At 59.7% G+C, this 57,233-nt stretch carries 52 protein-coding genes (1 of these 52 cut by a window edge); 37 read left to right on the forward strand and 15 right to left on the reverse strand.

Annotated features, from left to right (window positions below; translation table 11 throughout):
• The 11 genes from FH08_RS0120530 to FH08_RS0120580 all read left to right on the forward strand — a co-directional run.
• Positions 1 to 1,450 carry the 3' portion of a phosphocholine-specific phospholipase C gene (locus FH08_RS0120530; RefSeq protein WP_031360149.1) on the forward strand. Its footprint begins 683 nt before the window's first position, so the window shows 1,450 of its 2,133 coding nt (coding positions 684-2,133); its start codon lies off the left edge, out of view; its stop codon occupies positions 1,448 to 1,450.
• Between the two features lie 270 nt (positions 1,451 to 1,720).
• Entirely contained in the window at positions 1,721 to 2,926 is a 1,206-nt protein-coding gene (locus FH08_RS0120535) for an ABC transporter substrate-binding protein (protein WP_081889529.1), read from the forward strand.
• Positions 2,927 to 3,316: 390 nt separating this feature from the next.
• Positions 3,317 to 4,510, forward strand: coding sequence for an ABC transporter substrate-binding protein (locus tag FH08_RS0120540; protein WP_051888389.1), 1,194 nt, complete (start codon positions 3,317 to 3,319; stop codon positions 4,508 to 4,510).
• A 23-nt stretch (positions 4,511 to 4,533) separates the two neighbouring features.
• Complete coding sequence (locus FH08_RS0120545) at positions 4,534 to 5,406, forward strand: branched-chain amino acid ABC transporter permease (RefSeq protein ID WP_031360152.1); 873 nt, start codon at positions 4,534 to 4,536, stop codon at positions 5,404 to 5,406.
• A gap of 91 nt (positions 5,407 to 5,497) precedes the next feature.
• Positions 5,498 to 6,526: a branched-chain amino acid ABC transporter permease gene (locus FH08_RS0120550; RefSeq protein ID WP_051888390.1), complete on the forward strand. Its 1,029-nt coding sequence runs from the start codon at positions 5,498 to 5,500 to the stop codon at positions 6,524 to 6,526.
• The gene (locus tag FH08_RS0120555; RefSeq protein ID WP_031360154.1) at positions 6,516 to 7,292 is read left to right on the forward strand and encodes an ABC transporter ATP-binding protein; all 777 of its coding nucleotides are present in this window, start codon (positions 6,516 to 6,518) and stop codon (positions 7,290 to 7,292) included. The genes FH08_RS0120550 and FH08_RS0120555 overlap by 11 nt, the downstream gene beginning before the upstream one ends.
• A gap of 5 nt (positions 7,293 to 7,297) precedes the next feature.
• On the forward strand, positions 7,298 to 8,071 hold the full coding sequence (locus FH08_RS0120560) for an ABC transporter ATP-binding protein (protein ID WP_081889522.1): 774 nt from the start codon (positions 7,298 to 7,300) through the stop codon (positions 8,069 to 8,071).
• A gap of 70 nt (positions 8,072 to 8,141) precedes the next feature.
• Positions 8,142 to 10,220 (forward strand): hydantoinase/oxoprolinase family protein, encoded by a 2,079-nt coding sequence (locus FH08_RS0120565; protein ID WP_200878770.1) that lies wholly within the window; start codon positions 8,142 to 8,144, stop codon positions 10,218 to 10,220.
• A 14-nt stretch (positions 10,221 to 10,234) separates the two neighbouring features.
• Positions 10,235 to 11,929 carry a hydantoinase B/oxoprolinase family protein gene (locus FH08_RS0120570; RefSeq protein WP_035566698.1) on the forward strand — a complete coding sequence of 565 codons (1,695 nt, stop codon included), beginning with the start codon at positions 10,235 to 10,237 and terminating at the stop codon, positions 11,927 to 11,929.
• Positions 11,930 to 11,931: 2 nt separating this feature from the next.
• The gene (locus FH08_RS0120575) at positions 11,932 to 12,747 is read left to right on the forward strand and encodes an SDR family NAD(P)-dependent oxidoreductase (protein WP_031360158.1); all 816 of its coding nucleotides are present in this window, start codon (positions 11,932 to 11,934) and stop codon (positions 12,745 to 12,747) included.
• Positions 12,744 to 13,472, forward strand: a complete 729-nt coding sequence (locus tag FH08_RS0120580) for an HpcH/HpaI aldolase family protein (RefSeq protein ID WP_031360159.1) — start codon at positions 12,744 to 12,746, stop codon at positions 13,470 to 13,472. The genes FH08_RS0120575 and FH08_RS0120580 overlap by 4 nt, the downstream gene beginning before the upstream one ends.
• 21 nt (positions 13,473 to 13,493) lie before the next feature.
• Here FH08_RS0120580 and FH08_RS0120585 read toward each other — a convergent pair whose 3' ends face one another.
• Together FH08_RS0120585 and nac are read right to left on the reverse strand one after the other, a co-directional pair.
• Positions 13,494 to 14,459, reverse strand: coding sequence for a LysR substrate-binding domain-containing protein (locus FH08_RS0120585; RefSeq protein ID WP_031360160.1), 966 nt, complete (start codon positions 14,457 to 14,459; stop codon positions 13,494 to 13,496).
• A gap of 19 nt (positions 14,460 to 14,478) precedes the next feature.
• On the reverse strand, positions 14,479 to 15,414 hold the full coding sequence (gene nac, locus FH08_RS0120590) for a nitrogen assimilation transcriptional regulator NAC (protein WP_031360161.1): 936 nt from the start codon (positions 15,412 to 15,414) through the stop codon (positions 14,479 to 14,481).
• A gap of 297 nt (positions 15,415 to 15,711) precedes the next feature.
• Here nac and FH08_RS0120595 point away from each other — a divergent pair, with 297 nt between their 5' ends.
• Positions 15,712 to 16,920 carry an aspartate transaminase gene (locus tag FH08_RS0120595; RefSeq protein WP_031360162.1) on the forward strand — a complete coding sequence of 403 codons (1,209 nt, stop codon included), beginning with the start codon at positions 15,712 to 15,714 and terminating at the stop codon, positions 16,918 to 16,920.
• A gap of 265 nt (positions 16,921 to 17,185) precedes the next feature.
• A complete protein-coding gene (locus FH08_RS0120600) occupies positions 17,186 to 18,373 on the forward strand; it encodes a porin (protein WP_031360163.1) in 1,188 nt (395 codons plus the stop codon).
• Positions 18,374 to 18,560: 187 nt separating this feature from the next.
• Here FH08_RS0120600 and FH08_RS0120605 read toward each other — a convergent pair whose 3' ends face one another.
• The 3 genes from FH08_RS0120605 to FH08_RS0120615 all read right to left on the reverse strand — a co-directional run bounded on the left by FH08_RS0120605 (position 18,561) and on the right by FH08_RS0120615 (position 20,949).
• Entirely contained in the window at positions 18,561 to 19,334 is a 774-nt protein-coding gene (locus tag FH08_RS0120605; RefSeq protein ID WP_031360164.1) for a glucose 1-dehydrogenase, read from the reverse strand.
• A gap of 71 nt (positions 19,335 to 19,405) precedes the next feature.
• Positions 19,406 to 19,942 carry a gluconokinase gene (locus FH08_RS0120610; RefSeq protein ID WP_235210427.1) on the reverse strand — a complete coding sequence of 179 codons (537 nt, stop codon included), beginning with the start codon at positions 19,940 to 19,942 and terminating at the stop codon, positions 19,406 to 19,408.
• Positions 19,939 to 20,949, reverse strand: coding sequence for a 2-hydroxyacid dehydrogenase (locus tag FH08_RS0120615; protein WP_031360166.1), 1,011 nt, complete (start codon positions 20,947 to 20,949; stop codon positions 19,939 to 19,941). Before FH08_RS0120615 ends, FH08_RS0120610 begins: the two co-directional genes overlap by 4 nt.
• 319 nt (positions 20,950 to 21,268) lie before the next feature.
• Here FH08_RS0120615 and FH08_RS0120620 point away from each other — a divergent pair, with 319 nt between their 5' ends.
• The 7 genes from FH08_RS0120620 to FH08_RS0120650 all read left to right on the forward strand — a co-directional run bounded on the left by FH08_RS0120620 (position 21,269) and on the right by FH08_RS0120650 (position 29,453).
• Positions 21,269 to 22,303 carry an L-idonate 5-dehydrogenase gene (locus FH08_RS0120620; RefSeq protein ID WP_031360167.1) on the forward strand — a complete coding sequence of 345 codons (1,035 nt, stop codon included), beginning with the start codon at positions 21,269 to 21,271 and terminating at the stop codon, positions 22,301 to 22,303.
• A 271-nt stretch (positions 22,304 to 22,574) separates the two neighbouring features.
• Entirely contained in the window at positions 22,575 to 23,798 is a 1,224-nt protein-coding gene (thrS, locus tag FH08_RS0120625; protein ID WP_051888391.1) for a threonine--tRNA ligase, read from the forward strand.
• Between the two features lie 307 nt (positions 23,799 to 24,105).
• Positions 24,106 to 24,837, forward strand: a complete 732-nt coding sequence (locus FH08_RS0120630) for a GntR family transcriptional regulator (RefSeq protein ID WP_031360169.1) — start codon at positions 24,106 to 24,108, stop codon at positions 24,835 to 24,837.
• Entirely contained in the window at positions 24,837 to 25,874 is a 1,038-nt protein-coding gene (locus tag FH08_RS0120635) for an ADP-ribosylglycohydrolase family protein (protein ID WP_051888392.1), read from the forward strand. The genes FH08_RS0120630 and FH08_RS0120635 overlap by 1 nt, the downstream gene beginning before the upstream one ends.
• Before the next feature lie 51 nt (positions 25,875 to 25,925).
• Positions 25,926 to 27,365, forward strand: a complete 1,440-nt coding sequence (locus FH08_RS0120640; protein WP_031360171.1) for a purine-cytosine permease family protein — start codon at positions 25,926 to 25,928, stop codon at positions 27,363 to 27,365.
• Positions 27,362 to 28,309, forward strand: a complete 948-nt coding sequence (locus FH08_RS0120645; protein WP_031360172.1) for a PfkB family carbohydrate kinase — start codon at positions 27,362 to 27,364, stop codon at positions 28,307 to 28,309. Before FH08_RS0120640 ends, FH08_RS0120645 begins: the two co-directional genes overlap by 4 nt.
• A 109-nt stretch (positions 28,310 to 28,418) precedes the next feature.
• Entirely contained in the window at positions 28,419 to 29,453 is a 1,035-nt protein-coding gene (locus FH08_RS0120650; RefSeq protein WP_031360173.1) for an NADP-dependent oxidoreductase, read from the forward strand.
• Between the two features lie 17 nt (positions 29,454 to 29,470).
• On the opposite strand, the gene FH08_RS0120655 is transcribed toward FH08_RS0120650, so the two are convergent.
• A complete protein-coding gene (locus FH08_RS0120655; protein ID WP_051888393.1) occupies positions 29,471 to 30,061 on the reverse strand; it encodes a GNAT family N-acetyltransferase in 591 nt (196 codons plus the stop codon).
• A 231-nt stretch (positions 30,062 to 30,292) separates the two neighbouring features.
• On the opposite strand from FH08_RS0120655, the gene FH08_RS0120660 reads away from it, so the two are divergent.
• Positions 30,293 to 30,496: a hypothetical protein gene (locus tag FH08_RS0120660; RefSeq protein ID WP_031360175.1), complete on the forward strand. Its 204-nt coding sequence runs from the start codon at positions 30,293 to 30,295 to the stop codon at positions 30,494 to 30,496.
• A 30-nt stretch (positions 30,497 to 30,526) separates the two neighbouring features.
• Here the strand turns inward: FH08_RS0120660 and FH08_RS0120665 are convergent, their stop codons facing one another.
• On the reverse strand, positions 30,527 to 31,429 hold the full coding sequence (locus FH08_RS0120665) for a LysR family transcriptional regulator (RefSeq protein WP_031360176.1): 903 nt from the start codon (positions 31,427 to 31,429) through the stop codon (positions 30,527 to 30,529).
• A 107-nt stretch (positions 31,430 to 31,536) separates the two neighbouring features.
• Between FH08_RS0120665 and FH08_RS0120670 the strand changes: the two genes are divergently transcribed.
• From FH08_RS0120670 to FH08_RS0120685, 4 genes are all read left to right on the forward strand, one after another.
• Positions 31,537 to 32,502, forward strand: coding sequence for a quinone oxidoreductase family protein (locus FH08_RS0120670; protein ID WP_031360177.1), 966 nt, complete (start codon positions 31,537 to 31,539; stop codon positions 32,500 to 32,502).
• Between the two features lie 4 nt (positions 32,503 to 32,506).
• On the forward strand, positions 32,507 to 33,754 hold the full coding sequence (locus FH08_RS0120675; protein WP_051888394.1) for a multidrug effflux MFS transporter: 1,248 nt from the start codon (positions 32,507 to 32,509) through the stop codon (positions 33,752 to 33,754).
• 266 nt (positions 33,755 to 34,020) lie between these two features.
• Complete coding sequence (locus tag FH08_RS0120680; RefSeq protein ID WP_031360179.1) at positions 34,021 to 34,236, forward strand: hypothetical protein; 216 nt, start codon at positions 34,021 to 34,023, stop codon at positions 34,234 to 34,236.
• A gap of 239 nt (positions 34,237 to 34,475) precedes the next feature.
• Positions 34,476 to 36,077: a peptide chain release factor 3 gene (locus FH08_RS0120685; protein WP_031360180.1), complete on the forward strand. Its 1,602-nt coding sequence runs from the start codon at positions 34,476 to 34,478 to the stop codon at positions 36,075 to 36,077.
• 102 nt (positions 36,078 to 36,179) lie between these two features.
• Here FH08_RS0120685 and FH08_RS0120690 read toward each other — a convergent pair whose 3' ends face one another.
• Positions 36,180 to 36,641, reverse strand: a complete 462-nt coding sequence (locus tag FH08_RS0120690; RefSeq protein ID WP_031360181.1) for a RidA family protein — start codon at positions 36,639 to 36,641, stop codon at positions 36,180 to 36,182.
• Between the two features lie 152 nt (positions 36,642 to 36,793).
• On the opposite strand from FH08_RS0120690, the gene FH08_RS0120695 reads away from it, so the two are divergent.
• From FH08_RS0120695 to FH08_RS0120715, 5 genes are all read left to right on the forward strand, one after another.
• Entirely contained in the window at positions 36,794 to 36,991 is a 198-nt protein-coding gene (locus FH08_RS0120695) for a type II toxin-antitoxin system VapB family antitoxin (RefSeq protein WP_031360182.1), read from the forward strand.
• Positions 36,992 to 37,353: 362 nt separating this feature from the next.
• Positions 37,354 to 38,427, forward strand: a complete 1,074-nt coding sequence (locus FH08_RS0120700; RefSeq protein ID WP_031360183.1) for an acyltransferase family protein — start codon at positions 37,354 to 37,356, stop codon at positions 38,425 to 38,427.
• Positions 38,428 to 38,529: 102 nt separating this feature from the next.
• Positions 38,530 to 39,351: a helix-turn-helix transcriptional regulator gene (locus FH08_RS0120705; protein ID WP_031360184.1), complete on the forward strand. Its 822-nt coding sequence runs from the start codon at positions 38,530 to 38,532 to the stop codon at positions 39,349 to 39,351.
• A gap of 180 nt (positions 39,352 to 39,531) precedes the next feature.
• Positions 39,532 to 40,233 carry an AzlC family ABC transporter permease gene (locus FH08_RS0120710; RefSeq protein ID WP_063177213.1) on the forward strand — a complete coding sequence of 234 codons (702 nt, stop codon included), beginning with the start codon at positions 39,532 to 39,534 and terminating at the stop codon, positions 40,231 to 40,233.
• The gene (locus FH08_RS0120715; protein ID WP_031360186.1) at positions 40,230 to 40,547 is read left to right on the forward strand and encodes an AzlD domain-containing protein; all 318 of its coding nucleotides are present in this window, start codon (positions 40,230 to 40,232) and stop codon (positions 40,545 to 40,547) included. Before FH08_RS0120710 ends, FH08_RS0120715 begins: the two co-directional genes overlap by 4 nt.
• Positions 40,548 to 40,633: 86 nt before the next feature.
• On the opposite strand, the gene FH08_RS0120720 is transcribed toward FH08_RS0120715, so the two are convergent.
• A complete protein-coding gene (locus tag FH08_RS0120720; RefSeq protein ID WP_031360187.1) occupies positions 40,634 to 42,127 on the reverse strand; it encodes an MDR family MFS transporter in 1,494 nt (497 codons plus the stop codon).
• A gap of 339 nt (positions 42,128 to 42,466) precedes the next feature.
• Here FH08_RS0120720 and FH08_RS0120730 point away from each other — a divergent pair, with 339 nt between their 5' ends.
• From FH08_RS0120730 to FH08_RS0120750, 5 genes are all read left to right on the forward strand, one after another.
• Positions 42,467 to 42,958, forward strand: a complete 492-nt coding sequence (locus tag FH08_RS0120730; RefSeq protein ID WP_035566706.1) for a RidA family protein — start codon at positions 42,467 to 42,469, stop codon at positions 42,956 to 42,958.
• Positions 42,959 to 42,985: 27 nt separating this feature from the next.
• Positions 42,986 to 44,176, forward strand: a complete 1,191-nt coding sequence (locus tag FH08_RS0120735) for an amidohydrolase family protein (RefSeq protein WP_031360189.1) — start codon at positions 42,986 to 42,988, stop codon at positions 44,174 to 44,176.
• Positions 44,173 to 44,700: a GNAT family N-acetyltransferase gene (locus tag FH08_RS0120740; RefSeq protein ID WP_031360190.1), complete on the forward strand. Its 528-nt coding sequence runs from the start codon at positions 44,173 to 44,175 to the stop codon at positions 44,698 to 44,700. Before FH08_RS0120735 ends, FH08_RS0120740 begins: the two co-directional genes overlap by 4 nt.
• A gap of 185 nt (positions 44,701 to 44,885) precedes the next feature.
• On the forward strand, positions 44,886 to 46,439 hold the full coding sequence (locus FH08_RS0120745; protein WP_031360191.1) for a methyl-accepting chemotaxis protein: 1,554 nt from the start codon (positions 44,886 to 44,888) through the stop codon (positions 46,437 to 46,439).
• Positions 46,440 to 46,529: 90 nt separating this feature from the next.
• Positions 46,530 to 47,096, forward strand: a complete 567-nt coding sequence (locus FH08_RS0120750) for a cysteine hydrolase family protein (protein WP_031360192.1) — start codon at positions 46,530 to 46,532, stop codon at positions 47,094 to 47,096.
• 8 nt (positions 47,097 to 47,104) lie between these two features.
• Here the strand turns inward: FH08_RS0120750 and FH08_RS0120755 are convergent, their stop codons facing one another.
• On the reverse strand, positions 47,105 to 47,596 hold the full coding sequence (locus tag FH08_RS0120755; RefSeq protein ID WP_031360193.1) for an Lrp/AsnC family transcriptional regulator: 492 nt from the start codon (positions 47,594 to 47,596) through the stop codon (positions 47,105 to 47,107).
• A gap of 186 nt (positions 47,597 to 47,782) precedes the next feature.
• Between FH08_RS0120755 and glmS the strand changes: the two genes are divergently transcribed.
• Positions 47,783 to 49,612 (forward strand): glutamine--fructose-6-phosphate transaminase (isomerizing), encoded by a 1,830-nt coding sequence (gene glmS / locus FH08_RS0120760; protein ID WP_031360194.1) that lies wholly within the window; start codon positions 47,783 to 47,785, stop codon positions 49,610 to 49,612.
• A 137-nt stretch (positions 49,613 to 49,749) separates the two neighbouring features.
• Here glmS and FH08_RS0120765 read toward each other — a convergent pair whose 3' ends face one another.
• Positions 49,750 to 51,042, reverse strand: a complete 1,293-nt coding sequence (locus FH08_RS0120765; protein ID WP_031360195.1) for a D-amino acid dehydrogenase — start codon at positions 51,040 to 51,042, stop codon at positions 49,750 to 49,752.
• A gap of 509 nt (positions 51,043 to 51,551) precedes the next feature.
• Complete coding sequence (locus FH08_RS0120770; protein WP_031360196.1) at positions 51,552 to 52,799, reverse strand: D-arabinono-1,4-lactone oxidase; 1,248 nt, start codon at positions 52,797 to 52,799, stop codon at positions 51,552 to 51,554.
• A gap of 281 nt (positions 52,800 to 53,080) precedes the next feature.
• Here FH08_RS0120770 and FH08_RS0120775 point away from each other — a divergent pair, with 281 nt between their 5' ends.
• Positions 53,081 to 53,887 (forward strand): TatD family hydrolase, encoded by an 807-nt coding sequence (locus FH08_RS0120775; protein ID WP_031360197.1) that lies wholly within the window; start codon positions 53,081 to 53,083, stop codon positions 53,885 to 53,887.
• An 842-nt stretch (positions 53,888 to 54,729) separates the two neighbouring features.
• Here the strand turns inward: FH08_RS0120775 and FH08_RS0120790 are convergent.
• The 3 genes from FH08_RS0120790 to FH08_RS0120805 form a co-directional block, all read right to left on the reverse strand.
• Entirely contained in the window at positions 54,730 to 55,065 is a 336-nt protein-coding gene (locus tag FH08_RS0120790; protein WP_031360199.1) for a hypothetical protein, read from the reverse strand.
• A 1,389-nt stretch (positions 55,066 to 56,454) separates the two neighbouring features.
• A complete protein-coding gene (locus FH08_RS0120800) occupies positions 56,455 to 56,835 on the reverse strand; it encodes a VOC family protein (protein WP_031360200.1) in 381 nt (126 codons plus the stop codon).
• Positions 56,836 to 56,847: 12 nt separating this feature from the next.
• Entirely contained in the window at positions 56,848 to 57,168 is a 321-nt protein-coding gene (locus FH08_RS0120805) for a hypothetical protein (protein ID WP_031360201.1), read from the reverse strand.
• Between the last annotated feature and the right edge of the window lie 65 nt (positions 57,169 to 57,233).

The raw sequence follows: 57,233 nt of genomic DNA on the forward strand, positions 1-57,233 counted from the left end.
TGAAGCGGCCGGTATTTCGTGGCAGATCTACCAGCAAGGCCTGAGCGGCGCCGACCCGCTGAACGGCAACTACGGCACCAACGTGCTGCAGAATTTCGCGAACATCATCAATGCGCCGCAAGGCTCGTCACTACAGTTGCGCGCAAACGCCGTGCGTACGATCGACAACTTGAAAGCCGACGTGCTGGCGAATCAATTGCCGCAAGTATCGTGGTTGTGTCCGCCCGCTGCGTACTCGGAGCATCCGAAATACACGCCGGCTTACGGGGCGGAATACACGTCGCAGATCCTGGATGCGCTGACGGCCAATCCCGAGGTCTGGAGCAAGACGGTTCTGTTCATCATGTACGACGAGAACGATGGTTTCTTCGATCACCTCGTGCCGCCGCAACCGCCCATGTCGCGGGCGCAAGGCTTGTCGACGGTGACAACGGAGGGCGAACTCCATACGGTCGTCAATCCGGGACGGGGCGGCAGCTATACCGCCGACGGCCTGCCGTACGGCCTCGGCCCGCGTGTGCCCATGACGGTTGTTTCACCGTGGACGAAGGGCGGTTTCGTCTGTTCGCAAGTGTTCGATCACACGTCGGTGATTCGTTTTATCGAAACGCGCTTCGGGGTGATGGAGCCGAACATTACGCCGTGGCGTCGTGCGGTATGCGGCGACCTGACCACGGCCTTTGATTTCCGTACGCCCGATGCGCAGATGCCCGCGCTGCCCGACACCAGCAACTACAAGACGATCGCGGACAATCAATGCGCCACGCAACCGGCGCCGACGGTGCCGGCTGTACCCGGCGTGATCGATCCGCAGGAACCCGGTACGCGCTTCGCTCGCGCGTTGCCCTACGAGTTGTATGTACAAAGCAGTCCCGATGGGGGCAACAAGACACTGACGCTTCACTTCGCCAATACCGGCTCGCAGGGCGCACACTTCTATGTCTATTCATCGAACCGTACCGACGGTCCGTGGGGCTATACGGTTGAAGCGGGCAAAACCTTGCGCGACAGCTTCGACATCAACGTAACGGCGGGCATCTATGCGTTCACGGTCTATGGTCCGAACGGATTCGTGCGCGAGTTTACCGGTACGTTGACGCCGCCGGCTAGCAGCAGTGTGACCAATCCTCCGGCTGATCCTGAATTGGCGGCGCAATACGATGTCGCTAACGGCAATGTGTTTCTGAAGTTTACGAACCGGGGCCGCGGCATTGCGAACTTATCGGTGGTCGATAACGCCTACGGGGCACAGCCGCGTTCGGTGTTGGTGCCGTCGCTGGGGGCCACGGAAGCGTCGTGGGTTCTGGCCGCGAGTCATCACTGGTACGACCTGAGCGTCACCAGCAACGACGATCCCACGTTCTTGCGCCGTCTTGCGGGTCACGTTGAAAACGGCCGGCACAGTATCAGCGATCCGGCAGCGCTTGCGCCAGTGACGGTGCTGGCTTAAGGCAGCAGGTAAGTTCGGCAAATAAGCTGGCGCGAACCCGGTACGTTTTTTCAAACGTCCGGGTTCGCGTCGCTTGGCGATCCACTGTTCTTCAATAACGATGTTGACGGACCTTAAGACCGGCACACAGCGGTGCTTTGACCAGTTCGCTTTTTCAGTAACGGTATCGGTATCGCGAAATACAATAGCCCGATCGCGATCTCTTATTTGTGGCGGTTTTTTGGCGTCGGTATTTTGACCGACGAAGACAAACCACCCAATGGAGTACCGGTGACACAACGATCGCGTACCAGACTACCCGCCGTGATTGCGCTCGCGATTGTCGCGATCTGGGGCGTCATCGCTTCGCCGAACACTTTTGCGCAAGACAAGCCAACGGAACGCGGGACGATCAAGGTCGGAATCGTCAGTCCCCAGAGCGGCGCCAATTCCAGGTATGGCGCGTTTGCCTGGAAGGGCGCCCGGCTGGCTGCTGACGAGATCAACGCAGAGGGCGGCATACTCGGACGGAAAATCGAGCTGGTGAGCGGCGACAGCCAGTGTGCGCCTTCTGAAGGCGTGTCGGCCGCGCAGAGGCTGATCAGATTCGATCATGTATCGATGATCATCGGCGACGTGTGCAGTTCGGTCACGCTCGCCATGCAACCGGTTGTCGAAGCGGCGCATGTTCTTCTGATGAATGCCGCGTCGTCTAATCCGGAAATCACGTACAGGGCCGGCGTAGGCGGTTTCAAGTGGACATTCCGGAACTATCCGACCGATGAACTTCGCGCGGCTATCGCGCTGCAGTACGCGGTAGAGAAAAAACACTATACGAAATTCGCCGTGCTGTCGGTCGACTCCGACTACGGCCGGGGGGCTATTGCATTCACCAAAAAGTACCTGCCCCGATATCCCGCGCAGATTCTCAGCGAGGACTACTACAAGGAAACGGAGACTGATTTTCGTCCCGTGCTCACCAAGATCAAATACTCCGGTGCGCAGGCTGTGATCATGTACGGGCAGGCGGACACAACGCCGATCATCGCGCGGCAGATGTTCGAGATGGGTCTGGGCGGCAAAGTCGGGCTGGTGGGCAATGGGGAGTTCACGACCGCCGCGACGATTGCCGCTGCGCCGCGTGTGATGAACGGTGCAGTCGAGGTAGCCGCGTGGTTGCCGGAGTGGCAGAACCCGCGCAGCCGCAAATTCGTCGATGACTACAAGAAGGCCTACGCCGGCGAGGTCCCAAGCGTCCAGGCGTATTCGCCCTGGGAATCGCTTCATCTCCTGGCACGAGCTGCCCAGGAAGCGGGAAGTGTCGACAATGACAAGATCCGTCGTGCGCTGACGCAGATCAGATATGAGAGCGTAATGGGGACGGTCACATTCGACGATCACCAGCAGGGCGTTTTGCCGATGGTGCTCGTCGAAGATGTCGACGGCAAACCCATGATCAGGGGCGCGATGTACTCGAAGGTCGATTATCCCCGTTAGCCTGCACGCCGTTCTTGCGTAGCGCCCCCGTACGTGGCGGCCAGCGGTCGGCTCGTGCCGTGTGTTCTAGCGGCTCCGCGTACTTTTTCGTCGGTCTTTTCTCGTCCCCTTTATTCGCTCCTGCATGGCCGAATCTCCTGCCGCTGCCCTAGCCATGTTCCGTTCGCCTGCCACCGCCTTTACGTTGTCCACGTGATCCGGGTCCACCTTCGCGCGTTTCCTGTTTGTCGGCCGGTTCCCTTGCTGTCGCGGTCAACGTCGCTGCTGCGACGCGGCATACGCGCCCCATCACGAACCTTTATGGCGGAAGCACCATTACGTATTGGTCCGTGCTTTTTGACCTATGTACCTTTGCTTTCAACACGAACTCATGCCCCACGGAGAATCCCTATGAGATGTAAACCGGTAGCTCGCCGGCTGCGCAATATGGCGTACGTCGCGGCGCTGAGCGTGCTGGGCCTGTCTTTTGCCGCGAGCGTATCCGCGCAGGACAGCAACGTGATCAAGATTGGTGTCGTGAGCCCGCAGAGCGGAGCGAATTCCCGCTATGGCGCGTACGCGCTGAAGGGTGCCGAGCTGGCGGTGAATGAGGTCAACGCCGCGGGCGGCGTGCTCGGCAAGAAGCTGGATCTGGTGCAGGGCGATAGTCAATGCGTGCCGGCCGAGGGCGTGTCCGCGACGCAGCGGATGATTCGCTTCGACAACGTGTCGATGATCATCGGCGACGTGTGCAGCTCCGTCACGCTGGCAATGCAGCCGGTTGTCGAGCAGGCGGGCGTGCTTCTGCTGAACGCGGCGTCGTCGAATCCGGAAATCACCTACCGGGCCGGAGTGGGCGGATACAAGTGGACGTTCCGCAACTATCCCACTGACGAGTCCCGGGCCGCGGCAGCGCTGGAGTATGCGGCCAAGAAAGGCTATACGAAGTTCGCCGTGCTCTCGGTCGATACCGATTTCGGCCGTGGCGCGATCACGTTCACAAAAAAATATCTGCAGCGCTACAAGGCGCAGATCGTCAGCGAGGACTATTACAAGGAGACGGAAACGGACTTTCGTCCGGTCCTGAGCAAGATCAAGTATTCCGGCGCGCAGGCGATCCTCATGTATGGCCTTGCCGACACCACGCCTATCGTCGCGAGGCAGATGCATGAGATGGCGCTCGGCGGCAAGATCGAGCTCGTTGGCAACGCCGAGTTCACCAACCCCAGCACGATCGCCGCCGCGCCGGACGTCATGAACGGCGCGATAGAGACGGTGGCCTGGTTGCCATCGTGGTCGAACCCGCGAAGTCTCAAGTTCGTCAACGACTATAAAAAGGCCTACGGCGACGTACCCAATGTGCACGCCTACACGCACTGGGAGAGCGTGCATCTGCTTGCCGATGCGATCAAGAATGCCGGCAGCGTGAAGACGGCGGACGTGCGGGCCGCGCTTGGCCAAATCCGCTACGAGAGCGTGATGGGTCCTGTCACGTTCGACGATCACCAGCAGGCAGTCGTGCCGATCGTGTTGCTCGAGGTGGTGGACGGCCACGCAGTGAACAAGGGCGTGCTGTCTTCCCGTGTCGACTATTCGGCGCACTGAACCCCTTTCTGGAGTACTCGGCCATGGGCCTTTTCATACTGGAACAAATCGTCAACGGGATCGTCGCCGGTTCCGTCTACGCCCTGATTGCCGCGGGAATGACGATGATCTTCGGCGTGCTGCGAGCGATCAATTTTGCGCACGGCGAGTACTACATGGTGGGCACCTTCGCCGCTTGGTATGTGATCTCGAAGCTCGGCATCGACTATGGCACGGCGATCGTGCTCTCGGTTGCCATCAGCGCCGCGATTGCAGCACTGATCGGCCGCCTGGTGATGCAGCGCCTGGTCAACGCGCCGTTCCAGTCGGGCGTGCTGGCTACGCTCGGCATTTCGCTGATCCTGCAGAACGCTGTGATTCTCGCGTTCGGCGGCGGCTACAAGATGTTTCCGGGCGGTTGGCTCGACCCGGTCGAGTTTCTCGGCATCGGCATGGCGCAGCAACGCATCGTGCTGGTCGGCGCGGCGCTGGTGATGTTCGGCGGGCTCGAGTGGATGGTCCGCAGCACGCACATGGGCAAGTCGATCCGGGCGGTGTCGCAGAACCCCGAGTGCTGCCAGATCATCGGTATCGACGTTGAGAAGGTTGTGCGGCGCACCTTTGTGCTCGGTACGGCGCTGGCGGCATTGTCGGGCGCGCTGACCGGACCGATCAACGTCAGCCTGTACGGAGGCATGGGCGAGTCGATCACGTTGAAGACCTTTGCCGTGATCGTGATGGGCGGGATGGGTAATGTGCGCGGCACCCTGTTCGCCGGCTGGATGCTCGGTGTCGCCGAGAGCCTGGTCGCCGGTTCGATCGGTCTGCAATACCGCGACAGCGTCGGCTTCATCGCGCTTCTGCTGATGCTGATGTGCAGGCCCACGGGTCTCTTCAGTCCGAAGGCGCGCTTCTGACCATGGTCCGTTTCCTCGCTTGGTCTGCTCATTGGCACGATGCCACAACCGGATGCCGGCACGTCCGGGTTCATCTAATGGATCGCTAATCATGTCTACTACTCTCGATACGTTGACGCCTGTTGCGCGCCATCTGCCAGCCCTTCGCTGGACCGGCGCAGGGGCGGTCGTCGTGGCCCTGGGTCTTGCGCCGCTCGTGCTCGGTGGCTACTACCTGCACGCACTGATCATCGCGATGATCTTCTTGCTGCCGGCGCATGGGCTTAACCTGATCCTCGGGTACACGGGCATGCTGTCGCTCGCACAGGGCGTCTTCTTTGGTGTCGGCGCGTATGTCTCCGCACTGCTGTCCCTGCATTTCGGCACGCCGTTTGCATTGAACCTGGTGGCGAGCGGCGTGATTTCCGCAGCAATAGCGCTGCCGCTCGGCATTCCGGCGCTGCGCTTGCGGACCTACTCGTTCGTGATGTGCACACTGGGCTTCGTGGTCATCGCGCAAACGGTAGCGAAAAACTGGATCGGCATGACGCGCGGCGACATGGGACTCTCCGGCGTGCCGCAACCGAAGTTCCAGATTGGCAACGCCGTGCTCACCATCAGCACGATCCCCGACTACTACTATCTCGCGCTGGTCGTAGCGATCATTGCCACACTCGGATTCTATGCACTGGTCAAGTCGCCCGCCGGCCGCTGCATGGTCGCGATCCGCGACAACGAAGTGTTGGCCGAGTCCCTCGGCGTGCCGACCTGGGCATACAAGCTGGCGGTCTTCATGCTGAGCGCGCTGTTTGCCGGCGTTGGCGGAAGCTTGTATGCGCATTACATGACGGTGGTGAGTCCGCTGGTCTTCCAGATGTATTACTCGACCACGGTCCTCGTCATCGTGCTCGGCGGCGGGGTGGGGCGAGTGCCCGGCGCGGTGATCGGCAGCCTGCTGTTCGTCGCATTGTCGGAAGCACTGCGCGTCACGCCTGAACTGCGCATGATCATCTATGGTTTCGTGTTGTTGCTGCTGGTGTTCTGCTTTCCTGACGGCCTGGCGCCGCTCCTCGATCGCGCACTCGAACGCATTGCGCGGATTCGCTTTGGCGCAAAGGAAGGAAATTCCGATGTCCACTAATCAAGACACGATCCTTAGTGTTGAGGGCCTGCGCAAGCGCTACGGCGGCGTGCCTGCATTGCAGGGCGTGGACTTCAACATCCGGCGCGGAGAAGTGTGCGGCCTGATCGGTCCGAACGGTTCGGGCAAGTCGACGCTGTTCGACTGTTGCACCGGCTTGCAGCGCAGCGACAGCGGCAAGGTCGTCCTGAACGGCCGCGACATCACCGGCTGGTCGATGAACCGCATAGCCCGCGACGGGCGCCTCGTGCGCAGCTTTCAGAAGACCGTGGTGTTCCACAGTCTGAATGCCGAGGAGAACCTGGTGCTCGCGGGCCAGATGTCGACGTTCCCCGGGCTGCTGTCGACTTTCTCGATCGGACCGGGTGCATCGCGCCGTGTGCGGCGCCTGCGTGAGCGAGCGGTCGAGCTGATCGAAGTTGCCGGGTTGCAGCGTGTCGCGCACCTGCCTGCCGGGAACATGTCCGGCGGCCAGCAGAAGTTGTTGCAGTTCGCCCTGATGCTCATGCCCGAGCCGGAACTGATCCTGCTCGACGAACCGCTTGCGGGTATCAACCCGATGCTGATCGAGAAGGTGATCGAGAGCATACGCGACGCGAACCGCCGTCTCGGCGTGACCTTCGTCGTCATAGAACACAACACCGATGTGCTGATGGATCTGTCGCACCGCGTGATCGTGCTGCACCAGGGCACGAAGCTCGCGGAAGGCGAGCCGGAGTCGATCGTGCGTAACCCGCAGGTCATCGAAGCGTACCTGGGAGTGTGACGGCAATGATGCTCGAAATTGAAGGCCTGCGTGCAGGCTACGGTCACCTGGAAATCCTGCACGGCGTGGATCTGCGCATCAGGCACGGCGAGTTCGTCACGCTGCTCGGTCCAAATGGAGCCGGCAAGTCGACCCTGCTGAAGACCTTGTTCGGCATGACGACCCACAAGGGCGGCTCGATTCGCTGGAAGGACCATGAGCTGGCGGGCAAGCGCCCGAAATCGTTCCTATCGCATGGCATTGCTTATGTGCCGCAGGGGCGGTGCAACTTTCCGCTGATGTCGGTCGACGAGAACCTCGAGATGGCCGCCTGCACGGTGCGCGACTCGGAGACGCGTGCCGAACGGGAATACGTCTACGACCTGTTTCCGGTGCTGCGCGAGCGTCGTGATCAATACGCCGGCAACCTCTCCGGCGGCGAACAGCAACTGCTCGAAATGGCGATGGCGGTGCTGCGCCGGCCTCAGATCCTGCTGGTCGATGAACCGTCGGTTGGCTTGTCGCCCCAGGCGGTTGCGCTCGTCTTCAACGAACTGAAGCGCCTTCACAAAGGCGGACGGACCATTCTGCTCGTGGAGCAAAACACGCGCAAAGCGTTGGAAACCGCTGAGCGAGCGGTGGTACTGCGTCTGGGCAAGGTGATCTGGGACAGCCCGTCTGACGCGCTGAGCCAGGCCCAACTGGGCGACCTTTTCATGACCGGGCACGCACATGCGCATGCTGAGGGGGCGGTCACCCCGCCGGGGAGCGTACCGATGAACGGCAAGCCTGCGTTGTGACGCGGACGCGCATCCAGATCTTTTTGTAGTCAAGGCCCGCATGGGCGACACGATTGAGGAAACAGAGATTATGAAGCTAGCATTTGACACCGGAGGTACGTTCACCGACTTCGCGATGGCCGGCGACGACGGGACGATCCTGCTGCACAAGGTCCTTAGTACGCCGGATGACCCCGCACGAGCGGTGCTGCAGGGGATCGACGAATTGCTGGCGCGCGTGCACTCCGGCAACGGCCACGCAAGCGCACCGCAGATACTCGGCGCGACAACGGTAGTGACCAACGCGGTGCTGGAGCGTCGAGGCGTCGAGACGGCGTTCATTACCACCGACGGGTTCCAGGACATGCTGCGGATTCGCACCGAAGGCCGCTATGACCTGTACGACCTGAAGATCCAGTATCCCGAGCCGCTGGTGCCGCGCAACCTCTGCTTCGGCGCGCACGAACGGATTACTGCCGATGGCGAGATCATCACTCCGCTCGACGAGGACAAGATACGTGCGATCGCCACTCACCTGCGCGAGGCAGGGATACGGTCGGTCGCGGTGTGCCTGCTGCACGCCTACAAGTATCCGCAGCACGAGCAGCGCATAGGCGAGCTGTTTGCAAGCGTTGCCGGTGACATTTCCGTTTCGCTGTCGTCGTCGGTCTGCCCCGAGGTGCGAGAGTTCGATCGCGCGTCGACCACGGTCGTCAACGCTTATACACAACCTCTGATGGTGCGTCACGTGGACCACCTTGAACGCGAGCTGTCCAAGCGGGGTGTCACGGGTCAACTGTTGTGGATGACATCGAGCGGCGGTGTGGTGCCTAGTTCGACCGCTGCACGCGTGCCAGTACGCCTGATCGAATCGGGTCCTGCCGCGGGTGCCGTGGCGGCGGCCGACTATGCGCGTACCGCTGGCGAGCACAGCGTGCTGTCGTTCGACATGGGCGGTACGACCGCGAAGCTGTGCCTGATTCCGAACGGCCAGCCAATGATCGCGAACGAACTTGAAGTCGCGCGCTACGAACGATTCAGGAAGGGTAGTGGTTTTCCGCTGAAGATCCAGTCGATACATATGATCGAGATCGGCGCGGGCGGGGGCAGCATTGCCGCGCGAAGCCCGCTCGGCCTGCTCGCGGTCGGGCCGCGCAGCGCCGGTGCCGCGCCGGGTCCGGCGTGTTATGGCCGGGGCGGCAACGAACCGACCGTGACCGATGCCGACCTGCTCCTGGGTTATGTCGACGAGCACTCGTTCCTTGGCGGTGACTTTGCCCTCGACCGGCCAGCCGCGAAGGCGGCAATGGCACGCTTGGCAGATAACCTCGAGATCACGACCGAGCGCTGCGCGTGGGGGATCCATGACATGGTCAACGAAAGCATGAGCAAGGCGGCAGCCATGCAGGCGACTGAAAGCGGTGTCGACCCGCGCGGATTGCCTTTGATTGCTTTTGGTGGTGCGGGACCGGTGCATGCTTACGGCGTCGCGCGCAAGCTCGGTATCGCCAAGGTGATCTGTCCGCTGGGCGCCGGTGTGACCTCCGCGATCGGGCTCCTGGGCGCCCCGGTGGCAGCCGATTTGTCTGCGAGCCGTCCGCTTGCCGTGGCGTCGTGGGACGCGGCGGTAATCAGAGCGGTGCTCGACCCGCTGGTCGAGCAAGGCCGCGAAGTCGTCACGTCGAGTGGTGTGCGCGCCGAGGACATCACGGCAACCTACACCGTCGACATGCGTCACGTCGGGCAGGGGCATGAAATCTCGGTCGCATTGCCCGGGCAGGACGTGGCTGCGGAAGGGTTTGTCGAGCAATTGCTTGAACGCTTTTATACCGCGTACAAGTCGCTGTATGGACGCACTGTGTCGGGTTCCGAGGTAGAGGTGATCACATGGCGCGTGCGTGTGAGTGGACCTCGCAGCGATGTGACGGCGACCGCGATCGGTGGTGGGCGCGGTGTCGGGCAGGAACCGCTGAAGGGGCGACGGCCAGTCTATTTCGACGAACTGGGCAAGTACGTTGAAACGCCCGTGTACGACCACTACGCCCTCACGCCGGAGATGCAGATCCAGGGTCCGGCCATTATCGAGCAGCGTGAGTCGACCGTGGTAGTTGGACCGAGCGCCACTGCTTCGGTAGACGCGCAGCAAAATCTGATCATGCTTCTTGCTTGAGGAAGGACACCGTCATGACTATCCGCAATCCCGACTTTAACGATCCAATCACCTTGCAGGTCATGTGGGATCGTCTCGTTTTTATCGCCGATCAGGCCGACAGCGCGCTGGGCCGCACTGCCTTCTCGCCCATCGTGCGTGAGAACCACGACTACGTCACCGTGCTGCTCGATGCGAAGGGCCGTGCGCTCTCGCAATGTACGTGGTCGATCCCGGTCTTCATCACCGCGTTGCCAATGGCAGCGCAGAACTACTTTCTCAAGGCCTTCCTGCCCGAGTCACTCGAGCCGGGCGACGTGCTCGCGACCAACGACCCGATGATCGGTACGGGTCACCTGCCTGATCTGGTGATGCTCACGCCGATTTTCCGCAACGGCCGCATCGTCGCGTACGCGGGGAGCATTGCGCACTTGCCGGATATCGGCGGGCGGCCGCAGTCGCCCGATTCAACGGACATGTTCGAGGAAGGCATCCGCCTGCCGATCCTGAAGTTGTTCAAAGCGGGTAGGCCGAACGAGGATGTATTCGCGGTTCTCGAGGCGAGCGTGCGCCTGCCGCACGAGGTGCGCGGCGACATTCAGAGCATGGTCGCGGCAAACGAGGTGATCAATCGCGAGCTCACGCGCTTCATGGACGAGTACGGCCTCGACGACCTGGAGGGATTGGGTGAAGCCATCCACGGGCGCTCGGAGCGGTTCATGCGACGCGCGATCGCCGCTCTGCCGAACGGTAAATATGGCGCCGAGGTCACACTGGATGGTTTCGAAAGCGACGTGTATCTGCGGGTGAGCGTGGAAGTGCGCGACGAGTCGATTCACGTCGACTATGCAGGCACTTCCGCGGAAGTGGCGCGCGGTATCAACGTGATGCCGCACTATCGCGTGGCGCACAGCGTCTATGCGTTGAAATGCCTCCTCGATCCGGAAACGCCGAACAACGAAGGCTGCATGATTCCCATCACCGACGAGGCACCTGCAGGCTCGATCCTGAACCCGGGCAGGACCGCGGCCGGCAGCGCACGCAACCTGATCGGCCATGTCATCCCGAGCCTGATTTTTCGCGCCCTTCAGGACGTGCTGCCGGAGCGTACGCAGGCCGACAGCGGCGGCGCGCCGATCTGGGGTGTCAACTGCCAGGGGCAGCGAGCCGATGGCAGTGCCTATGGCAGCATCCAGAATTTTCATGGCGGCCAAGGCGGGCGTGCCGCGATGGACGGCAACGATACGCTCAGCTTTCCGTCGAACTGCAAGGTCACGCCGATCGAAATGTATGAGATCGCCGTGCCCATCCTCACTGAGCGCAAGGAGCTGATCGCCGACTCGGGCGGTGCCGGTAAGTATCGCGGAGGGCTTGGTCAGCGCGGTGTATTGCGCAACCTGTCGTCGCGGCCGATGAACATTTATCTGAGCACCGAGCGAGTAAAGCACCCGTGTTTTGGTGTGCTCGGTGGTCAGTCGGGGCGCGCGGGAGCGGTGCTGCGCGATGGTCAGGCGGTATTCCCGAAGGGCAAGCTGGTGCTTGAGCCGGGTCAGCAACTGGTGCTCGAGTTGCCGGGCGGCGGCGGCTGGGGCAACGCGAATGAGCGGCCGCACGAGTTGATCGAGCGCGACCTGCGCGAGGGTCTGGTGAGTGCCGAATGCGCCAAAGCCGACTATGGCTATAGCGCCACGCGCCCCACCGAACTCGCGAACAACAAGGGAGGGCAATGATCATGGGCACGCTCGACGGACAAGTCACCGTTGTCACTGGCGGCGGCTCAGGCATCGGCCGGTCGACCGCGCTGCAGCTCGCGGCTGAAGGTGCCAGGGTGGTGGTCATTGGTCGCAGACACGACGCGCTTGCGGAGGTCGTAGCCGAGATCGAGGCGGCGGGCGGCAAGGCCTGGGCTCGCCAAGTGGACCTGGAGCAACGTGAAGAGATGATTGATCTGGTGCGCTGGGTCGAGGCGGAGGTCGGGCCGATTGGCATCCTTGTCAATAACGCCGGCGTGTCGAGTCGCGTGCGCAATATTCGATGGATCGATGAGGATGACTGGAACGCGACGCTTTCGGTGAACCTGACAGCAGTCTACGTGTTGATCCAGGCAGTATTGCCGGGCATGCTCGCGGCAGGTGGTGGCACTATCGTCACGGTGTCGTCGCTTGCCGCCGTGCGCCCGAGCCTGCTCGGCGGCGCGCCATACGGCGCGGCGAAGGCCGGCGTACGCAATCTGATGACGTACCTGCACACGACCTTTCGCAACAACAATATCCGCGCGACAACGATCCTGCCCGGCGAAGTCAACACCCCGATCATGGACACGCGCGTCCGGCCACCGAGTACCGAGGAGCGAGCGGCGATGGTAAGTCCCGACGACGTGGCGCGGGCGATCCTGCTGTGCTGCACGTTGCCCGCGCGTACCACGATCGAGGAACTGGTCATTAGCCCGACGCTGCAACGCGACCAGGGACCCGACACCGAAATCAGCCGCTGGCTCGGCGCCCCGGATGGCGTTGCACCTGGAACAACCGAAGGAAATAAATCATGAGTGCTTCGCTGAAACAACGACTCGCGAGCGGCGCGTCCGTGCTGATGGTGAATCCGAATCATATCTCGTCAAGCCTGGCCGAGAAGCTCACGCGCGCCGGCGCCGACTCGATTTTCATCGACTGTGAACATGGCGCGGCGGGTTTCGAGGAGCTGCAGATGATGGCCAAGGCGGCGCGCTTCGGTGGCGGCTACACCATTGTTCGCCCCCAAAGCCAGGACAGGTCGACTATCACGCGATGTCTGAACTGTGGTGCGGACGGTGTGATGGTGCCGCTCGTGCATACCGCGGAGAACGCGCGCGAGGTCGTCAGGACCGTGCGATACGCGTGTCCGGATGACTACGATGACAAGCTTGTCATCGTGATGATCGAATCGACGCAGGCCGTTGAGAATCTCGATGAAATTCTTGAGGTCGAGGGCATCGACGTGTTCTTTGTCGGACCTGGCGATCTGTCGCAGTCGATGGGGTATTCGCCGCGCGTCGCTCCTGGCGCGCGTCGTCCACAGGCCGTGCTCGATCTCGTGGACGAGACCCTGGGACGCATCCGCCGTGCCGGCAAGTTCGCCGGCACGCTAGCGGTCAGGGAGGATGTCGGGCATCTCGTCGAAGCGGGCGCGCAGCTTCTCTACTATCATGCCGACCCGTTCGTGAACGATGGCGTGAAAGTGATGCTCAGCCTGTCCGCACCCCCGGCGACACGCAGCGAAAGGGCATCTGCCTGAGTTGTCGGCGAGGTGTCGGCGTCAGGCAACCGGTACGCCCGCTTCGTCGGGCGTACTCACACCGATCAGCCGCTGCGACGCAACCAGTTCCGTTACCAATTGGCTTAGCGTGTCACGTACCGCCGCGGCCTGGTCTGACATCGGCTGATGATCGGAAACGCAAAGCGAGACGGTGGCACGAATGGTGGGACCACTCAATCGACGCGTCAGCGGGCGCTCGGCGCCGACGAACGTACTGGTTAGCGCCCACGGCAAGATGGTGGCGCCGAGGCCTGCCTCGATTGCATCGCGCAGGGTGGCCTCGGACTCGATCTCGGCGACCACTCGCGGCTTGATGCCCGCATGGGTGAAAGCGGTGTCGATCAGCTTGCGCAAGAAGTGCGTTGGGCCAGGCAGGAGCAGGTCGACGCCGTCGAGTGCGGACACCGGGATAGCGCCATCGACGTCAGGGGGCAATTCGGCGTGCGGTGGCGCGATCAGGAACAATTCCTCCATGAGCAAAGGTTGCAGGGTCACGCCTTTGATCGGTCCCGACGCGTAGATGATCGCGAGATCCATGCGCCCGGTCATCACCATCTCGCTCAACACCAGCCCGAAATTATCGTTCAGGAACAGGTTGACATCGGGATAGTCGCGCCTCACGTTCTTCAAGAGGGGCGTAGAAAGAATCGACGTTGTGCTGTAGGTCGCGAGGCCGACACTAACGTTTCCTGAAATGACGTTGGCGGTGCGCGCTACGTCCGATTCGGCCTTGCCCAACTGGTCCAGGATCAGGAGTGCGTTACGGTACAGTTCACGTCCTGCTCCGGTCGGACTGACACCCACGTTGGTGCGGATCAGGAGTCTTTGTGCAAAGTGGCGCTCGAGCAGGTTGATATGCTGACTGAGCGCAGGTTGTGCGATATGCAGGTAAGCCGCCGCGCTCGAGATGCTTTCCAGTTCGACAGCCTTCACGAAGCTATTGAGAAGTTTGAAACTGACGGTCATGGTTGATGTTCCAGGGGCGCTAGGAAAGCCTTTCAGCGTCCACCTCGTGCAGATGCGATCCGAGGGTGAGGTCCGCGACCAGTTCGAGCAGGATCTGGTGCACTGCGACCGCGGGTTCGGAGAGCGGTAGATGGTCCGATAAGCACAACGACAGCGGTGCTTCTATGACGGGCGCCACAATGCGCCTTTGTACGCCATCTCCTGATGCAGCAATGATGCGCGCCGCCGAGTCTGGCAGGATGGTTGCGCCGATGCCCTCGCGAATAGCCGCTGAAAGGGTCGCGGACGATTCGATTTCCGCTACAACCCGCGGCTGTACGCCGGCGATCGACAACGCGTCGTCAATATATTGGCGCAGGTAGTTGTAGGGGCGCGGCAGCATGAGATCGATACCGCGGAGCGCCGCGAGTTCGATCGGCCCCGCAGCTAGCTGCATGTAACGTGGCGTCACTAGAAAAAGTTCTTCTTTGAGCAGCAATTGGAACGACAAGCCGTGCGGCGCGTGGTCGCCGTAGAGCACGGCCATATCCATGCAGCCATTGATAATCAACTCGCTCAGCGTGGAGGCGAAACTCTCGTTGAGATACAGCAGGACGCCGGGATGGCGGGCGCGTACGGTCTTGAGCAGAGGCAGCGACAAGGCTGATGCAGCGGTACCCGGGGCGAGGCCGACCGAGACCTTGCCAGCGAGCTTGTCGCCTGTCTTCTCCATGTCGCTGCGCGCCTGCTCGAGCTGCCGCAGAACGATCTGCGCGTGCCGGTATAGGGTGAGACCGGCTTCAGTCGGTGTCACGCCGCGTTTCGTGCGTATCAGCAACTGATGGCGGAATTCGCCTTCAAGGATCATCAACTGCTGGCTGAGGGCCGGCTGGGCGATATGGAGAATCTCGGAGGCCTGCGTCAGGCTGCCCAGATCGACGATTTTCACGAAGTACTTCAGGCGCCTCAGATTCACGAACGTCTGTCCCGCGGATGATGGACTCTGCTTTTCGCAGAGCGAGATGGAAATGGTAAAGCAAGCGGTTCCTGCGAGATACAACGAAAAAAATAATGTTTAACCCTCGGTTCCTCGACGGCGTTGGCACGAGAGGAACGGGGTGCGGGGCGAGGTCGGTGGAACCTTTTTCCGGCGCGGCGAACGCGTTCGCCGACGGTATAAGCGTTTGCGATTCCGGTAGAACGAATTCGTCTTGGCCTGACTTTTTTCTCCCACTTACCTTGATGCCATCCCCGTGTCAAAAAGGAGTGCGGAGTGAGTTCGTCTCGAGTAGCTGCGCGCGTGCAGCGCATCAAAACATCGCCCAGCAGTGCTGCTGCGGATCGTGCCGCTGAATTGCGGCGGCAAGGCCGGACTATCGTCAATCTTGCGATCGGTGAGCCTGATTTTCCGACGCCGGCGCACATTCGCCGTGCAGCGGCCGACGCCGTGGAGCGTGGCGAGACACGTTATACGCAGACCGCAGGCTCGCTGGCGTTGCGCACCGCGATCGCGGCGAAGCTGCGCGAGGAGAACGGTCTCGGCTACGAGCCGAAGCAAGTTATCGTGACGTGTGGGGCGAAACACGCAATCTTCAATGCGCTTGCGGTGACGGTCGAGCCGGAAGATGAAGTGCTGATTCCCGCGCCGTATTGGGTGTCTTACCCCGACATGGTGCTTGCCTGCGAAGGCAAGCCGGTCGTCCTGCCTTGCGCCCAGGCCGACGGCTTCAAGCTCACCGCGCAGACGCTCGAGGCCGCCATCACGGCGCGCACGCGCTGGCTCATCCTCAATTCGCCCAACAATCCGACTGGCGCTTCGTATTCCGCCGACGAGTTGCGGGCCCTCGCGGACGTGCTCGTGCGTCATCCTCACGTGTTGATACTGACCGACGACATCTACGAGCACATCCGTTTCGACGATCAGGCTAATCCGCACATCGTCGCTATCGAGCAATCGTTGAGCGAGCGCACGATCGTCGTCAACGGCATGTCGAAGACCTATGCCATGACGGGATGGCGGATCGGTTATGCGGCCGGTCCAGCCGACCTGATCGCGGCGATGGACACACTGCAATCGCAATCGACCAGTTGTGCATCGTCGGTGAGCCAGGCGGCTGCGCTGGCTGCCCTGGAGGGTGACCAAAGCAGCCTTGCTGAGGCGCTGGCGATCTATCGCGCGCGGCGCGACCGCGGTCTCGACCTGCTCAATGCGATCACTGGTTTGAGTTGCCGGACGCCGGGCGGCGCATTCTATTTGTTCGTCAACTGCGGCGGCCTGATCGGAAAACAAACCCCGGGCGGCAAGCGGATCGCGGGCGACATGGATGTCGTTGCCTATTTTCTCGAAGCAGCAGGCGTGGTGCTGGTCGCGGGTTCGGCCTACGGCGCGTCGCCGTATTTCAGGATGTCGATTGCCACGAGCATCGAGGTCATTGAGGAAGGCTGCCGGAAAATTGCGGGCGCAGTGGCCGAGTTGATCTGAATGTTGGCGTGCCGTTGGTGCCGACCACGGAAAATTGTTGGACCGAGGTTTGGCGGCGAGCTGCTTGAAAAAGCAGCTCGCGTGATGGAAGAAGTGGCGTAGCAAAACGCGGCCTTGGATCTTGGAGATCGAAGTGGCGGCCTAATCTCGGGAAGAGCGGGCGATCAAGCTTGGGGGTAAAAATCTGTCGAAATCGAGATCGTATTTTGAATAAAAAAAATTCTACTTATTAATAGGTAATCCTAAGGTATTGCGAGATCAATCAATGAAAAATTCAATTTCCACTCTATCCATCGCTACTCTGGTTTTGTTCGCTGGCGTCGCTCATGCTCAAAGCAGCGTGACTTTATACGGCATTGCGGATGCGGGATTAGTCTATAACTCGAACGTAAAAGGCGGGCGACAAATTGCGCTGGTTGGCGGCAACGAGGGCGCAAACCGGTGGGGGATGATCGGGTCTGAAGATCTGGGCGGTGGTCTCAAGGCAATTTTCAACCTTGAAGCAGGCTTTAACCTTGCCAACGGCACCATAGGACAGAACGGCACGTTCTGGGGACGCGCGGCCACCGTTGGACTGAGTAGCGCCGATTACGGAACAGTGACCTTAGGCCGTCAGAATTCGGACTCGTGGGCCGCAGTGGGTTATCTGGAAGCCGGCAACGGCTGGGCCGCATCTGGTGCGGAATATGGTGCTCATCCCGGTGACGTCGATAACCTCGACAATTCGAATCGTCTCAATAACTCGATCTTGTATCGAAGCAAAAGCTACAACGGCCTGACGTTTGGTGGTGCGTATAGCTTTGGAGGCAAGGCGGGCGAATTCTCGCAAAACCAGATCTGGGATCTGAGTGCGGGTTATGCCAATGGTCCAGTCAAGTTGGGCGTCGGCTACATCCTGGCGAAGGATCCGAATTTCTCGTTCTTTGGCAATAAGGCTAACGACAGCACTACGGGGATCAACATTTCCAGCCCGGTCACCGCGGGCTATGCATCCGCCGGTTCTCAGCAGATTATTGCAGCTGGCGGATCTTACGCGTTTGGTCCCGCTACCGTTGGCGTGGTCTACAGCAATACCCAATTCCAGGAGCTGGGAACGGTGAGCGTGGCCGGCTTGAATGCGACCGAGGCGGCGTACCGTGGAACGGCAACGTTCAATACGGGCGAATTGAATTTCAAGTATCAATTCACCCCGGCGCTTCTGCTCGGTGTTTCCTATAGCTACACGAGAAACGGCGGGGCGAGCAACGAAGGTGGCGCGCGGTATCAACAGGTTGACCTTGGCGCTGTCTATTCTTTCTCGAAGATGACCTCGGTTTATGCGATCGCGGTCCATCAGGCGGCCAGCGGGACGGACTCGACGGGCGAACGGGCTGTTGCTGCCATTGCCGGGACCTCGGGATCATCCACGAATGCAGAAACCCTCGTTACCGTTGGCTTGACGCATAAATTCTAAGCACCTTCATCCGTCTTGATGGGTGGTCCGGCGTGCATTCGGTCGCGCTTCGTTGTGCAACCGGAGTCTCGGGGACTACTTGTTCCATAGGCGTTCACGCAATCGACGGGTTGCGGGTTTTGAGTGACACAGCAGCCCCGTCATGAGTGACTGAGGGCGGCTGTGTCAGTCAAACCCATGCCGTTCGCTAGAGCGTAGCGGTTACGCCACCGTCGACATAGAGAATGTGTCCATTGACAAAGTTCGATGCATCACTCGCTAGAAACACGGCCGCGCCGGTGAGGTCCTCGACATCTCCCCAGCGGCGTGATGGAGTTCTGCCTATCAACCAGTTGCTGAATTCAGGGTTGTTGACGAGTGCTTCGGTGAGCTCCGTCTTGAAGTAACCCGGGCCGAGCCCATTGACCTGCAAGCCGTGTGGACCCCAGTCGATGGCCATGCCTTTGGTGAGCATCTTTACCGCGCCTTTGGTCGCGGTATACGCGGCGATATTGGGGCGGCCCAGTTCGCTTTGGACTGAGCAGATGTTAATGATCTTGCCGCGTCCTCGTAAAATCATGTGACGCGCGACGGCCTTGCCGACGAGGAAAACACTGTCCACATTCGTGCGCATCAGTTCGTCCCAATGCGCCGTGGGGAAGTCCTCCAATGGCGCGCGGCGTTGCATGCCGGCGTTGTTGACCAGGACGTCGATCGCGCCGACCTGTTCTTCGAGGTGTGCTATCGCGTTGCTGACGCTATCGGCGTCGGTCACATCGAAACTGCTCGCGTGGACTGTTGCACCTGCGCTGCGCAGCGCATCGGCGGCACGGGCGAGGCGTGCCTCGTTGCGGCCGTTCAGGATGACGGTCGCGCGTGCCAGGGCGAGACCCCCGGCAAGCGCATAACCGATGCCGGCGCTCGAACCGGTGATCAACGCAGTGCGCCCGCTGAGGTCGAATAGTTTGGAGATTGAGTTCAAGGCAACACCTTGGTATGTGACGGGGATGGGAATGGGAATGGGTGATCGATCATGCGCGGCCAATGCGAGATTCACTTGGCCGGCCCGCGTCGTAACCAGCGCATCACCTCGGTGAGCTGCGCGATTTCTGTTTGCGTTGCTTCCAGTCGAAGGACGTCGGCTTCACCCTCAGGCGATTCGAGCGTGTCGAACTGGCTTTCGACGAGGCTAGGCGGGAATTCATGGCCGCGGCGCTGCGTCACGCGCGCAACCGCTGCTGTGCGGTCCAGGTTGAGGAACACCAGGCGCAGGTCCGGCACGCGTTGCCTCAAGAGGTCTCGATAGCTGCGCTTCAGTGCAGAACACGATAGCACTGCAGTACCGCCTTGCGCGGCGAGTAACGTGGCAATCCTGTTCAACCACGGGATGCGGTCCTCGTCACTGAGCGCGACGCCTTCACGCATCTTCGCGCGGCTTACGCTCAAGTGATGATCGTCTCCTTCGATCATCACGCCACCCAGTGCCCGGGACAGGTTGTATGCGAGCGTCGACTTCCCTGAGCCGGAAACGCCCATGACCAGAAGCTTGAACGTCAAGACGTGTTTTGTCTTGTCGGGTGCTGCACTCACGACGCGCTGGCCCGATTGGACAGGACATCCGGATTCACCGGCGAAGGCGGATGTCCCGCGAACTTTCCGTAGCCGAAAACGGCGCTTAGGTTGTCCGCCGCTAGCGATGCCATGGCCCGTCGGGTCGCGACCGACGCGCTGCCGATGTGCGGGGTCAACACAATGTTCGGTACGGTCAACAGTTCTGGATGGATCGCCGGTTCACCTTCGAACACATCGAGTCCAGCAGCCGCGATAGTCCCGTTGCGCAGTGCCGCGGCGAGTGCTGCGTCGTCGACCACACCACCGCGCGCGATGTTCGTCAGCGTTGCCGTGCGTTTCATTTGCGACAGCTCGCGTGCGCCGATCGTGTGATGTGAACCCGACGAGTAGGGTACGACGACAATCAGATGATCGGCTTCGCGCAAAAGTGTTTCCTTGTCGACATATTGAGCGCGGCTCGCGGCCTCGATGTCGGCGCAGAGAGGTGACCGGTTGTGATAAATCACGCGCATGTCGAAACCAAACGCGCCGCGTTTTGCAATCGCCTGTCCGATGCGGCCCATGCCGAGAATGCCGAGCGTCGCGTGGTGGATGTCAGATCCGACGAACATATCGTAGCGGCCCGTTTTCTGCCACTCGCCGCGCCGAACGAAATGCTCCGATTCGGCAATGCGGCGGGCTGCTGCCATCATCAATGCGAAACCAAAGTCGGCGGTGGTGGCGGTGAGCACGCCGGGCGTATTTGTCACCAGCACACCTCGGCGGGTACACGCGTCTACGTCGACGTTGTTGTAGCCGACACCGACGTTGCACACCGCACGCAACGCTGGGCAGGCATCCAGCAAGGTTGCGTCGATCCTGTCACTGCCGTGAGTAATCGCCCCGGATTTGCCTTGCAGGCGCCCAATCAGTTCTGGCTGGCTCCAGACGGTATCGTCGGCGTTGTCGCTGACGTCGAAGTACTCGCGCAGGCTGCCGACAATGTCGGGAAAGGACGCGCGCGTGACGAGCACAGAAGCAAGCATGTTCAAGTCTCTTTTGTGGTTGTCGGGCTGGCTGACAAAGCGTTGCCCACGGTGATTAAGGTCTTGGGCCAAGCCTAGCGGGCTCGCTGCTTATCTGCCAAGACGTTTTGGGTTTGACGGGATAACAGGTGGTTATGGCGCCGGGTCCTATAAGCGATCGTTATCCGACTGGACGAAAGTCATCTTGGTGTGGGCTTCGGGCTGGTTTAACGTAGCTAGCGCCATACCGGCAGGACTCATCTGCCCAGCTCGCCGTTATGCCACGACGCCGCCTGGTCGAGGCATCGCCCTATTCCAGAACATCGCACAAGGCTTCGCTATGCATGCATTGGTGATCCACGCCCCTCACGACTTGCGCGTCGAAGAGACTCCGACGCCCGAGATCGGGCCGCAACAGTTACTGGTCCGCATCCGTTCCGGTGGTATCTGCGGATCGGACTTGCATTACTTCCTGCATGGCGGTTTCGGTACCGTCCGCATTCGTGAGCCGATGATCCTTGGCCATGAGGTATCGGGCGTGGTGCAGGAAGCCGGGTCAGGTGTCAATGACATCCTGCCCGGGACTCGGATTGCGATCAGCCCGAGCCGCCCGTGCGGTTTGTGCCAATATTGTCAGCAGGGCTTGCAGAATCATTGTCTCGACATGCGCTACTACGGCAGTGCAATGCGCAGTCCCCATGTGCAAGGCGCGTTCCGGCAGCAGATCGTGATCGACCGTTCGCAGGCGCATGAAGTGTCGGCGTCGGTGAGCGATGGCGAAGCGGCAATGGCCGAGCCATTGTCCGTGGCGCTGCATGCCGCGCGCCGTGCTGGAGCGTTGCTGGGCCGGCGCGTGTTGGTGACTGGCTGCGGGCCTATCGGTGCGTTGATCGTGGCGGCTGCCCGGCGTGCGGGAGCAGCCACCATTGTGGTAACGGACGTAGGCGAACTGGCGCTTTCCAGCGCACTGCAAATGGGCGCCGATGAGGTCGTCAATGTCGCTGACAACCTGGACGGATTGTCCCGGTTCACGGCGAACAAAGGGAGTTTCGACGTGCTGTTCGAGGCGAGCGGCAATGAACGCGCGCTTAGAGGCGCGCTCGATGCCATGCGGCCGAGGGCGGTGATCGTGCAGGTCGGGCTTGGCGGGGAAATGACTTTGCCGGTGAATATGTTCGTTGCGAAGGAATTCGAATTGCGCGGTGCGTTCCGCTTTCATGAGGAGTTCGCTGTAGCGGTCGAATTGCTGAACAAAGGGTTGATCGACGTGAAGCCGTTGATCTCGGCGACGTTTCCTTATACGGACGCGACGAACGCGTTCGAGTTGGCCGCCGATCGCTCACGCGCGATGAAAGTTCTGGTCAGTTTCGAGTAGCGCGAACAGTCCCTTGGAGATTCATCGTTCTTCAATAACGATGTTGACGGCTGCCCCTAAAGCCCTTTATTGTTTGCTACATGAACTCACATTTCTTCACCCTCACGTCCGCGACTACCACGACCACCTTCTCAGGCGGGTCGTCTGGAGGCCGTGCGCGATAAAGTATCGAAGTGCGTTTTTCAGAAGGCCCCGCCGGCAACGGACGGGGCCTTTTGCGTTGTGCAGCCCTCCCTGTCCGTTACGGCCCTTGAAATTAACGGAGAGCATTGTGGACGATATCGATCATCGGCAGTTAGGTAACAAACTGGACCTGTTCCATCAGCAGGACGAAGGACCCGGAATGGTGTTCTGGCATCCGCGTGGGTGGGAGCTTTATCGCGTAGTGGAAGATTACATCCGGCGTCGAATGCGGGGTGCAGGGTTTCGCGAAGTGCGTACGCCACAACTGCTGGCGCGTTCGCTTTGGGAACGCAGCGGGCATTGGGATAAATTTCAGGCCGGCATGTATTCGGTGAACGGCAATCAGGATGAGGCTCACGAAAGCCAGCCCTATTGCCTGAAACCCATGAGTTGTCCGTGTCATGTGCAGATTTTCAATCAGCGCATTCGTTCTTATCGCGACCTGCCGATCCGATACAGCGAGTTTGGCGCGTGCCATCGCGACGAGCCTTCGGGGTCGCTCGAGGGATTGAAACGCACGCGCGCTTTCACGCAAGACGATGCCCATGTCTTCTGCACGGAAGATCAGGTGGAAGCCGAGGTCGGGCGGTTTTGCGATTTGCTTCGCGTGGTCTATGCCGACCTTGGCTTCTCGACGTTCCGCGTGCAACTGGCTACGCGTCCGGATCAGAGGGCAGGCAATGATGCGGTCTGGGATCGCGCGGAAGAGGCGCTTGCGAAGGCCGCGGCTTCCGCCGGCCTGACGTTCGATGTGCGTCCGGGAGAAGGGGCTTTCTATGGCCCGAAACTGGAGTTCCATCTTATGGATAGCCGCGACCGTAGCTGGCAGTGCGGCACGATCCAGCTTGATTTCGTCTTGCCGGATCGTCTCGACGCAAGCTTCGTTTCGTTCGAGAACGAGCACCTTCGCCCGGTGATGATTCACCACGCGGTCCTGGGCAGCATGGAGCGGTTTATCGCAATGCTTCTCGAGCATCACGAGGGCTGGTTGCCCCTGTGGCTTGCGCCCGATCAGGTGACGGTGGCAACGGTGTCGGATGCCAGCGTGGCCTACGGACAACGCGTGATGGACTTGCTGGACGAAGCGAACTTAAGGGCGGTGTTCGACGACAGGCCTGAACGGCTTGAACGAAAGATCATTGATGCGCGTGAACAGCGGATCCCCGTATTCATCACGGTGGGCGCACGCGACCAGCGTGACGAGACGGTGTCGCTGCGGCTTCGGGATGGGACGCAAAACACCTTCCCGATACGCGAGGGTATCGAACGTTTGCTTGAGATGAGCCGGACGCCCGCTAAGGCCAGATCGTAAAAATAAGGAAGGAGCCGCGACCGGCTCTTTCCCGACTGAAACGTCGCTTGGCGCAACCACCACATCTTAGGGTTTTCCCTCATTAATTCCCGCTTGACCATCGCAATATGACGTCTTAAATTCTGTACATGTTCCTACATGTACTTTATAAAAGTGCATAAAAAGAACAAGTAGCAGCAGCGGAGGCCGGCGCGTACCGCCGAAGCTTTCAATCAGGTTTCGATCGTCGCTTTTTAAAAAACATGTGCATACTTGTGCTTCTGTAGAGACTGGACCTTCCAATCCTCATAGGCACAGGAGTCGCACCATGGTTAAACGTGCTGTAAAAACCGCAGAGGTCGGGCGCTCGAAGGCGCATATGGTTGCCGCCACGATCGAGCAGGAGATCCTCACCGGGCGTCTGCCGTTCGGGCAACAACTGGAAAGCGAGAACGAACTGGTCGAGCGTTTTGCAGTCAGCCGCAACACCGTTCGCAAGGGGCTGGACCTGTTGACCAGCGGTGGCTTGATTACGCGCAAGGGCGGCATCGGTTCGTTCGTGACGTTCAACGGTCAGGCGCTTGACGGGACGCTTGGCTGGACCACCGCGATAGAAAAAGCGGGCGGCGCGCAGACCCGTTTGCTGCAAATTGCGCTGGTCGAAGACGAGACGCTTGCGCAAGAGTTGAAGCTTGAGCGCACGACTTTCGTGGCGATCGACCGGATGCGCGTGATCGGCGCTGACGCGCAAGCGCAATGCATTTCGCTCGAACGCAGCCGCTTGCCGTTCAACGACGACCTCGCCGCGTTGCCGCTGGAAGGGCTCGTAGGCGGCTCGTTGAACCGGACGCTGATCGAGCATGGCATGGTGCCGCATCACGGCGAGCAATGGGCCGAGGTGGTCGGCCTTGAAGCGGCCGATGCACGCCTGCTCAAGCGTCGCACCGGTACCTCGTTCCTGCGTTCGCGGCGCGTCACGCGGGACCGGGATGAACGGATTATCGAGTATGTCGTGAGCTTGCTGGACCCGGCTTTTTTTGCACTACACCTGGAATTCTGATGTCTTCGTCTTTGCTTTTGAATCACCCCACGTTGGCGGATCGCGCACGCGGCGCCTTCTACGGTCTTGCACTCGGCGATGCGTTCGGCATGCCAACCCAGTCGCTCAGCCGGGAGCGCATCGTTGAGCAGTTCGGACGTATCGGCAAGTTGGAAAACGCATTTCCGGATCAACCGATCGCGCCGGGTCTTCGGGCCGGCTCCATCACCGACGATACGGAACAGGCGGTTCTCGTTGCGCATTTGCTGGCCGACGGCCACGGCAAGATCGAACCGATGGCGTTCGCGCAAGCGTTGATCGAATGGGAAGCGTCGATGAAAGCGCGTGGCTCGCTCGATTTGCTCGGGCCATCGACGAAGCAGGCTATCGAGCGCATTGCGGCCGGTGAAGATCCGCTGCGCACGGGCCGTTTTGGTACGACCAATGGCGCGGCCATGCGCGTGACGCCGGTCGGGATCGCGTTCGACCTGAGGTGCCGCGATGTGTTTATCGATGCCGTCGTGCAGTCGTGTGTCGTGACGCATAACACCACGCTCGGTATTTCGAGTGCGGCGGCGGTCGCGGCGGCGGTATCGGCCGGACTGAACGGCGCGAGCCTGGCTAAAGCGCTCGAGGCCGGTATTTCGATGGCCGAGGTCGCCGAAAGCCGTGGGTTCTGGGTTGCGGGCGGGCGTATCGCGCCGCGTATCCGACATGCACGTGAGCTGATGCGCAACTGCGCCGCGCATGAGGTGGCGGACACGATCTACGACGTGATCGGTACGTCGGTGGCGTCGCAGGAATCGGTCGTGGCGGCGTTCGCGCTGGCCTTTGAAGCAGATGCACGTAGTAGCACGATCGAAGCCGCCCTGGGGGCTGCAGCGAGCCTGGGAGGCGACACCGACACGATCGCGGCCATGCTCGGCGCGATCCTTGGTGCGTGCGCAGGTTATGACGCGCTGCCGGCTGGTCCCATCGAGACCATTCGACGTGTGAATTCGCTCGATCTCGAGCCGCTGGTCGATCGTTTGCTTGGACTGCGCGCCGCAAGTTCCTGACGCGCTTAACGCACTTTTCGCAGTACCCTTTAATCTGGAGATCAGACTCAGATGGCTTCGTCACGCACGTCAAACAGCGCTCGTAAAGTCGAGACGCGTGGTATTGAACCTGTACCGGAAGGCGAATGTCATGGGCATCCGCTGCAGCTTTTCTGGGTGTGGTTCGCGGCCAACATCAGCATCCTCGGACTGCCGCTCGGCGCGACGCTGGTTGCTTTCCAGCATCTCGCGATCTGGCAGGCGGCGCTTGTCGCGGTGATCGGCGCGGCGGGATCGTTCGCAATTGTCGGCGTGATCTCGATCGCGGGGCGGCGCGGACATGCGCCAAGTCTCACGCTGTCGCGTGCGATCTTTGGGGTGCGCGGCAATATTGGGCCGACCATCGTCTCGCTGTTATCGCGGCTCGGCTGGGAGACGGTCAACACGACCACCGCCGCGTACGTGCTGCTGTCACTTACAACCATTGTGTTCGGCACGCCCGCGGAAGCCAAGAACGCGCCGGTGCTGACGCTTGTGTTCATCGCCGTGTTCGTGGTGCTGACTTTGATTGTGTCGGGGCTCGGTCACGCTACGCTGCTCGTGATCCAGAAATGGTCGACGTACGTTTTCGGCGTGCTCAACTTGCTGGTGGCCGGCTTTCTCGTGACGGCGATCAACTGGCATGCGGTTTTCAACGCAGCGCCTGCGCCGTTGAGCGCGGTGATTATCGGTATTGGCACCATTGCGGCGGGTACGGGGGTTGGCTGGGCTAACGCAGGTGCCGATATGTCGCGCTATCAGGCGCCGACGGTCAAGGGTCCGGCGCTGGTGGCATCCGCTGCGTTCGGGGCGGGCATTCCGCTGATTCTGCTTGTCACGCTTGGCGCGCTGCTGTCGGTGGGCAACGATCATCTCGCGTCGGCCACGGACCCGATCGCCGCGATCCGCGAAATGTTGCCTACGTGGATGGCTATTCCGTATCTGATCACGGCGTTCGGCGGTTTGCTGCTGTCTAATTACCTTTCCGTGTATTCGGCTGGTTTGACGACGCTCACACTTGGCCTCAAGGTGAAGCGCGTTCAGGCGGTGGTGGTCGACGTCGTGGTGATCTTCGCGGGCTCGATCTACTTCATGCTGATTGCCGGGAGCTTCTACGGTCCGTTCATCGGCTTCATTTCGCTGCTGGCGGTGCCTATCACAGCGTGGGTCGGTATCTTCGTGGTGGATCTGATCCATCGCCAGGAATACTCCCCGACTGACTTGCTCGATGTCTCCCCGCGCAGCGCGTATTGGTACAAAGGCGGGATCGAATGGCGTGCGTTCGGTGCATGGGCGCTGGCGATCGTGCTCGGTTTTTGCTTCCTTTCCACAGGTGCGATCCACGGCATATTTGCTGACTCATGGTTTGGACGCAATGGCCTCGGATGGATCGTGACATTCGTAGTGGCAGCAGGCGTGTACGCATTGTTAGGCGGTGCGCGCAGTACGGCTAAACGTTGGAAGACAGCATGACGCAAGCAGACTCGCAGCAGGCATCGAGATTGATTCATACGGGGCAGGTGATTGTCGACCTGGTCATGCAGATCGACAAGCTACCCCCGCCCGGCGGCGACGTGCTCGCGCACAACGCAAGCTTCGAAGTAGGCGGCGGTTTCAACGTGATGGCTGCAGCGCGGCGCAGCGGCATGCGCGTGGTGTATCCGGGCGGTCATGGCCACGGACGTTTCGGCGATATGGCGCGCGACGCGTTAGCGCAGGAAGGCGTGGAGATCGCTGGGCCGGAGGTCGCGGATCAGGATACCGGCTTGTGCGTCGCCATGGTCGATGCATCCGCCGAGCGCACGTTCGTCTCGTACATGGGCGCAGAAAGCGTGCTCGATCGGCACGTGCTTGACGCGCTCTCGGTGAATGCGCGAGACATTGTCTATGTAAGCGGCTATAGCCTGATGCTCGCGGACAAGGCCGCTCTGCTTATCGACTGGCTTGAACAACTGCCTTCTGGAACGCGCGTGGCGTTCGATCCGGGACCGTTGGTTGATGCTATCGATGCAACGTTACTTGCGCGCACGCTGGCCGTTGTGTCGATCTGGACTAGCAACCGCGTGGAAGCGTTGCGTTTCGCCAGGACCGACAATTTCGATGCGGCATTCGACTCGATCGTCGCGCGGTTAAGAACCGGCGCGCTCGCCATCGTGCGCGATAGCGCATCCGGCTGTCATCTGCGAGTGGGTGAAACACGCGACCATGTACCGGGTTTCGCGGTAAAAGCAGTCGATAGCAACGGTGCCGGCGATGCCCACGCCGGCGTGTTCCTGGCCGTACTTGCGACCGGCGCCGATGCACGAACGGCCGCTCGTCGCGCGAACGCTGCGGCGGCAATTTCGGTGACGCACCACGGACCTGCAACGTCGCCGGATGCGGCGGAAATCGATGCTTTCATCGCGTCGCAGGGATAAACGAGTCAAGAGAATCAAGCGGACCACCGACGTCCGACCGCGCGGCTAAGCGCAATCTCGCAAGCGCGTATATGCTCAGTTTCCCCGCGATTCATCCTGGAGAAACCGCATGACCTCAGCTACCGCTCGACAAATCGTGTTGGCCTCGCGTCCCACCAGCGGTCGCGCCGCGCTCTCCGATTTCCGTCTTGAAGACGTACCCATGCCCGTGCCGGGTGAAGGGCAGGTGCTGTTGCGCATCGACTATCTATCGCTCGATCCGTACATGCGCGGCCGCATGAACGACGCGCGGTCATACGCGAAACCTGCGCAAATCGGCGAGGCGATGCCGGGCGAAAGCGTCGCCACGGTAATCGAATCCAACAACACAACGCTCCCTGCTGGCGCCCAGGTGCCCGTGAACGCGGGCTGGGTCAGCCACGCGGTGGCCGATGCCCGCGACCTGAGTCCATTATCCGCAGACGGTATTGCGATGCGCGCTTATCTCGGCGTGCTCGGCATGCCGGGCTTCACGGCTTATGCCGGCATGGCGGCGATCGGCAAGCCGAAAAGCGGCGAGACGGTCGTGGTCGGCGCGGCGAGCGGCCCGGTCGGCTCGCTCGTGGGTCAGCTTGGCAAGATCGCCGGCGCCCGCGTCGTGGGTATTGCCGGCGGTGCGAAGAAGTGCAGCTATGTGGTGGACGAACTCGGCTTCGATGCCGCCATCGACCATCGCGCGCCCGACTTCGCCGATCAGTTGGCGAATGCGTGTCCCAAGGGTATCGACGTGTATTTCGAGAACATCGGTGGCGCGGTGTGGAAGGCTGTGCTGCCTTTGCTCAATCAATACGGCCGTGTGCCCGTCTGCGGATTAATGGCGCAGACCTCGGGCAACAATGCTGCTGCCGACGATGGCCTCGCCGCGACCATGCGCGCGATTCTGACGCGCAGCCTGACGGTGCGCGGTTATATCAACTATGAGTTCCTGCCCGAGTATCGGGACGCCTTCCTACGCGATGTCGGCGGCTTTTTGCGAGCGGGTCAGGTGAAGCATCTCGAGGATGTCACCGTAGGGTTGGAGAACGCACCGCAAGCGTTCCTCGATATGATCGATGGCCGTAATTTCGGCAAGGTGCTGGTGCGGGTATCTGAGGAAGTAGCGTAAATCATATGGGGCAAACCTCAATCCTTCGGGTTCACCAACGACGTCAGCACATGATCCGCCCATTGCCCGTCGATCTTGAGATACGCCTTGGCCACGCCTTCATGCTCGAATCCGAGGCTGGCCAGCAGGCGCGCGCTGCGATCGTTCTCCGGCCGATAACTCGCCATGACGCGATGCAGCCCATAGGCATCGAAGATAAAACTCAGCGCCGCGGCAAGCGCCTCGCGCATGAGCCCGCGTCCCTCGTAATGCTGATCGATGGAATAACCAAGATGGCACGCCTGAAACGGCCCCCGCACGATGTTCGTGAAGTGGCAGTCGCCAATCAGCGCATGACGGCGTTCGTTCGAGAAAATCAGCAGATGCAACGCGGTACCGGCGGCCATCGCGTTTTCCATTAACGCCATGCGTTCATTCGCGGCCGGCATGGTGAAGAAGGAGCCTTCTCGCAACGGTTCCCAGTGGTCGAGGTGCGCGCGATTGGCGAGCCGGTAGATAAGCAGCGCGCCGGTGTACTGACTGCTGGCCGGACGTAGCACGACACGCTCCGTTTTCATGCCTTCCGGCGGGAATTGCGCCGTGGCGCGGTGCTCGGCTTCTATTGCCATAAGCGGTAAATTGCCCCTTCGTGATCGTGTTCAACGGCAGTGCAGCAACAAGACGATAACGATACAGCGACGAAATAAAGCAGGCTTTTCGTGTGATGAAAAGAAGCAATAATTTCCTAAGTAGTGCGTCGGACAGTGTCGTTTTCCATCACTAGCCCCAAATTTCGGCTGGCAAAAAGTAGGTGAAAACCCTTATAATTCCCAAAGTTAAAGATTGAAGGAACTTTGGAAATGGCCCGCCGCTTTATGATCGTCGAGCGCATCGCTTTCGCGTTGCTGACCTTGTCCGCCGTTGCGGACGCCGGCTTTATCAGCTACGAAAAGAGCCCGAACTTCAGGGATAACATCCATGAAATCGTTCGCGTGAGCAAAGAGGTTTCGCTTATGTATCCGGCAACCGGCAACGACCCGTGGATGCCGCTCGCTTCCAGCTAACGGGCTGAGAAAGCGCTCGGCGTGAAACGCTCAAGCCGAACGCTTCACGCCAAGCGCTTCCTGTACGAAATCAAGAAACACCCGCACTCGCGGCGACAAATGCCGCCGGGTCGCAAACACCGCGTATAACTCGATTTCGTCGCAGTGATAAGGCGCAAGGCACTCAATCAGCCTGCCAGCGCGCAAATCGTCTTCTATGTCCCACAGCGCCTTCAGCGCAAGGCCGCGGCCTTTGAGCGCCCAGTCGTGGAGCACTTCGCCGCTTGCGGTCGAGAGCGTGCCGCGGACCTGAATCTCGCGGCGCCGACCGTCTTCCACGAATAACCATCTGTCGAAAACACGCTGCCCGCGCACGAGCCGCAGGCAATCGTGCGCGGAGAGATCGGCGAGCGTTTGCGGCGTGCCGTGCCGCGCCAGATACGCTGGCGCCGCGCACACAATGCGCCTGCTCGACAGCAGCTTCTTTGCAATCACGCCGGTGTCCGCCGGCAAGCCGATGCGCAACGCCACGTCGAGATTGTCGTCGATCACATCCAGTCCGATATCGGACAGCACGAGCCGCACCTCGACCTCCGGGTACCGGTCCGAGAACGCTTCGATCAGCGGCGCGATCTGCTTGCGCCCAATCTCCGACGGCGCGCCGATGCACAACAAACCCTGGGGTACGCGCGCCTGAGCGCTGATCTCGGCCTCGGCGTCGTCGATGGCGTGCAGGATCGCGAGCGCGCGTTCATGAAACAGCGCACCTTCTACGGTCAGGTCGAAGCGCCGCGACGTCCGCGTGACAAGGCGCACGCCCAGGCGCTTTTCGAGCGCGGCCAGCCGCCGGCTCATGGCTGCTGTCGAGCCATCGGTCCGGCGCGCCGCTGCCGAGAGACTGCCGGCGTCGACCATCTGTGCAAACAGGCGCAACTCGTTGATTTCATCGGGCATCGATTGGGTTCATCTTTCCACTTGACGCAACGATTCTATTCGGACGGATGCCTTTTCGCCACGCTCGCGCGCGGCAATAATGCGCACATGACAACGGAGGAAACATCATGAAAGCACTGCGCTTCAACCAACACGGCGATCCATCGGTCCTTTTTTCCAGCGATTTGCCTGCGCCTGCGCCGTCTGGGGATGAAGCCGTCGTCCAGGTCTTCGCGGCATCGATCAATCCGAGTGACGTAAAGAACGTGCAAGGGCGCATGAGCCAGACGACGCTGCCGCGTACGCCCGGCCGCGACTATGCGGGCGTGGTGATTGCCGGTCCTGCCGAGTGGCTGGGCGCTCACGTGTGGGGCTCGGGCGGCGACGTAGGTTTCACACGCGACGGGACGCATGCTGAACAGGTCGTCGTGCCGGTTGCGAGCTTGCGTCGCAAGCCGGTCAACCTGACGTTCGAGGAAGCATCGGCGATTGGCGTGAATTTCATCACGGCGTGGTGCGCGGTGGTCGAGGCGGCGCAATTGCAGGCCGGCGAGGGCATCGTGATCATTGGGCTCGGCGGCGTGGGCGGAGCGGCGTCGCAGATCGCGAAACGTATCGGTGCGAAGGTGGTGGGCGTGGCGCGCGGCGCGGCCTCGACGAGCCCTTACGTCGATGCAATGGTCGATTCGCAAGCCCCGGATTCGATCGCGCGCATCCGTGAAGCAACGGACGGCGGCGCGGCGGTCGTATTCGATACCGTCGGCGGATCGATGTTCGAAACGGCCTTGCACATGCTGAAGGTGGGTGGGCGGCTGGTGGAGATATCGGCGTCGGATCGTCGCGAAGTCACCTTCAATCTCGCGGATTTCTACCACAACGAGAGCCGCCTGATTGGCGTCGACACGTTGAAACGCGATCTGGTTGCGTCCGCGCAGATGCTGGAAGCGCTGCGCCCCGGCTTCGAAGACGGCAGCTACAAGGCGCCGGCCATCGCGCACGCCTTCACGCTCGAGGACGCACAAGCCGCCTACCAGGCGGTCGCGGAGGGAACGAAGGGCCGCGTGGTCCTGACACCGCAAACGAAACGGAGCTGATGCGATGCAACGCTGGCGACTCGCGCCGCAATCCATCCTGTTCGCTGTGTTCCTCGGCGCGCTGGCTGCATTGCCGCCCATTTCCATCGATATGGCTTTGCCTGCGCTTGGCAATATTGCAAACACGTTGCACGCGAGCGCGAGTCAGGCCGGGCTCACGTTGAGTCTGTTCATGGCGGGTTTTGCGGTGGGCCCGATCGTTTACGGCCCTCTTTCCGATGCACGTGGCCGCAAGCCTACATTGCTGCTCGGTCTTGCATTGTTCACGGCGGGCGGCATTATTTCAGCGCTGGCGCCGGGCATTGCCGTGTTGCTCGGCGCCCGCCTCGTGCAGGGCATTGGCGCGGGCGCGGGGATGACCGTAGCACTTGCGATCGTGCGCGACCTGTTCGAAGGCAACGCGATGCAGCACCGGCTCGCTGCCATCACCGTGGTCGCGAACGTAGCGCCAATTGTTGCGCCGTCCATTGGCGTCGGCTTGCTGGCAGCGATTGAATGGCGAGGAATTTATGGCGTCATGGCCGTCTGCGGACTGGTGGCGGCGGTGGCCACCTGGGCCGGCTTGACGGAATCGGCGCCACAACGCAGCGGTGGTTTCGCGCTGTCTGGGCTTCGCGATGGATATCGACGTGCACTGACACATCGCGCAGTGATGGGGCATATCCTCATCAACGGCTTGGGGTTCGGCTGGATGTTCGCGTACGTGGCCGGCTCGCCGCTGGTGCTGCTGCATGTCCTGCATGTCAGGCCGATCATCTATGCCGCGATGTTCGCGATGACCGGCGCGGGTATTGTCGCGGGTGCAACGGTGAACGGTTTCATCGCCGCGCACGGTTTTGAATCGCGGCGCATTCTCGCCACCGCTATTTGCATGACGCTCGTCGCGACCGTTGGTTTGATTGCGCTGAGCGTAGTGCATCACGCCTCGTTGCTCACCATCATGCCCTTGCTCGTGGCGAGTACTTTTTGCTTCGGGCTCGCGGCTCCCAGTGCCGCACACGGCGCGCTTGATCCCATTCCTGAATTGGCGGGCGTGACGGGCGGCTTGCTGACATCTATACAGATGCTGTGCGGGGCGGCGTCGAGTTCATTCGTTGCGCTGCTGTTTCCAGTACTCGGTATTTTTTCGATGAGCGGTGTGATGGCCGTCTGCGCGTTGCTCGCGGGAATGGTCTGGATCTGGCTTGGGCGACGAAGTGAAATCGAGGCAGCCTCGGCGGTCGTCGATGCAAACTCGACCTCGACAATATGAACGTCATGAAACCCGCAGCGGCTTAGCGGTCTCATCAATTGTCAAACAACGTTATGTACTGGCGCTGAATTTCATGAAGCGGAATAAACGGGGTACAGGGTAGGACTTTGTGCGCTAACCGAAGAAATCCTTTGCAGAGAAAATTGTTTGCTTACCGTCATTTTTTCTTTGGGTTCGTGTCAACACACTTCGCGATGAGACGTTAAACGGGTACACGCGACGTCGTCGCCGCGTAGTTGTCAACCAACCTCAAGGGTCTCACTGCCATGAAAAAGCAACTCGTTGCCGCGACGCTCGTCGCTTTGTTCTCCGCTGGCGCATTCGCACAAGCTTCGGCAACGGCTCCGGCCGTCGCTCCGGCTGCAACGGCTGCCGATGCAGCACCGGCTAGCGCCACGAAAGCGAAGAAGCATCATCACAAGAAGCATCACAAGCACGCGGGTACGGCTACGACGATCCCGTCGTCGGCACCGAAGCCCTAAGCTGGTTGAGCTTTAGCAAGCTTTAAGTTTTAGCGTTGTCGAGAAGAGCCCCGATCCAGTCGGGGCTTTTTTTCGTTGCGTTTGGCTTTGATCGGCTTCGTTCTGTATGTGCTGGCAGGCCGTCCCCGGCGCGAGCAGACCCCCCCTCGTGTATCATTCACACCACGCGGCTTTTTCGGGCCATTTTTCAGACCAACCCCCCGCCCGAATGCTCAACCCCACAGCTCTCTCCAGTACCGATGTCAATCTCCGAACTCAAACGGCGCCGCACCTTCGCGGTCATCTCCCACCCTGACGCGGGCAAGACCACGCTGACCGAAAAGCTGTTGCTGTTTTCGGGCGCGATCCAGATTGCAGGCACCGTCAAGGGGCGCAAGAGCAGCCGTTATGCGACGTCGGACTGGATGGAAATCGAAAAGCAGCGCGGCATTTCGGTCGCGAGCTCGGTCATGCAGTTCGAATATGGCGATTGCGTCATCAACCTGCTCGATACGCCGGGACACGAAGACTTCTCTGAAGATACATACCGCGTGCTGACGGCGGTGGATGCCGCCGTGATGGTGATCGACGGCGCCAACGGCGTTGAAGCGCAGACGCTCAAGTTGCTTGAAGTCTGCCGCAGCCGCCGCACGCCAATCCTCACGTTCATCAACAAGCTCGACCGTGAAGTGCGCCAACCGCTCGATCTGCTCGATGAAATCGAGCAGAACTTGGGTGTGGCCGCTGTGCCGTTCACCTGGCCTATAGGCATGGGCAAGGAATTCCAGGGCGTCTACGACATCGCGCACGATCAGGTGCGGGTATTCCGTGCGGGGCAAGATACCGCCGGCGGCGCGGTTGAGACCGTGCGTGCGCTCGACGATGCCGACGGTGTCCGTCGTTTCGGCCCGAGCTGGACGCGTGCGAAAGAAGAAATCGACTTGATCACGGGCGCTACACCCGCGTTCGATCGCGCTGCGTTTCTTGCAGGCGAACAGTCACCGGTGTTGTTTGGATCGGCGATCAACAACTTCGGCGTGAAGGAAATTCTCGACGCGCTCGTCGAGCTCGCGCCGCCGCCGTCCATGCGCATGTCTGTGCAACGCCCGGTGTTGCCGGAAGAGCCGCGCTTTACCGGCGTGGTCTTCAAAGTGCAGGCGAATATGGATCTGGCGCACCGCGACCGTGTGGCGTTCATTCGCGTGTGCTCGGGACACTTCGAGCGTGGCATGGCGCTGAAAGTGACGCGCACCGCCAAGACTTTCCGCGCGAACAACGTGGTGACGTTCCTGTCGCAACGCCGCGAGACGGTGAGTGAAGCGTTCCCGGGCGATATCATCGGCATTCCGAATCATGGCACGCTGAGTCTCGGCGATACCTTGACCGAAGGCGAACTGTTGCAGTTCGTCGGCTTGCCGTTCTTTGCGCCGGAAATTTTCCAGACGGTGGAAGTGGTCGATCCGATCCGGGCGAAGCAGTTGGGTGAAGCGCTACGGCAACTCGGCGATGAAGGCGCGATTCAGGTCTTCCGTCCGGTGCTTGGCGGGTCGACTATTCTGGGCGCGGTTGGGCAGCTGCAGTTTGAAGTGGTGTCGCATCGGTTATCGGCGGAATATAAAGTCGATGTGCGGATCATGCCGGCGCGGTATCGCATGTCGCGCTGGGTGACGTGTGACGATGCCGCTGAATTGCGGCGCTTTACCGACGCGTATTCGGCTCGCATTGCACTTGATGCGTCGAACGCACCAACGTATCTCGCGTCGCATGTTTCCGAAATCGATGTCGCGAAGAAGGCTTGGCCGAAGATCGTATTCAACGAGCTGCGCGAGCATTCCGGCGCGCCGTTTCAGAAGTCGATTTGAGGGGCGGCGTTGGCTCGGGCATGAGTAGGGGTTGGTTCTGGTTTGCTCAACCGGGACCACCCTAAACCCCAAGCCGACTACGAATGAAATAAACCGCTGGCGTTATCGCTTGAGCTGAAACACGCTGTCGATTTCCACGGGAATGCCCATCGGCAAGGTAAAAACGCCGATAGCACTTCGCGCCGGCAACCGGTCCGGACCAAACAGCGCAAGCAGCAAATCGCTCGCACCATCGGCCACTTTCGGATGCGCCGTGAATCCGCTCTCCGCGCGAACATAAACGGTCAGGCGCGCACAGCGCTCGATCTTCTCCAGCCCGCACGCCTCTTCCACGCACGCGAGAATCAGCAGCATGGTCCGCTGCGCCGCTTCTTGCGCCTCAGCGATCGAGAGATCGATTCCTACAATTCCCACAACCGGTTTACCGTCCTTGAAAGGCCCCAGGCCCGAAACGAAGAGCTGGTCGCCCAAGGTCACAGTCGTCCGGTACGATCCGAGCGGATTGATCGGTGGAGGTAATTCGAGGCCGAGCTGCGTGAGGCGGTTTTGAATCTCGTTGTCCATGGCAATCAAACATAGGTGAGAAAGACCAAGTATGTCCGCTCTTTCGATTCCGCGTGATGTCACTGCCCTGCGGTATATTCCAGAATGGCAGGTATGCGCGTAAATCCGCATCAAACAATGCCGAATTGGCGCATAACCAACAGGAGATTCTCATGCTGACCACGATTGACCTCGATGACGAATTAATCGCCAAAGCCCAAGCCTATACGGGCCTGGAGGAAACAACGGAACTTGTGCGCGAAGCGCTCAAGGCCCTGATCCAACGTGAAGCCGCAAAACAGCTCGCGAATCTCGGCGGTAGCCAACCGGGTATCAAGGGGGCGCCGCGTCGCTCGCAGGAAGTCGAATAATTCTCGTCGGGACGTCAGTCGGGCCGACGACGACGCCCGGGCACTCGCAGGTTGTGGAAATGATCTCGACTTTACTTTTTACTGAACCATGGACCTTTCACTGAGATTATCGGGGTCCATCTTTCATAGTTTGGAATATCGGCCGCCTAGCCTTTTCGATAAAGCCGCGAATCCGGATCGCTTTTCGACTGTTGCGTCTCGTTGCTGCGCATCTCACCCTTGCATTTCCCGCTAACTAAAACCCCCCATCGAATTATTTTCTAATATTTTCTCGACTTGGCAACTCAAACGGATATTTTTCCGCGTCGGGATTGCATTTTTTCCACCCTACACTGAGCGCTCGATAATGACGGTCCGACACTATGAGCGCCATAAAGTCCACCAGGTTCGATTTACTTGACGGCTTGCGAGGTGTTGCTGCAATCGCCGTCATGCTTCACCACTATACGCAGCACACGGGTTGGGACTGGTTCGGCGGAGCCTGGGTCGCGGTCGACCTGTTCTTCGTGCTATCCGGCTTCGTGATTGCGCACAGTTACAGCAAGAAACTCCTGAACGGAATGTCGTTTCGCGAATTCGCTTTCGTGCGGCTCGTCCGGCTCGCGCCGCTCTATCTACTTGGGCTCGCGCTCGGCGTATGCGCCGTGTTGCTGTCGATGGCAAAAACCGGCACGCCGCAAATATCGAGCACGCAGCTCGCGACCGCCGCCGTGCTCGGCGCGGCATGGCTGCCGTACTTCAATAATATCGGCTGGCCTTTTGGCACGGACGCAATCGTCGGCGCGACCTTTCCGTTGAACGATCCATCATGGTCGTTATTCTTCGAGTTATTCGTCAACGTTGTTTTTGCCGCTTACCTGTACAAGTTTCGCAAACTGCCGAATGCCAGATATTCGCTGCTCGCGTTCATCGCGTTTATTGCCTGCACGATAATTTTTCGGCAAATTAATCCAGGCTGGCGGGCGGAAAGTTTTCTGCTGGGATTTCCGCGCGTTATTGCTGAGTTCTTCGCCGGAGTTTTCATCTTTTCGGCGGGGCTCCAGTTTAAAAAGCCGCACGTCGTGTTCACCGCGACGGTCACAATCGCGGCGCTGGCGTGCTTTGCGATTGGCAATCCCAAGGTGGCATTCGTTAATTCGCTCACGCTCGTGCCTTTATCGGTCGCGTTGCTTTGCTCCGTGTCCATAGAAGGTATTGGCAAAGGGATCTGCAAGGTGCTGGGCGAACTCTCTTATCCCCTTTACGTGATCCATTTCCCGGTATATCGGCTGGTGTTCGAATCGTTCGATATCCGGGTGCTCAACCCCGTCGTCCAGACGCTGGTCGTGGCTGCCATCTCGATCGTGCTGGCCTTGCTGCTCGCGCGAGCGGACCAGGAACTCAGGAGGAAGCTGACGAGTTTCATCAAGACCAAGAGGTCAGCCGCCGCGGTCTGATCGGGCCATTCAGGCGCGGCGAAAATCGGCGGATTATTCAAAGTCCGCTGAAAACGCGGTCCGGGCTAAACTTGCGATTTCCGCCCACGGCATCGCAAAGCCATGACCGCCTCCCGTTTCAGCAACTCCGCGCGCTATTGGCGCTCGCCGCTCGTGCCCGGCGCGGAAATGCTCACGGCTGAGTACTACGATCACACGTTCACGCCTCACTGGCACGATGCGTACACCGTTCCCGTCATTGAAGCGGGCGCGGAGCAGTACGACTATCGCGGATCGAATTTCGTGGCCGAGGCGGGTTCGGTGCCGGTCATCAATCCGGGCGAACTGCATACCGGCGCGCGGGCGGTGGATCTGGGCTGGCGGTATCGCGTGTTTTATCTGCCGGTCGATTTCGTGCAGTCTGTCGCCGACGAAGTGGCCGGCCGTGCCCAGCCAATGCCATGGTTCTCCGCCGACGTGATCCGCGACGCCGATCTCGCGCAACGCGTGCAGATCGCGCATCAGGCGATGGAAGCCGACCTGGATCCGCTCGGGGCGGAGCATGCGTTGCTCGACGCGGTATCCACGCTGCTTGCGCGTCATGCCGGACAGCGGCCGCCAATACAGCGCATGCTTCAGGACGCGACGCGTGTGAATACGATGAAAGCCCGTCTGACCGATGACCTGACCGAGCCGTTAACGCTTGCCGAACTCGCGCAGACGGTGGGACTCTCGACCTTCCACGCCGCGCGCCTGTTCACGCGCGAGACCGGGCTCGCTCCTCACGCGTGGCGTAACCAGATGCGTGTCAATCGTGCGCTCGATGCCTTGCGTGCGGGCGTTCCAGTGACGGACGTGGCGGCGGCGAGCGGCTTCACCGACCAGAGCCATTTCACGCGGCACTTTAAAAAGACCTTCGGCGTGTCGCCCGGACGCTGGCGCTAGCGCTAGCGCGCGCATTCTGTTGATGTAACCCGACCGCAAGAACGTACAAGCGCACAAACGCCGCGCGTCCTATCCTCGCTATCAACGGAGGAGACATTGAACTCAACGCATCAGGACCATCAGGTCCATCAGCCGGGTAATCTCGCCGAATTCGGCGCAGGCGCACGCGACACCATTCCCATGATGGTCGGCGCCGCGCCATTTGGCGTGATCTTCGGCACGCTCGCCGCCACCGGTCCGCTGCATGCGTGGTCGGTGCAGCTCATGTCGCTTGCCGTATTTGCCGGATCGGCGCAGTTCATTGCGCTTGGACTGATTGCCGGTCATGCGAGTTTTGCGGTGATCTGGGCAACCACGTTCATCGTCAACCTGCGTCACGTGCTGTACTCCGCGACGCTTGCGCCCTACGTCGCGCACTTGCCTGCACGCTGGCGCTGGACGCTCGGCGCGTTCATGACGGATGAGGTATTTGCCGTCTCGTACGCGCATTATCAGCGTCGGGCACCGGGCGAAACCGGGCCGTATTACTTCCTTGGTTCGGGTGTTTCCATGTATGTGAACTGGCAGATATGGACCGTCGCCGGACTGCTGTTCGGCTCGGCATTTCCAGGTCTTCAGTCGAAGGGACTCGACTTCGCGATGGTCGCCACGTTCATTGCGATCATCGTGCCGCAGCTTGTTGCGTTGCGTTTTGTGGCGGCATCGCTGGCAGCCGGCGTGTTGTCGTTTGCGTGGAATGACTGGCCTTACAAACTCGGTTTGCTTGCGGCAGTCGTGGTGGGCGTGGTGGTGGGCATGCTGCTGTCGATGCGTGCGAATGACTCCTTGAACTCCGCAGAACGCCGGTCACAACGTCCCGCAGAAATGGAGCGCGCCGAATGAAATACGCTCTTCTGATCCTGGGCATGGCGGTGATTACTTATGGGATTCGCTCTGCGGTTTTCGTATTCGGCGAGCGCCTGAGCTTTCCGCCCATCGTGCGCATGGGGCTTAATTTCGTGCCGGTGACGGTGCTGACGGCGATTATCGTGCCGATGACGTTTGCGCCGCACGGCGGCGCGGCCGAGCTTACCTGGCGCAATTCGCAATTGATCGCGGCGGTGGTCGCCGTTGTCGTGTGTGCGGTTACGCGCAAGCCCTTGCTGACCATTGCGGTCTCGCTGGCGGTGTTCTTCGGTTGGCAAATGATGGTTTAGATGTTCGATCGTGCGCGCTATACGAAACAGGACGCAGGCGTTGGCCGGACCCGGGCTGACTCGTCAATCAGCCCGGCAATGCGTGCTTAGTCTTCGATCGGCGACAACGCCTCAAGCGGCATCTTCTTCTCGTGCCCCAACGTGATCGTAGGGACGAAGAGGAGAAACCCGACGACGAAAATCGCGATCACGAAAATCGACAGGAAGGTCAGGTGAAGCGACTGATGCAGCACCTGACGGATTGCGTCGCTGCTGCCGAGATTCGTCACCTGATTCTGAAGCAGAGCCCTCAACTGATCCGATGTAACCGCTGCCGCGCCGTTCGAATGACTCAGACCAAAGTTGAGCACGGCGCCGAACAAGGTCGCCCCAATCGTGCTGCCGAGATTACGTGAGAACAGATTCGATGCAGTCGCGCTGCCGCGCTGCGCAATATCCACAATCTCCTGGATCAGCACAAGCGAACTGACGCTCGATGTCCCCATGCCGAAGCCCATGATGAGCGAACCAAATGCTGCGATGAGCGGCGAACTGTCCGGCGATAGCGCGACCAAAAACACCGCGCCGGCCGGGACAAACGCACTGCCGCCAATCAAAATGCGCCGCAGACCGATGCGATGAAATGACTTCGCGGCCAGCGTTGCGCCGACGGGCCATCCGACCATCATCATGGTCAAAGCAAGACCGGCGATCACCGGCGAGCGATGCAGGACGCCCTGTACGTACATCGGCAGGAACGTAGTCGCGCCCATCAAAATCATGCCGGACAAGACGGTCGATCCGTTGCACGCGGCGATCGGGCGGCGGCTCCAGAGTGCGAACGAGATCATGGGTTCGGTGGCCCGTTTCTCCTGCATCAGGAAGAACAGCAGGCACACGATAAAGAACCCACCCGCGATCAATGCCTTCGTAACGTCGTCATTGCCTGCATACGTCAGCGACATCATCAGCGCGGCGATCGACACCATGAAAAGCGCCGCTCCCGCAAAGTCGATGGAAGGGCGCGCGTGTCGCTCGGATTCCTTCAGGAACGCGATGAACCCGGCCGCCGACGCGAGGCCGATCGGCACGTTCATCCAGAAGATCCAGGCCCACGAAAAATCGCGGATGATGAGTCCGCCCACCATGGGCCCGACCACCGCCGATATGGCCCAGACACTCGCCAGATAACCTTGCACCTTGCCGCGTTCGCGCGCGGGATAGAGGTCGGCGACAATCGTCAGCGTGACCGGCTGGATCGCGCCTGCGCCTACGCCCTGGATCAGCCGGAACGCGATCATGGCGGGCATCGACCAGGCGAAACCGGCGAGTATCGAGCCGATCAGGAAGATCGCAATGCCGGCAAGAACAACGGGCTTGCGGCCATACAGGTCCGCGAGCTTGCCGAAGATGACTGTCGTGGCCGTTTGCGTCAGCAGGAAGGACGAAAAGACCCAGCTATAGAGATGCAGGTCGCCAAGCTGCGAAACGATCTGCGGCATGGCGGTGGAAACGATCGTGGCTTCGATGGCGACCATTGCCATTGAAGCCATGACCGCGGCAATGACAAGAGGACGCGACGATTGCGGGCTGCGGGACATGGAGATTGTTGTAATGAGGGGCGCGGACAAAGTCGCAGGGTCTTGGCGCTGCGACGCGTGATGCGGTCGTAGTGGCACGACCCTTCAAGAGTATGCACCTTGATGGAAATGTTCGCTGAACCCGGGTCGCCCTTGACACTGCTTGATGGGCTGCGCGAATAGCCTGGGAGGATTCACCATTAGTGATGTCGCATTGATTCAATTGCCGTGCAAAGCCTCTTCAGCCATGCGCTTTTGTTCATCCAGCATGTTGTGACACACTTGGATATTCGACGCGAACGCTTTCATTTCATCCGTTGATTCGCTTAAGCCAATATCTCTCTAAATCGAGGCCCGTCAATGACATCCACGCCCATTCCAGTCAACCCGGATTCGGCAGCAATGCGCCTTGAAGCGCTTGGACTCACGCTGCCGAAAGTGCCTGTGCCTCGCGGCGCGTTCAAGCCTTTCTCACGCTCGGGCTCGCTGATCTTCCTCGCGGGACAGATTTGCGAATGGGAAGGTGAGGTTCGCTACGCCGGTCCTGTCGGCACGGAACAGGATCTTGAAGCGGGGCAACGGGCAGCGCAAATCTGCGGACTCAACCTGCTCGCAGCACTTCACCTTGCACTCGATGGTGACCTTGATCGCGTGGTCAGTTGTCATCGGATGGGCGGGTTCGTGTATTGCACACTGGGTTATCCTGACGTGCCGAAAGTCATCAACGGAGCGTCCGATCTCATGTTTGCGGTGTTCGGCGAACGAGGCCGGCACGCCCGGACCGCGGTCGGCGTGGCTACGCTTCCGGCGGGGGCGTCGGTAGAGGTGGACGCGATCTTTGAAGTCCGCTGATTGCCTTTTCTGTTCCCAGGAGTTCAAGTGCTCGATAGCTTGTTGATTACCCATGTCCGTCTGCCGGACGGTACCCCTGTTGATATTGCTGTCAGCGGCGGACGGATCGAAGAGATCGGCCCGAACCTGCAGCGCGGCGCCGACGTCGTGCGCGAAAACGGCGAGGGTGCGCTGGTACTGCCGGGGTTTGTCGAAGGTCATACGCATCTCGACAAAACGAACTGGGGCATGCCGTGGTATCGCAACGAAGTGGGTCCGAGGCTTATCGACAGGATCGAGAACGAACGATCGTGGCGCGCAAGCACGGGACATGACGCAGGCGCGCAGTCGCTAGCGCTCGCGCGGGCTTTTCTTGCAGCGGGAACGACCCGGCTTAGAACGCATGTGGATATAGACACGGACGCCGGGCTCAGGCATTTGCACGGTGTGCTGGCGACGCGCGAAACGCTGGCCGATGTCATGGAGATACAGGTCGTGGCGTTTCCGCAGTCAGGCATGCTGCGTCGTCCAGGGACCGACGCGCTGCTAAGTGACGCGCTAAAGGCTGGTGCCGACGTGCTCGGCGCACTTGACCCCGCGCTCATCGACCAGGACCCGGTCGCTTCGCTAGACATCACGTTTGAGATTGCGAACCGCCATCAGAAACCTATCGACATCCATCTCCACGAACCTGGCGAGGTAGGCGCGTTCACCTTCAACTTGCTGCTGGACCGTGTCAAGACGTTGGGCATGCAGGGGCGTGTTGTCGTCAGCCACGCGTTTTGCCTGGGGCAGCTTCCTGATCTCGAGCGCGACGCGTTGTTGGCGAGGATCGCGGATCTCGATGTCGCGCTGTTGACTACGGCGCCGCCATCCGTACCCGTCCCTTCAATGCGCGCTTGCATCGACGCAGGCGTAACGCTGTTTGCGGGTAACGATGGAATACGCGATACGTGGACGCCTTTTGGCAAACCCGACATGCTCGAGCGGGCGATGTTCGTTGGCATGCGCTACGACCTCCGGCGCGATGAAGACCTCGCCCTTGCGTTTGATTGCGTCAGTACACTCGGTGCATGGGCGTGTGGATTCAAGGACTATGGACTGCACGAAGGCGCGCTGGCCGATCTTGTACTGGTAGACGCTGAAACAGTGGCTCAAGCTGTTGTTTCCCGACCGGTCCGCAAGCTCGTGGTTGCACGCGGCAGGATCGTTGCGCGCGATGGGATTGCATCGATATGAAACTGATCGCCGAGCGTCTTTATCTCAGGGATCTGGAGCCGTCCGACGTCGACGCAGTTCACGAATATGCAAGCTCACTCGATGTCGTGCTGCATCAGGAATGGGGACCCAACACGATCGAGCAGACGAGGGAATTCGTTGCCGGCTGCGTGGCGGGGAATTCGTTGCCTTACAGCGAAACCCTGAGAGAAACCCTGGATCTGGCAGCCGTGCTCAACGACGGCAGCCTGATAGGCAGCTACCGGGCGACTTTGTCGGAAGACGGTATGGAGGCGGAGATCGGCTACTCGCTCAATCCTCGCTATTGGAACCGGGGCTACGGTACCGAAGCGGCAAAGCGGCTGGTCGCCTACCTGGCGAACGAGCTTCGGGTGCGCGAAATCTTCGCGACCAGCAGGCCGGAGAATCTCGCCTCCATTCATGTGCTGGAGAAACTCGGGATGCGGAAGGTGGATCTTTATCGCAGGAACGTGTTGATCAGGGGCGAGTGGCGCGACACGCTGGTATTTTCAGTAAAAGTTTAATGAATGCCGTGCAGCAGGGTTCTCAAACGATGTGAGTTGCTTCCCTTGCCCAGGGCTATTCGCGTTCACATTCACACCGCCCGTTCTTTCCCTTACTTCAGAATCCCCCCAGACGGCCGATATGCACACAACGACGGGCGCACCGCGCGCCGGGTCATGAACTGTGCCTTGCATCGGAGAGTAGATTGGACCGTCTCAGCTTGAACACCAAATTATCGCTGGCGCTCCTCATTACATGGCTGGGACTCTTGTTCCTCGGCGGATGGGCTGCGTGGCAGTCGCGCGAAACCATGACAGCGGATCGCAAGATCGGCGTCGAAAACGTGGTCGACTCGGCTTACGGCGTTGTTGCAGATTACGCCGCTCAGGTGGAGAGCCATCAACTGACGCTTGAGCAAGCCCAGCAGCAGGCCAAGGCGAAGCTTGCCGCCATGCGATATCCCGGCAACGGTTACATGCTCATTACGACCGCGCAACCGGTGGTCATCATGCATCCTGTGCTTCCCGATCTGCGCATGAAGGACGTGAGCGACTACAAGGATACGAACGGCAAGCTTTTGTTCGTCGAGATGGTCAAGGTCGCTCAGGCCAACGGACAGGGTTTCGTGCCGTACATGGCACGCTTGCCGGGCAAAACGGACTACGTGCCCAAGATCAGTTTCGTCAAGCGGTTTGTGCCTTGGGACTGGTACCTGATCTCGGGCGTCTACGTGAACGATATCAACGACGCCTTCAAGGTCAGCCTGGTGCAATACCTGATCGTGATCCTGTTGATTGGCGGGATGAGTTCGGCGGCGCTGGTGCTGATCATTCGTAATGTGAAGCACAGTCTGGGTGGTGAACCGGCTTATGCCGCGACTGTCGCCGAGGGCATCGCTAATGGAGACCTGTCGCACGACGTCGCGCTGATCGGATCGGATGAGAGCAGCATGTTGTCCGCCATGCAACGCATGCAGCAACGGCTTGCACACACCGTGCGGAGCATTCGCGGCGGCACTGAAACCATTACCGTTGCTGCCCAGCAGATTGCGGCGGGCAATCACGATCTTTCCGCACGCACCGAGCAGCAGGCGTCGTCGATCAGCGAAACCGCCGCGAGCATGGAACAGCTCACCGCGACTGTTAAGCAGAATGCAGAAAACGCGCATCAAGCGAACAAGATGGCGGCGAATGCATCGCTGATCGCAAGCGAAGGCGGGACGGCGGTGCAGCAGGTCGTCGTGACGATGCAAAGCATTGCAGCCAGCTCCACGCGCGTGGTCGACATCATCTCCGTGATCGAAGGCATCGCGTTCCAGACGAATATTCTCGCGCTCAACGCGGCCGTTGAGGCAGCGCGCGCGGGCGAGGAAGGGCGCGGTTTTGCCGTAGTGGCGGGCGAAGTGCGTAACCTGGCACGCCGTAGCGCCGACGCGGCCAAGGAGATCAAGAGCCTGATCGAAGAGTCCACCGGCAAGGTCGATGACGGCAAGGCGCTGGTCGAGCGTGCCGGCACGACGATGCACTCGCTGGTTCAGGCCGTGCAGCGTGTCACGGATATCATCGGCGAAATTTCAGTGGCGTCCGAAGAGCAGAGCCGTGGCATCGAGCAGGTGAATATCGCCATTGCTCAAATGGACGAAACCACGCAGCAAAATGCCGCGATGGTCGAAGAAGCGACGGCTGCGGCTCAGTCGATGCAAGAGCAGGCCCAGATGCTGCGCGACACCGTCAACGTGTTCCGGTTGGCAAGCGTGTGAAAGTTGGCAGGTGCTTTGCAGGCACATCTTAGGCCCAGAAAATATGTCCCGGCTATACTTTGGCGCGATTGACTCACTTAAGATCAGCCTATGCATGCGTCGTCTATTCGCGGGTCGGTGCTTCTATTGATCGACCTGCAAAAAGCCATTGATCATCCGGACTGGGGCGTTCGAAACAACCCGACGGCCGAAAACGAAATCCGCCGTCTATTGGCGCACTGGCGCGCTGAGAACTGGCCGGTCTGGCATGTGCGGCATGATTCGTCAGAACCCGCTTCTCACTATCGCCCGGGTCAACCGGGACACGACTTCAAGCCTGAAGTCGTTCCTTTGCCAGGGGAGCCGGTCATCGCGAAACGCACGAACAATGCGTTCATTGGTACAGGACTGGAAGAGCGGCTACGCGAGGGCGGACATACGAGTCTTGTTGTCGCCGGCGTGATCACCAACAATTCTGTTGAGACGACCGTTCGCATGGCCGGTAACCTCGGCTTCGATACCTATCTGGTCGCGGATGGGTGCTTCACATTCGGGCGTCTCGATTGGGATGGTCGAGCGCGAAGCGCGGACGAGGTTCATGCGATGTCGCTAGCGAATCTGCACGGCGAGTATTGCACGGTAGTCTCAACTAAAGAGTTGCTGGACGCATCCCGGTAACCGATGCGTTATCTGGCCCGATCGGCCACGATCCTTACCGGAGCATTGGCTTCGAACTTGGCGCGATGCGTCGAAAAGAATGTGCGCACATTGCGGATGTTCGAAGACGTCTTGAACAGGCGGCGCGCGAGTTCATCGTATTCGGGCATGTTGACGACTTCGGCTACGACCAGAAAGTCCGGCCCAGGTGACACGCGATAACACTGGGTTACCACGGCTTCCGCGCAGATATAAGTTTCGAAAGCGTCCAGGTCTTCGGCCGCTTGCCGATCAAGACTCACTTCAATAATCGCGGTTAATGTCGGCCCGATTTTGGCGTAATCGAGAATGGCCACTTCTCGCTGGATGACTCCGGCTTCCTTGAGTTTGCTCACCCGGCGCAAGCACGTAGGCGGTGATGCATGCGCGCGGGCGGCAAGCTCTACGTTAGAGACAGACGAATCACTTTGCAGGATGGCGAGGATGCGAAGGTCGAGTTCATCCAGATAAATTCCGGGCACTATGGGCTCCGTGTTGTGCGCTAAGGGTGATAACTCGCGCATAGCTTAGCGTGAAATAAAATTTCATCAAGACATTCAGTTGCTTGAATATTTCATATGGATTTTAATTATGAAATTAAATTCCATCGAGTCGACCTTAACATTCCTGCATCGGTTCCAAAGGGGAGCCGCCTAAGGAACAACATCATGTGTGGAATTGTCGGCGCGGTCGCGCAACGCAACATCCTGCCTAATCTGGTCGATGGGCTTAAACGCCTCGAATACCGCGGCTATGACTCGTGCGGTGTCGCGTTATATCAGGCGGGGAAATTGGTGCGGGCTCGTAGCGTCGATCGCGTTGCGCACTTGCAAGACGTGATCTCCAGCGAGGCCTTGTCCGGCTATACGGGGATTGCTCATACGCGTTGGGCGACGCACGGCAAGCCGGTTACCGCGAATGCGCATCCGCATTTTTCGCCGAACGCGGATGCGCCGCGAATAGCGCTTTCGCACAACGGCATTATCGAAAATCACGAGGAGTTGCGCGCGGCGCTAGAGGAAAGCGGTTACGTCTTCGCTAGCCAGACCGACAGCGAAGTGATCGCGCATCTGATCGATCATTTATATAACGGCGACTTGTTCGAGGCCGTCAAGGAAGCGGTAACTCAACTGCGTGGGAGCTATGCCATTGCAGTGCTGTGCCGCGACGAACCGCATCGACTTGTGGGCGCGCGCGATGGCATGCCGTTGGTGGTTGGCATAGGCGATGGCGAGAACTTCCTGGCGTCGGACGCCATCGCGTTGTCGAACGTCACTGATCAGATTGCCTACCTGGAGAACGGCGACATAGTCGATATCCAGCTTCACCGGCATCGGATAGAAAACGCCGATGGCCATCGTGTAGAGCGCCGCGTGCATACCGTCGCGGCGCATAGCGGGGCGGCTGACCTGGGGCTTTATCGCTATTACATGCAGAAGGAAATTTTCGAGCAGCCGCAGGCAGTTGCCGACACGCTTCAGGACGTTACATCGATCATGCCGGAGCTCTTTGGCGACAACGCCTGGCGCGTGCTGAATTCCGTGGATTCCGTGCTGCTTCTCGCGTGTGGCGGAAGTTATCACGCGGCGCTGACAGCCAAGTACTGGATAGAAAGCCTGGCACAGTTACCGGTGAGCGTGGAGATTGCGAGTGAATACCGCTATCGCGAAAGCGTGCCGAATCCGAAGACACTGGTTGTCGCGGTGTCGCAAAGCGGAGAGACAGCGGATGTCCTGGGCGCGGTGCAGGTCGCGAGGCAGCAGGGCATGCTGCACACGCTCGCAATCTGCAACGTGCCGACGAGCGCATTGGCTCGTGAATGCGCGCTGACCTTCTTTACGCGGGCGGGGATAGAGATTGGCGTGGCATCGACGAAGGCCTTCACCACGCAACTCGTCGCGTTGTTCCTGCTGGCGTTGACGCTGGCTCAGGCGCGTCAGCGCTTATCCGAACAGGATGAGCAAACCCATCTTCGCGCGCTTCGTCATCTTCCCGATGCGATGACAAAAGTGCTTGCGCTGGAGCCGCAGATTATTGACTGGGCGGAGCAGCTTACGCGAAGGCAGAACATTCTGTTTCTTGGGCGCGGCATGCATTATCCGGTCGCGCTTGAGGGCGCCCTCAAGATGAAGGAGATCTCGTACATCCATGCCGAAGCGTATCCCGCCGGCGAGTTGAAACATGGCCCCCTTGCACTGGTTAGCGACGAGATGCCGGTGGTAGCAGTCGCGCCGAATGACCGGTTGCTCGAGAAGCTCAAGTCGAACATGCATGAGGTGAGTGCACGCAGCGGCAAGCTTTTCGTATTCGCCGATGCCGACCGTGGCATCTCGCCAAGTGCGGGTATTGAAGTGATTCGGCTTACTGAATACTATGGTTTGCTATCGCCCATCTTGCATACGATTCCCATGCAATTGCTGGCGTTTCATGCGGCGTTGGCGAGGGGAACAGATATTGATAAGCCGCGGAATCTGGCTAAGTCGGTGACGGTGGAGTGAGGGGGAGGGGTATGGCGTGCCTGTTGACGACAAAAAATAAACTTTGTACCTACCCGATAAAGCTTGTACCGCCCTTCAGGAGTGAAGCCGAGCCGGTTCATTCCCAAATTCATCTTGAGGTAGTTGTCAATTTGTCGCTAATTGAGGGAGAAATCAGCCGGCACCTGCGGGGCCTTGTCGTAGCGGAACACGTTCAGGTCGTCACACTGGATAGCGGGCCGCTTTCCGGATATGAGGTCGGCAAGAAGTTGCGCCGAGCCGCACGACATGGTCCAGCCGAGCGTGCCGTGCCCCGTGTTGAGGTACAGGTTGGGCATCGCGGTGTGGCCGAGAATTGGCGTTCCGTCTGGCGTCATGGGGCGCAACCCTGTCCAGAAGGTAGCCTTCGACGTGTCGCCGCCACCTGGGAAGAGGTCGTTCACGCACATCTCCAGGGTCTCGCGACGAGCTTCGCGCAGACGTTTGTCGAACCCTACAATTTCAGCCATGCCGCCGACGCGAATGCGCTTGTCAAAGCGTGTAATGGCAATCTTGTACGTTTCGTCGAGGACAGTTGAAACCGGCGCGCGTGATTCGTCGAGGATAGGCGACGTGATGGAATACCCTTTCAGCGGATAGACCGGAATCGTGACCAGCCCGGACAGGAAGTTCGTCGAATACGACCCGAATGCAACAACGAACGCATCAGCATGGATTAGCTTGGCACCATGCCGCACGCCCACGACTTTTCCGCCCTCGACCACGAGACCATCCACCTGCGTGTTGTAACGGAAGGCGACGCCTTCCTGCTCAGCTAGCGCAGCGAGCCGCGTGGTGAACAATTGGCAGTCACCGGTTTCATCTCCAGGCAAGCGCAGCCCGCCAGTCAACTTATGCGAAGTCGCAGCAAGCGCCGGCTCTGCTTGAGCGAGCTGGTTTCTGGTCAACAACTCATACGGGACATTCGCCTCCTTCAGAACGGCGATGTCCTTGGCGGCACCATCAAACTGCTGCTGCGTCCGGAAAACCTGCAAAGTGCCGCCCGCCCGACCCTCATACTGGATTGCTGTTTCGGCGCGCAGCGCCTTCAGGCAGTCGCGGCTATATTCCGCCAATCGAACCATACGGTTTTTGTTGATGGCATAGCGCTCCGCAGTACAGTTCTGCAGCATCTGCCACATCCACTGGAGTTGGAACTGTTTGTCTTCGTCGTCTGGCCTGATTGCAAGGGGAGCGTGCTTCTGAAACATCCATTTCACTGCTTTGAGCGGGACGCCCGGCGCAGCCCACGGCGCCGCATAGCCGGGTGAAATCTGCCCTGCATTCGCGAAACTTGTCTCGAGCGCGGGACCCTGTTCTCGCTCGATGACTACCACCTCGTGGCCCGCGCGCGCGAGATAGAACGCGCTGGTGACTCCAATGACCCCACTTCCCAATACTACGACTCGCATAGCAATCGACTCCGCAACCAGAGAAATATTGAACAGAGGTGAAATACTGTCAAACTGCGCAAATCGCAGTGGAATGCTAAATAGTATCGAGATTAAGGCAGTTTTTAATATTTAATTTTCTCGATTTTTGGTCGAAATAACTGCTCTGGCGATGCGCGTTCACCGTAGCGGCTCGCCACCGGCTTTGAGAGTCCGATATCAGTACACCGTAAGCGGGCTAAACCTAAAATCAAGGTCATTCACGGCCTTGATGTGATCGCGAGTCTCGGGTGGAACACCACGAAAGACATCTGTTCTGTGGTGCTCACAAGGACGCCAACGCTGACCAGGATTGGCAGAAGGGAGGCGCCGGAAAGTCGCGGTTAGGCCCGAAGGTGGGCGGGAAGCCGACGCATACTCGTCTGAGGTCTTGAGGTCTTGAGGTCTTGAGGTCTTGAGGTCTTGAGGTCTTGAGGTCTTGAGCTCTTGAGCTCGCCTTGGAGCGAGTGGCGCCTTCCACACGGAGCGGCTCAGCCAAACAGTGTCCTGAGATGGTCATTCAGGAAAAACCCTTCAGGGTCAACGCTTCGCCGTAGCTCCCGGAATGCAGCAGCCTTTGGAAACAGCCGGTCGACATCGTCTCGGTTCGTGAAATGCAACTTCCCCCAGTGCGGCCGCGAGCCATAGCGTCGGAGTATGTCGTCGACATCGCGAAGGAACGGCCAGTAGTCGACGCCGTTCGGGCCGCCAGAGCAGGAGATAGTGACGCTGTCCTGTTCGTAGAAGGGACTTATCCAGGCGGGGTCAGCGGCAGTGAACCGATACTCGACTGGGTAGATGCAGTCCGTGTGCTTTGTAAGGATAAGTTCCCGGACTTCGCAAAGTGCCTGCTTCCCGTATGAGGCCGGCACCGCATATTCGAGTTCGTGAAAATTGGGCACATACTCGATGGGATAGACTTCGGAGCTGTAGGCGATTTTTTCGAAGGGCGACTCAGACGGCTGCGTTTCGGACGTTATATCCATCACTTTGACTTCGCATACGTCATAGTCTTTCGCGGAATTTGATGCCTGAGAAGTATCCGGAAGACAGTAGAGATGCCGACTCTCGGACTTCGGGCACCAGAAAAAACTGAAATGCCGATGCCTGGCTGCCAACTCATCATGCATTTCCATGCATGCATCGAAATCCTCCCGCCAGATGCGCTCGTGCAAGTTGTAGGAGTCCATGACTTGCAGCGTGATTTGTGACACTACGCCGAATAGACCAAGATTTACCTGCGTCGCGTGCAACAAGTCAGCATCGGTTCTGTCGCTCACCTCGAGAATGCTGCCATCGGGACGAACGATGCGCATGCCAACCACTTGAGACGAGAGATTGCCGAGCGTTGTCCCCGTTCCGTGAGTACCGGTCGCCAACGCTCCCGCGATTGCTTGCGAGTCGATATCGCCTTGGTTACTCAGCGAGAATCCGGCTTGCTTCAGGTGCTGAGTAAGCGCGTTGATTTTCGTGCCGGCGGCGACGGTCACCCGGTTCGCCCCCCGATCGACGTGCAGAACACCTTGGTAATCTTTGAGCGACAGCAGCATTCCACTTGTCGCCACGATGGGCGTGAACGAGTGTCCTGACCCGGCGCATCGTACGTTAAGCCCCCGACCTGTTGCTTCTTTCATCAGCGCCGCGAGTTCCTCTTCCGAGCTGGGCGCGGCCATGTGACCAGCAACGAATGACTGGTTTCCGACCCAGTTGCGCCAATGTCCCCCACGTGGAATGTCCATTCCCAGTTCTCCAAAAAAAAAGCTGCTGCTTTGCAGCGTGCGCCCGATGCGATTAGCCGACCACCCTCTTTTTTTGGAGCTGTTCGAGGGATGGCATAGCGGCCGCCTTAAATGGATATGGCCGCACTATGCCACTAACACGTTAAGCACGAAAGAGCTCGAGTAAGCGGGTGTTTCTGAAACGTCCTGGCAATGCGCATTTGGGAAAGGTGCCTTCTACAAGTACTATTGGGCAACGTTTAGATACCTTCATTTAAGCGGTATCCCTTTTACATGAAGCCATGCAACTCATCGATATCGGCGTCAACTTTCACTCAAAGCAGTTGCGTGGCCTGACCGACGGTCTCATCGAACGAGCAAAAGCGGCGGATGTAGTCGCAATCTTGGCTACGGGTACGTCGCTACAATCGAGTCATGACCAGCTGGCTCTAGCCCACAGGTACCCGGGATACCTATTCTCCACAGCAGGTGTACACCCACATTCGGCAGATGCGTGGTCCGCTGAGATGCTGAACGCTCTTGAGGTGCTGTGGCAGGACGACGTTTGCGTGGCTGTCGGCGAATGCGGGCTCGACTACAACCGCAATTTTTCGACCCCGGTGAATCAACGCTTAGCCTTTGCAGCTCAACTGTCCGTTGCCGTGAGGACTGGAAAGCCTCTTTTCCTCCATTGCCGTGATGCGTTCACAGACTTTTATGCAATGACGAAAGAAGCGGTTCAGGCTGGCGCGCATGGAGTGGTTCACTGCTTCACGGAGTCTGCCGACGAAGCCAAAGCGTTTGTCGACATAGGATTGGATATCGGCATCACTGGCTGGGTGACAGACGAGAAGCGTGGCGGCGCCTTACGCTCCGCAATGCGAGACCTACCGCTCGACAGACTGCATCTCGAAACAGACGCTCCGTATCTCGGACCCAAGAATGCCAAGAAGCGCCGACCCTACAACGAACCTGCGAATTTGATATGGGTGGCTCGTGCCGTCGCAGAATTGAAGGGCATCAGCGAAGATGCAGTCGCGCAAGCTTGCACCGAGAACAGCCGACGTTTGTTTCGCTTGTCATTGTCTGCGCCGGTCGCCAAGTCTTGACCGTCTCAGCGGCGACGAGCATCACAGATATCTCAGGAAACAGCGCACTCGGCGAAGACGAGGATGCGGACCCTCGGCACATCAGCAGTTCTCCGGATGCAATTGGACGAACCCTTACCGCTTCTACAGGCGCTTGACGGTGAACTCGCCATCCCGATAGCCTCAGAACGACGAACTCGTCGGTAGGGTGCTTTCGCGCCAGTTGCGGAGCGCGCGAAAATGCCGCTAGCGCTATACACTGGCACTCCAATCAAAGTCGCCTACGCCATGCCTGCAGAACACCCTGCTGACGAGCCGCACAAAAACGCGGCACCATTCAGACGCGAGCCGGTACCGGCTTTGCCTCGAAAGCTGCCGACCGGGTCTAGTGGCATCGAACCTGCGGTCGCCACTGGATTCTGCGGGCTGATGCTTGATGCCGGCGCCTGGGCTTTCATGCGTGACAAGAGCGGAGACTTCTTCCCCGCGCTCACCCCCATTTGTATGGTCGCGGGCGCCATTCTTACCGCTATTAGCGTTGCGTTGTTCGCCCTTGTCTGGCTCAAGCACCAGCGCGCTTCGCGCTCCAGATAATCGTGTTGAAGTGCCGCTGAGATGGTGTGTTATTCGAGAACAGTTGTCGTCTTGTCATTGAGCAACAGAAACGCTTCTTGCCCGCAGGGTAAAAGCGTTTTGCGAGCCGACTCAGCCTGATGTTCGAATCGCAATTCCACCGTGGTGTTTTCGTTGGGATTCGTGGGTGGGTTCGACATCCCGCTGCATCGTCAACCAAACGCACAATTAAGTGCGTGGTTGTATCGTCGTAATACGACTGAACTTCAGCAATGTCGTAAGGGTTCCGTCTACGTAAAGTAGAGATCACTACACGGTCCGGCATAGCGGACATCGAGCGATGACCGGTCTTTAAAGACGAGGCGTTTTACAAGTCCCAAGTCTTGCGCGCAGAGCACAGCGCTCCGGTTCACAAATACACCGGGGCATTCGTCCGGAAGAATCAGCTGCATCAGCGGACTGAACTTTTGCATCGCGTCATAGAAGCTAGGTTCGCGTGACGGGCTCGTCACACCCAGCCAATAAACCAGGGCAATGATGGGGTCCTTTGAGTCCCGGGCGAGAAAGCGCAGCGTTGGATGTGTTTGCGTGTACAACTCGGGTTCAATCACTGGCACTTCGCGCATTTGGTCTCCGTTCGTTCATATAGCAATATCGAGAGGTGGGGCGCGGCGAAGTTCTTGTCTGCGCGTGCCGCCTCAAATGCGTCCCGAGCGGGGCGCTTAGGTCAATACGTCGGCGCGGTCCTCGCCGGCGAGGTCAGCGGCGTGGAGAGCGCAGCGCACGGAGCATGCGCTGGCATTGGGGCGGTGTCCTTGATGCGATGTCGAAACGACCGTTTCCATGTGGCGTGTCTCCCAATTTTTTACCCTTCGTCGTTGCGAAGATGTCTTGCATGTTCGAACCTGGCTGCAATCACTTTCACAGGAACACTTTACCTATGTGTGACAGTCCATTTATCGGTCAGTCGCGTGGGTGTCGATTCTGCGGGAAGCAGCCCGTTTTCAGAACCGGTGTTTACGCGATGTAACTAAACATGAGGGCGCAAAGAGTATTGGTCCTCGCCGTGTTACGGCGCGCGCGCGGCCGCCCGCTTCGCACTCGTCAGTTAAATCGATGCAGCCACGAGCACTCAAAATGTCAGAAAAACGATGCCAGGTTGTCGCCAGCATCTCCCCGGTTTTCATTCGCATGGCGATGCGGATAACTTAATGCGGCGCCGCAGTAGAGTTCAGAGTACGAAGGCCGCTAGAGGTGGATGTTCCAATAGCGTCCTCGTTTCATCGCTTCCGGTCGAACCTGACTACTGCCTCAGTGTTTGGAAAAGAGGTCGCATCGAGGTCCGGTCAAGCAGATGGGCGGACCGGGCGAGCGTGTACCTCCACTTGCGCTTTGCGTGTCTGGAACTCCGCCATATGACACGTCCGTGCTGGACTGGGCGGACTCATTAGCGTTCTCTACCAGGGACGCCCGCGCAGTTGGCTGCACGCTCTGCTGAGTCTCCTGTACGCTCGTGCAACCTGCCGACAGAAGCAGGCCGGCGCACGCTACCGTTGAAACGAATGCCGATTTCATATCCATACTCCTTACATGAAGTGCAGTTGCCTGAGTCCTTTTCTCGGCAGTTGGAAATTAAAATATTGTCCTCGCACGTACCGAGCGCATCGATGCCGCCAGCCGTGCTCCAAAGTCCCGTTGCGGATACGAATTGAATACCTCTGATGAATGGATGCGCTGATAAGCAACTCAGCACTTGCCGGAGAATGGCTCTGCTTACAAAGGTGAACCCTGGCCCACAACGGCACCTCTACTACTGATTCAGTTATAGGTCGTACGTGTTAAATTAAAAGGAACCGATATCGTGCTCGACGTGAAGCGGCAATGCGTCGGGCGAGCACACGGACCTCTTCCTCAACCACGCCATTTCAGATCCATCGGCCATACTGATCGGCCTGTCCGATCCCCGTGCACGCGACATCACACGATCAATGTCGTCGCCTAATCGTATCGTGCGTTCAGCTCAATGGCCGGGCGAAGCTGAGTTCGTGGCCGTCGGGGTCCTTGACGTGGAAATAGCGTTCGTTCCACGGCGCATCGCGCGGTGTGAACTCTGGCGGGAACCCGGCCGCGAGCGCCTTGTGATACATCGCATCGACGTCCGACACATAGATGATCACCCGGCCCCACCAGTTGGCTGGACCGTGCGTTTCCACGGTCAGGTTGAGAAAGGACGTGCCCGCAGCGAATGAAGTGAACGGTTCGTTTTCGCCGCCGTGCAATAACGGGAACCCCAGCGCCTGGTAAAAGAGCACGGCGCTGCGCATGTCGCGAGTGGACAACGTGATGGCGCTTAAGCCTTCGATCACCGGCTCGGCTCCGGCAGGGGGCAAATTCATCGCTTGGTGTGCTCAGCCTGGATGATGATGGGAAACGAGCGGTAAGACGGATATATCCGGATGCGTGCCATCGATAATACTTCGCCCGATGTGCCGCGCCTCTTGCACGGCGTCGTCCGCGCTCTTGAATTCGTCGTCACCGCTGGCGTGGAAGTGGAGGGTTTCGCCCGGCGCGTCGGCGTGCGCACCGTGCCGACAGATAAAGCCGATGTAGACATAACGGTCGCTTACTTGCGGCGCCGCGTGAGCAGGCATCGGCTTTAATTGAGCCTGGACATGGATGTCGAAGCCTTCGTATTCGAAAACGCGCCATGGAGCAGCTTCGTCGGGCATAGCGACCTCCCTCATATTCATTTGCTTTCGCGAATAAACGGTACACCTTGTCTCGCTTCGAATCC

The sequence above is a fragment of the Caballeronia sordidicola genome (genome assembly GCF_000729995.1).
In the GTDB taxonomy this organism is placed as follows: domain Bacteria; phylum Pseudomonadota; class Gammaproteobacteria; order Burkholderiales; family Burkholderiaceae; genus Caballeronia; species Caballeronia sordidicola_A.

Coding starts and splice junctions, on each gene's coding strand:
- FH08_RS0120675 (WP_051888394.1), top strand. CDS start 32,507: ATGCAACGCTGGCGACTCGCGCCGCAATCCATCCTGTTCGCTGTGTTC.
- glmS (WP_031360194.1), top strand. CDS start 47,783: ATGTGTGGAATTGTCGGCGCGGTCGCGCAACGCAACATCCTGCCTAAT.
- FH08_RS0120695 (WP_031360182.1), top strand. CDS start 36,794: ATGCTGACCACGATTGACCTCGATGACGAATTAATCGCCAAAGCCCAA.
- FH08_RS0120550 (WP_051888390.1), top strand. CDS start 5,498: ATGTCTACTACTCTCGATACGTTGACGCCTGTTGCGCGCCATCTGCCA.
- FH08_RS0120790 (WP_031360199.1), bottom strand. CDS start 55,065: ATGCGCGAAGTGCCAGTGATTGAACCCGAGTTGTACACGCAAACACAT.
- FH08_RS0120685 (WP_031360180.1), top strand. CDS start 34,476: ATGTCAATCTCCGAACTCAAACGGCGCCGCACCTTCGCGGTCATCTCC.
- FH08_RS0120600 (WP_031360163.1), top strand. CDS start 17,186: ATGAAAAATTCAATTTCCACTCTATCCATCGCTACTCTGGTTTTGTTC.
- FH08_RS0120680 (WP_031360179.1), top strand. CDS start 34,021: ATGAAAAAGCAACTCGTTGCCGCGACGCTCGTCGCTTTGTTCTCCGCT.
- FH08_RS0120655 (WP_051888393.1), bottom strand. CDS start 30,061: ATGGCAATAGAAGCCGAGCACCGCGCCACGGCGCAATTCCCGCCGGAA.
- FH08_RS0120555 (WP_031360154.1), top strand. CDS start 6,516: ATGTCCACTAATCAAGACACGATCCTTAGTGTTGAGGGCCTGCGCAAG.
- FH08_RS0120630 (WP_031360169.1), top strand. CDS start 24,106: ATGGTTAAACGTGCTGTAAAAACCGCAGAGGTCGGGCGCTCGAAGGCG.
- FH08_RS0120805 (WP_031360201.1), bottom strand. CDS start 57,168: ATGCCCGACGAAGCTGCTCCATGGCGCGTTTTCGAATACGAAGGCTTC.
- FH08_RS0120545 (WP_031360152.1), top strand. CDS start 4,534: ATGGGCCTTTTCATACTGGAACAAATCGTCAACGGGATCGTCGCCGGT.
- FH08_RS0120585 (WP_031360160.1), bottom strand. CDS start 14,459: ATGACCGTCAGTTTCAAACTTCTCAATAGCTTCGTGAAGGCTGTCGAA.
- FH08_RS0120720 (WP_031360187.1), bottom strand. CDS start 42,127: ATGTCCCGCAGCCCGCAATCGTCGCGTCCTCTTGTCATTGCCGCGGTC.
- FH08_RS0120670 (WP_031360177.1), top strand. CDS start 31,537: ATGAAAGCACTGCGCTTCAACCAACACGGCGATCCATCGGTCCTTTTT.
- FH08_RS0120615 (WP_031360166.1), bottom strand. CDS start 20,949: ATGCTTGCTTCTGTGCTCGTCACGCGCGCGTCCTTTCCCGACATTGTC.
- FH08_RS0120715 (WP_031360186.1), top strand. CDS start 40,230: ATGAAATACGCTCTTCTGATCCTGGGCATGGCGGTGATTACTTATGGG.
- FH08_RS0120730 (WP_035566706.1), top strand. CDS start 42,467: ATGACATCCACGCCCATTCCAGTCAACCCGGATTCGGCAGCAATGCGC.
- FH08_RS0120705 (WP_031360184.1), top strand. CDS start 38,530: ATGACCGCCTCCCGTTTCAGCAACTCCGCGCGCTATTGGCGCTCGCCG.
- FH08_RS0120710 (WP_063177213.1), top strand. CDS start 39,532: ATGATGGTCGGCGCCGCGCCATTTGGCGTGATCTTCGGCACGCTCGCC.
- FH08_RS0120580 (WP_031360159.1), top strand. CDS start 12,744: ATGAGTGCTTCGCTGAAACAACGACTCGCGAGCGGCGCGTCCGTGCTG.
- FH08_RS0120650 (WP_031360173.1), top strand. CDS start 28,419: ATGACCTCAGCTACCGCTCGACAAATCGTGTTGGCCTCGCGTCCCACC.
- FH08_RS0120765 (WP_031360195.1), bottom strand. CDS start 51,042: ATGCGAGTCGTAGTATTGGGAAGTGGGGTCATTGGAGTCACCAGCGCG.
- FH08_RS0120770 (WP_031360196.1), bottom strand. CDS start 52,799: ATGGACATTCCACGTGGGGGACATTGGCGCAACTGGGTCGGAAACCAG.
- FH08_RS0120700 (WP_031360183.1), top strand. CDS start 37,354: ATGAGCGCCATAAAGTCCACCAGGTTCGATTTACTTGACGGCTTGCGA.
- FH08_RS0120640 (WP_031360171.1), top strand. CDS start 25,926: ATGGCTTCGTCACGCACGTCAAACAGCGCTCGTAAAGTCGAGACGCGT.
- FH08_RS0120635 (WP_051888392.1), top strand. CDS start 24,837: ATGTCTTCGTCTTTGCTTTTGAATCACCCCACGTTGGCGGATCGCGCA.
- FH08_RS0120565 (WP_200878770.1), top strand. CDS start 8,142: ATGAAGCTAGCATTTGACACCGGAGGTACGTTCACCGACTTCGCGATG.
- FH08_RS0120690 (WP_031360181.1), bottom strand. CDS start 36,641: ATGGACAACGAGATTCAAAACCGCCTCACGCAGCTCGGCCTCGAATTA.
- FH08_RS0120665 (WP_031360176.1), bottom strand. CDS start 31,429: ATGCCCGATGAAATCAACGAGTTGCGCCTGTTTGCACAGATGGTCGAC.
- FH08_RS0120775 (WP_031360197.1), top strand. CDS start 53,081: ATGCAACTCATCGATATCGGCGTCAACTTTCACTCAAAGCAGTTGCGT.
- FH08_RS0120620 (WP_031360167.1), top strand. CDS start 21,269: ATGCATGCATTGGTGATCCACGCCCCTCACGACTTGCGCGTCGAAGAG.
- FH08_RS0120800 (WP_031360200.1), bottom strand. CDS start 56,835: ATGAATTTGCCCCCTGCCGGAGCCGAGCCGGTGATCGAAGGCTTAAGC.
- FH08_RS0120560 (WP_081889522.1), top strand. CDS start 7,298: ATGATGCTCGAAATTGAAGGCCTGCGTGCAGGCTACGGTCACCTGGAA.
- FH08_RS0120660 (WP_031360175.1), top strand. CDS start 30,293: ATGGCCCGCCGCTTTATGATCGTCGAGCGCATCGCTTTCGCGTTGCTG.
- FH08_RS0120575 (WP_031360158.1), top strand. CDS start 11,932: ATGGGCACGCTCGACGGACAAGTCACCGTTGTCACTGGCGGCGGCTCA.
- FH08_RS0120645 (WP_031360172.1), top strand. CDS start 27,362: ATGACGCAAGCAGACTCGCAGCAGGCATCGAGATTGATTCATACGGGG.
- FH08_RS0120570 (WP_035566698.1), top strand. CDS start 10,235: ATGACTATCCGCAATCCCGACTTTAACGATCCAATCACCTTGCAGGTC.
- FH08_RS0120750 (WP_031360192.1), top strand. CDS start 46,530: ATGCATGCGTCGTCTATTCGCGGGTCGGTGCTTCTATTGATCGACCTG.
- FH08_RS0120740 (WP_031360190.1), top strand. CDS start 44,173: ATGAAACTGATCGCCGAGCGTCTTTATCTCAGGGATCTGGAGCCGTCC.
- FH08_RS0120540 (WP_051888389.1), top strand. CDS start 3,317: ATGAGATGTAAACCGGTAGCTCGCCGGCTGCGCAATATGGCGTACGTC.